56 protein-coding genes and 1 pseudogene (2 of these 57 only partly in view) are annotated in these 57,517 nt (G+C 50.2%); 36 read left to right on the forward strand and 21 right to left on the reverse strand.

What is annotated here, in order from left to right; all coding sequences use genetic code 11:
• The 9 genes from CWC46_RS02660 to phoU form a co-directional block, all read left to right on the forward strand.
• Positions 1–68: the end of a beta-ketoacyl-[acyl-carrier-protein] synthase family protein gene (locus tag CWC46_RS02660; RefSeq protein WP_021013744.1), read on the forward strand. It extends 1,090 nt beyond the left edge of the window; the window shows 68 of its 1,158 coding nt (coding positions 1,091–1,158); the start codon falls outside the window, past its left edge; the stop codon is at positions 66–68.
• A complete protein-coding gene (locus tag CWC46_RS02665) occupies positions 61–537 on the forward strand; it encodes a hotdog family protein (protein WP_021013743.1) in 477 nt (158 codons plus the stop codon). The genes CWC46_RS02660 and CWC46_RS02665 overlap by 8 nt, the downstream gene beginning before the upstream one ends.
• Positions 534–1,265, forward strand: coding sequence for a 3-ketoacyl-ACP reductase FabG2 (locus tag CWC46_RS02670; protein ID WP_021013742.1), 732 nt, complete (start codon positions 534–536; stop codon positions 1,263–1,265). The genes CWC46_RS02665 and CWC46_RS02670 overlap by 4 nt, the downstream gene beginning before the upstream one ends.
• Positions 1,262–2,491, forward strand: a complete 1,230-nt coding sequence (locus tag CWC46_RS02675) for a beta-ketoacyl-ACP synthase (protein WP_021013741.1) — start codon at positions 1,262–1,264, stop codon at positions 2,489–2,491. The genes CWC46_RS02670 and CWC46_RS02675 overlap by 4 nt, the downstream gene beginning before the upstream one ends.
• A gap of 367 nt (positions 2,492–2,858) precedes the next feature.
• Complete coding sequence (gene pstS, locus CWC46_RS02680; protein WP_021013740.1) at positions 2,859–3,896, forward strand: phosphate ABC transporter substrate-binding protein PstS; 1,038 nt, start codon at positions 2,859–2,861, stop codon at positions 3,894–3,896.
• 113 nt (positions 3,897–4,009) lie between these two features.
• Positions 4,010–4,969, forward strand: a complete 960-nt coding sequence (pstC, locus tag CWC46_RS02685) for a phosphate ABC transporter permease PstC (RefSeq protein ID WP_021013739.1) — start codon at positions 4,010–4,012, stop codon at positions 4,967–4,969.
• Positions 4,969–5,856 carry a phosphate ABC transporter permease PstA gene (gene pstA / locus CWC46_RS02690; protein WP_021013738.1) on the forward strand — a complete coding sequence of 296 codons (888 nt, stop codon included), beginning with the start codon at positions 4,969–4,971 and terminating at the stop codon, positions 5,854–5,856. Before pstC ends, pstA begins: the two co-directional genes overlap by 1 nt.
• 48 nt (positions 5,857–5,904) lie before the next feature.
• Entirely contained in the window at positions 5,905–6,681 is a 777-nt protein-coding gene (gene pstB, locus CWC46_RS02695; protein ID WP_021013737.1) for a phosphate ABC transporter ATP-binding protein PstB, read from the forward strand.
• Between the two features lie 13 nt (positions 6,682–6,694).
• Positions 6,695–7,426, forward strand: a complete 732-nt coding sequence (gene phoU, locus CWC46_RS02700) for a phosphate signaling complex protein PhoU (RefSeq protein WP_021013736.1) — start codon at positions 6,695–6,697, stop codon at positions 7,424–7,426.
• A 532-nt stretch (positions 7,427–7,958) separates the two neighbouring features.
• Here the strand turns inward: phoU and CWC46_RS02705 are convergent.
• On the reverse strand, positions 7,959–8,582 hold the full coding sequence (locus CWC46_RS02705) for a TetR/AcrR family transcriptional regulator (RefSeq protein ID WP_021013735.1): 624 nt from the start codon (positions 8,580–8,582) through the stop codon (positions 7,959–7,961).
• 672 nt (positions 8,583–9,254) lie between these two features.
• Between CWC46_RS02705 and CWC46_RS23510 the strand changes: the two genes are divergently transcribed.
• The 11 genes from CWC46_RS23510 to CWC46_RS02760 all read left to right on the forward strand — a co-directional run bounded on the left by CWC46_RS23510 (position 9,255) and on the right by CWC46_RS02760 (position 24,554).
• Positions 9,255–9,896, forward strand: a complete 642-nt coding sequence (locus CWC46_RS23510; protein WP_021013733.1) for a TetR/AcrR family transcriptional regulator — start codon at positions 9,255–9,257, stop codon at positions 9,894–9,896.
• Between the two features lie 597 nt (positions 9,897–10,493).
• A complete protein-coding gene (locus tag CWC46_RS02715) occupies positions 10,494–11,627 on the forward strand; it encodes an efflux RND transporter periplasmic adaptor subunit (RefSeq protein WP_021013732.1) in 1,134 nt (377 codons plus the stop codon).
• A 10-nt stretch (positions 11,628–11,637) separates the two neighbouring features.
• Complete coding sequence (locus CWC46_RS02720; protein WP_021013731.1) at positions 11,638–14,775, forward strand: efflux RND transporter permease subunit; 3,138 nt, start codon at positions 11,638–11,640, stop codon at positions 14,773–14,775.
• Positions 14,768–16,192 carry an efflux transporter outer membrane subunit gene (locus CWC46_RS02725; protein WP_021013730.1) on the forward strand — a complete coding sequence of 475 codons (1,425 nt, stop codon included), beginning with the start codon at positions 14,768–14,770 and terminating at the stop codon, positions 16,190–16,192. Before CWC46_RS02720 ends, CWC46_RS02725 begins: the two co-directional genes overlap by 8 nt.
• A 448-nt stretch (positions 16,193–16,640) precedes the next feature.
• Positions 16,641–18,176: an ABC transporter substrate-binding protein gene (locus tag CWC46_RS02730; protein WP_021013729.1), complete on the forward strand. Its 1,536-nt coding sequence runs from the start codon at positions 16,641–16,643 to the stop codon at positions 18,174–18,176.
• A 60-nt stretch (positions 18,177–18,236) separates the two neighbouring features.
• Complete coding sequence (locus CWC46_RS02735; RefSeq protein WP_021013728.1) at positions 18,237–19,154, forward strand: ABC transporter permease; 918 nt, start codon at positions 18,237–18,239, stop codon at positions 19,152–19,154.
• 9 nt (positions 19,155–19,163) lie between these two features.
• Positions 19,164–20,084, forward strand: a complete 921-nt coding sequence (locus tag CWC46_RS02740; protein WP_021013727.1) for an ABC transporter permease — start codon at positions 19,164–19,166, stop codon at positions 20,082–20,084.
• Positions 20,085–20,094: 10 nt separating this feature from the next.
• Positions 20,095–21,084, forward strand: a complete 990-nt coding sequence (locus tag CWC46_RS02745) for an ABC transporter ATP-binding protein (RefSeq protein ID WP_021013726.1) — start codon at positions 20,095–20,097, stop codon at positions 21,082–21,084.
• Between the two features lie 26 nt (positions 21,085–21,110).
• Positions 21,111–21,971, forward strand: coding sequence for an ATP-binding cassette domain-containing protein (locus CWC46_RS02750; RefSeq protein WP_037380975.1), 861 nt, complete (start codon positions 21,111–21,113; stop codon positions 21,969–21,971).
• 132 nt (positions 21,972–22,103) lie between these two features.
• Positions 22,104–23,534 (forward strand): M20 family metallopeptidase, encoded by a 1,431-nt coding sequence (locus CWC46_RS02755; RefSeq protein ID WP_021013724.1) that lies wholly within the window; start codon positions 22,104–22,106, stop codon positions 23,532–23,534.
• A gap of 90 nt (positions 23,535–23,624) precedes the next feature.
• Positions 23,625–24,554 (forward strand): LysR family transcriptional regulator, encoded by a 930-nt coding sequence (locus CWC46_RS02760; RefSeq protein WP_021013723.1) that lies wholly within the window; start codon positions 23,625–23,627, stop codon positions 24,552–24,554.
• A gap of 176 nt (positions 24,555–24,730) precedes the next feature.
• On the opposite strand, the gene CWC46_RS02765 is transcribed toward CWC46_RS02760, so the two are convergent.
• The 3 genes from CWC46_RS02765 to yieH form a co-directional block, all read right to left on the reverse strand.
• The gene (locus CWC46_RS02765; protein ID WP_021013722.1) at positions 24,731–25,747 is read right to left on the reverse strand and encodes a 1-aminocyclopropane-1-carboxylate deaminase; all 1,017 of its coding nucleotides are present in this window, start codon (positions 25,745–25,747) and stop codon (positions 24,731–24,733) included.
• A 268-nt stretch (positions 25,748–26,015) separates the two neighbouring features.
• Complete coding sequence (locus CWC46_RS02770) at positions 26,016–26,525, reverse strand: Lrp/AsnC family transcriptional regulator (protein WP_021013721.1); 510 nt, start codon at positions 26,523–26,525, stop codon at positions 26,016–26,018.
• Positions 26,526–26,585: 60 nt separating this feature from the next.
• On the reverse strand, positions 26,586–27,254 hold the full coding sequence (gene yieH / locus CWC46_RS02775; RefSeq protein ID WP_021013720.1) for a 6-phosphogluconate phosphatase: 669 nt from the start codon (positions 27,252–27,254) through the stop codon (positions 26,586–26,588).
• A 222-nt stretch (positions 27,255–27,476) separates the two neighbouring features.
• Between yieH and CWC46_RS02780 the strand changes: the two genes are divergently transcribed.
• On the forward strand, positions 27,477–28,814 hold the full coding sequence (locus CWC46_RS02780; RefSeq protein WP_021013719.1) for an NCS2 family permease: 1,338 nt from the start codon (positions 27,477–27,479) through the stop codon (positions 28,812–28,814).
• A gap of 114 nt (positions 28,815–28,928) precedes the next feature.
• Here the strand turns inward: CWC46_RS02780 and CWC46_RS02785 are convergent, their stop codons facing one another.
• From CWC46_RS02785 to aegA, 3 genes and pseudogenes are all read right to left on the reverse strand, one after another.
• Complete coding sequence (locus tag CWC46_RS02785; RefSeq protein ID WP_021013718.1) at positions 28,929–29,654, reverse strand: 4'-phosphopantetheinyl transferase family protein; 726 nt, start codon at positions 29,652–29,654, stop codon at positions 28,929–28,931.
• Positions 29,655–30,084: 430 nt separating this feature from the next.
• A pseudogene (locus tag CWC46_RS23165) lies at positions 30,085–30,309 on the reverse strand (4Fe-4S dicluster domain-containing protein); the annotation flags it as partial.
• Positions 30,285–32,309: a formate-dependent uric acid utilization protein AegA gene (aegA, locus tag CWC46_RS02795; RefSeq protein WP_037380437.1), complete on the reverse strand. Its 2,025-nt coding sequence runs from the start codon at positions 32,307–32,309 to the stop codon at positions 30,285–30,287. The gene aegA and the pseudogene CWC46_RS23165, both read right to left, overlap by 25 nt.
• Positions 32,310–33,028: 719 nt before the next feature.
• On the opposite strand from aegA, the gene CWC46_RS02800 reads away from it, so the two are divergent.
• The 10 genes from CWC46_RS02800 (at position 33,029) to arnF (ending at position 42,727) form a co-directional block, all read left to right on the forward strand.
• Entirely contained in the window at positions 33,029–33,700 is a 672-nt protein-coding gene (locus CWC46_RS02800) for a CsgG/HfaB family protein (protein ID WP_021013716.1), read from the forward strand.
• Positions 33,701–33,718: 18 nt separating this feature from the next.
• Positions 33,719–34,063: a DUF4810 domain-containing protein gene (locus CWC46_RS02805; protein ID WP_021013715.1), complete on the forward strand. Its 345-nt coding sequence runs from the start codon at positions 33,719–33,721 to the stop codon at positions 34,061–34,063.
• A gap of 12 nt (positions 34,064–34,075) precedes the next feature.
• Positions 34,076–34,735, forward strand: coding sequence for a DUF799 domain-containing protein (locus tag CWC46_RS02810; protein ID WP_021013714.1), 660 nt, complete (start codon positions 34,076–34,078; stop codon positions 34,733–34,735).
• Positions 34,736–35,345: 610 nt separating this feature from the next.
• Positions 35,346–36,500: a UDP-4-amino-4-deoxy-L-arabinose aminotransferase gene (gene arnB, locus CWC46_RS02815; RefSeq protein ID WP_021013713.1), complete on the forward strand. Its 1,155-nt coding sequence runs from the start codon at positions 35,346–35,348 to the stop codon at positions 36,498–36,500.
• Positions 36,487–37,470: an undecaprenyl-phosphate 4-deoxy-4-formamido-L-arabinose transferase gene (gene arnC, locus CWC46_RS02820; RefSeq protein WP_021013712.1), complete on the forward strand. Its 984-nt coding sequence runs from the start codon at positions 36,487–36,489 to the stop codon at positions 37,468–37,470. The genes arnB and arnC overlap by 14 nt, the downstream gene beginning before the upstream one ends.
• Complete coding sequence (gene arnA, locus CWC46_RS02825) at positions 37,467–39,449, forward strand: bifunctional UDP-4-amino-4-deoxy-L-arabinose formyltransferase/UDP-glucuronic acid oxidase ArnA (protein WP_021013711.1); 1,983 nt, start codon at positions 37,467–37,469, stop codon at positions 39,447–39,449. The genes arnC and arnA overlap by 4 nt, the downstream gene beginning before the upstream one ends.
• Positions 39,446–40,348 (forward strand): 4-deoxy-4-formamido-L-arabinose-phosphoundecaprenol deformylase, encoded by a 903-nt coding sequence (gene arnD / locus CWC46_RS02830; RefSeq protein WP_021013710.1) that lies wholly within the window; start codon positions 39,446–39,448, stop codon positions 40,346–40,348. Before arnA ends, arnD begins: the two co-directional genes overlap by 4 nt.
• Positions 40,348–41,997 carry a lipid IV(A) 4-amino-4-deoxy-L-arabinosyltransferase gene (arnT, locus tag CWC46_RS02835; protein WP_021013709.1) on the forward strand — a complete coding sequence of 550 codons (1,650 nt, stop codon included), beginning with the start codon at positions 40,348–40,350 and terminating at the stop codon, positions 41,995–41,997. The genes arnD and arnT overlap by 1 nt, the downstream gene beginning before the upstream one ends.
• Positions 41,979–42,332: a 4-amino-4-deoxy-L-arabinose-phosphoundecaprenol flippase subunit ArnE gene (arnE, locus tag CWC46_RS02840; RefSeq protein ID WP_021013708.1), complete on the forward strand. Its 354-nt coding sequence runs from the start codon at positions 41,979–41,981 to the stop codon at positions 42,330–42,332. The genes arnT and arnE overlap by 19 nt, the downstream gene beginning before the upstream one ends.
• Positions 42,329–42,727: a 4-amino-4-deoxy-L-arabinose-phosphoundecaprenol flippase subunit ArnF gene (arnF, locus tag CWC46_RS02845; RefSeq protein ID WP_021013707.1), complete on the forward strand. Its 399-nt coding sequence runs from the start codon at positions 42,329–42,331 to the stop codon at positions 42,725–42,727. The genes arnE and arnF overlap by 4 nt, the downstream gene beginning before the upstream one ends.
• 75 nt (positions 42,728–42,802) lie before the next feature.
• Here arnF and CWC46_RS02850 read toward each other — a convergent pair whose 3' ends face one another.
• Genes CWC46_RS02850 through CWC46_RS02870 form a run of 5 tightly spaced genes read right to left on the reverse strand, consistent with a single transcriptional unit; the run spans position 42,803 to position 47,758 of the window.
• Positions 42,803–43,471, reverse strand: a complete 669-nt coding sequence (locus tag CWC46_RS02850) for an ABC transporter ATP-binding protein (protein ID WP_037380972.1) — start codon at positions 43,469–43,471, stop codon at positions 42,803–42,805.
• The gene (locus CWC46_RS02855; protein WP_021013704.1) at positions 43,464–44,315 is read right to left on the reverse strand and encodes an ABC transporter ATP-binding protein; all 852 of its coding nucleotides are present in this window, start codon (positions 44,313–44,315) and stop codon (positions 43,464–43,466) included. The genes CWC46_RS02850 and CWC46_RS02855 overlap by 8 nt, the downstream gene beginning before the upstream one ends.
• Positions 44,302–45,144: an ABC transporter permease gene (locus CWC46_RS02860; RefSeq protein ID WP_021013703.1), complete on the reverse strand. Its 843-nt coding sequence runs from the start codon at positions 45,142–45,144 to the stop codon at positions 44,302–44,304. Before CWC46_RS02860 ends, CWC46_RS02855 begins: the two co-directional genes overlap by 14 nt.
• Positions 45,141–46,193 carry an ABC transporter permease gene (locus CWC46_RS02865; RefSeq protein WP_021013702.1) on the reverse strand — a complete coding sequence of 351 codons (1,053 nt, stop codon included), beginning with the start codon at positions 46,191–46,193 and terminating at the stop codon, positions 45,141–45,143. The genes CWC46_RS02860 and CWC46_RS02865 overlap by 4 nt, the downstream gene beginning before the upstream one ends.
• Positions 46,193–47,758 carry an ABC transporter substrate-binding protein gene (locus tag CWC46_RS02870; protein ID WP_021013701.1) on the reverse strand — a complete coding sequence of 522 codons (1,566 nt, stop codon included), beginning with the start codon at positions 47,756–47,758 and terminating at the stop codon, positions 46,193–46,195. Before CWC46_RS02870 ends, CWC46_RS02865 begins: the two co-directional genes overlap by 1 nt.
• Before the next feature lie 341 nt (positions 47,759–48,099).
• Between CWC46_RS02870 and CWC46_RS02875 the strand changes: the two genes are divergently transcribed.
• From CWC46_RS02875 to CWC46_RS02885, 3 genes are all read left to right on the forward strand, one after another.
• A complete protein-coding gene (locus tag CWC46_RS02875) occupies positions 48,100–48,642 on the forward strand; it encodes a sigma-70 family RNA polymerase sigma factor (RefSeq protein WP_021013700.1) in 543 nt (180 codons plus the stop codon).
• Between the two features lie 85 nt (positions 48,643–48,727).
• Entirely contained in the window at positions 48,728–49,765 is a 1,038-nt protein-coding gene (locus tag CWC46_RS02880) for a permease (protein WP_021013699.1), read from the forward strand.
• Between the two features lie 9 nt (positions 49,766–49,774).
• On the forward strand, positions 49,775–50,011 hold the full coding sequence (locus CWC46_RS02885; protein ID WP_021013698.1) for a thioredoxin family protein: 237 nt from the start codon (positions 49,775–49,777) through the stop codon (positions 50,009–50,011).
• A gap of 140 nt (positions 50,012–50,151) precedes the next feature.
• Here the strand turns inward: CWC46_RS02885 and CWC46_RS02890 are convergent, their stop codons facing one another.
• The 4 genes from CWC46_RS02890 to CWC46_RS02900 all read right to left on the reverse strand — a co-directional run bounded on the left by CWC46_RS02890 (position 50,152) and on the right by CWC46_RS02900 (position 52,005).
• Complete coding sequence (locus CWC46_RS02890; protein ID WP_021013697.1) at positions 50,152–50,619, reverse strand: DUF6789 family protein; 468 nt, start codon at positions 50,617–50,619, stop codon at positions 50,152–50,154.
• A 17-nt stretch (positions 50,620–50,636) separates the two neighbouring features.
• Positions 50,637–51,143 (reverse strand): RNA polymerase sigma factor, encoded by a 507-nt coding sequence (locus tag CWC46_RS02895; protein ID WP_021013696.1) that lies wholly within the window; start codon positions 51,141–51,143, stop codon positions 50,637–50,639.
• 440 nt (positions 51,144–51,583) lie between these two features.
• Positions 51,584–51,748, reverse strand: coding sequence for a hypothetical protein (locus tag CWC46_RS22775; protein ID WP_021013695.1), 165 nt, complete (start codon positions 51,746–51,748; stop codon positions 51,584–51,586).
• Positions 51,748–52,005, reverse strand: a complete 258-nt coding sequence (locus CWC46_RS02900; RefSeq protein ID WP_021013694.1) for a helix-turn-helix domain-containing protein — start codon at positions 52,003–52,005, stop codon at positions 51,748–51,750. The genes CWC46_RS22775 and CWC46_RS02900 overlap by 1 nt, the downstream gene beginning before the upstream one ends.
• A gap of 319 nt (positions 52,006–52,324) precedes the next feature.
• On the opposite strand from CWC46_RS02900, the gene CWC46_RS02905 reads away from it, so the two are divergent.
• Positions 52,325–52,663, forward strand: coding sequence for an NIPSNAP family protein (locus tag CWC46_RS02905; RefSeq protein ID WP_021013693.1), 339 nt, complete (start codon positions 52,325–52,327; stop codon positions 52,661–52,663).
• 169 nt (positions 52,664–52,832) lie between these two features.
• On the opposite strand, the gene mnmE is transcribed toward CWC46_RS02905, so the two are convergent.
• The 5 genes from mnmE to rpmH all read right to left on the reverse strand — a co-directional run bounded on the left by mnmE (position 52,833) and on the right by rpmH (position 56,648).
• Positions 52,833–54,197 carry a tRNA uridine-5-carboxymethylaminomethyl(34) synthesis GTPase MnmE gene (mnmE, locus tag CWC46_RS02910; protein ID WP_037380969.1) on the reverse strand — a complete coding sequence of 455 codons (1,365 nt, stop codon included), beginning with the start codon at positions 54,195–54,197 and terminating at the stop codon, positions 52,833–52,835.
• Positions 54,198–54,268: 71 nt separating this feature from the next.
• Positions 54,269–55,906: a membrane protein insertase YidC gene (gene yidC / locus CWC46_RS02915; protein WP_021013691.1), complete on the reverse strand. Its 1,638-nt coding sequence runs from the start codon at positions 55,904–55,906 to the stop codon at positions 54,269–54,271.
• Between the two features lie 2 nt (positions 55,907–55,908).
• Positions 55,909–56,166, reverse strand: coding sequence for a membrane protein insertion efficiency factor YidD (yidD, locus tag CWC46_RS02920; RefSeq protein WP_021013690.1), 258 nt, complete (start codon positions 56,164–56,166; stop codon positions 55,909–55,911).
• Positions 56,130–56,489: a ribonuclease P protein component gene (rnpA, locus tag CWC46_RS02925; protein WP_071790837.1), complete on the reverse strand. Its 360-nt coding sequence runs from the start codon at positions 56,487–56,489 to the stop codon at positions 56,130–56,132. Before rnpA ends, yidD begins: the two co-directional genes overlap by 37 nt.
• Before the next feature lie 18 nt (positions 56,490–56,507).
• Entirely contained in the window at positions 56,508–56,648 is a 141-nt protein-coding gene (gene rpmH, locus CWC46_RS02930) for a 50S ribosomal protein L34 (protein ID WP_004093983.1), read from the reverse strand.
• Between the two features lie 770 nt (positions 56,649–57,418).
• Here rpmH and dnaA point away from each other — a divergent pair.
• Positions 57,419–57,517, forward strand: partial view of a chromosomal replication initiator protein DnaA gene (gene dnaA / locus CWC46_RS02935; RefSeq protein ID WP_021013688.1) — the 5' portion only. 1,293 nt of this gene lie beyond the right edge of the window; only the first 99 of its 1,392 coding nucleotides appear in the window; its start codon is at positions 57,419–57,421; the stop codon falls past the right edge of the window.

Below are 57,517 nucleotides of genomic sequence, written 5' to 3' on the forward strand. Positions count from 1 at the left end.
TAATGTCTAATTCATTTGCTTTTGGTGGTAATAATGCCTGCCTGATTTTGGGGAAAGTTGATGGCTGAATATTCTCACGCGGAGCACTACTTACCTCACAAAGCGCCAATGGTGTTGGTGGACGAAGTCGTATGGGTTGATCATGAGAAGGCCCATTGTCGGGTGAGCGTCAACGATGAAAGTGTGCTGGCGCCGTTTCTGGATATCGAGGGGAATCTGCCTGCCTGGTTTGGTATTGAAATTATCGCGCAAACCATAGGTGTCTGGTCCGGATGGCATAGCCGTCAGCGTTCTAATGAAAAACCGCATCCCGGTATGCTGTTGGGCGGACGGGGTTATCATTGCCAACAGGCTTTTTTCCCTGCCGGATCGCAGCTTGACGTGCGTGTAGCACTATTGATGCGTGATGAAAAAATCGGCAGTTTCGACGGTGAAATTACTATTAATGGCGAAAAATACGCCACCGGCAGGCTAACTACCTATCAGCCTGACAAGAATGAGTTACAACAACTTTTAGAACAGGGAAAAGAGTCATGACGCGTTCCGTGTTAGTAACGGGTGCCAGTAAAGGAATTGGACGGGCTATCGCATTACGCCTTGCCGCGGATGGCTTTACTGTTGTGGTGCATTATCACTGTGATAGAGACGGCGCTGATGACACATTGCGTCAGATTCTGGATGCGGGGGGGAATGGACGTGTTGCGGGATTTGATATTGCCGATCGTGACATGTGCCGCGAATGCATTGAACAGGATATTGCATCACATGGGGCTTATTATGGCGTTGTCAGTAACGCCGGTATTACTCGTGATGGGGCTTTTCCCGCTCTGGATGGTGAAGCCTGGGACAGTGTGATTCACACTAACCTTGATAGTTTTTATAACGTTATTCATCCGTGTGTGATGCCGATGATCGGCCTGCGAAAGGGGGGACGGATTATTACGTTATCTTCTGTTTCCGGCATGATGGGTAACCGGGGACAAGTCAATTACAGCGCAGCGAAAGCGGGCATTATTGGTGCCACCAAAGCATTGGCTATCGAACTGGCGAAGCGCAAAATCACGGTTAACTGTATTGCTCCCGGGTTAATTGACACCGGCATGATCCAAATGGAACCGGTAGCGGTTGATGAAGCGATGAGGATAATCCCCATGAAGCGGATGGGGCAGGCAGACGAAGTGGCCGGCCTGGCGGGGTATTTAATGTCGGATATTGCCGGGTACGTTACGCGTCAGGTCATTTCGATTAATGGGGGTATGCTGTGATACGTCGTGTGGTAGTGACAGGGATGGGCGGTGTTACGGCGTTTGGTGAATCCTGGGAAAGTGTGGGCAATGGCTTGCGTGCTGGCCGTAATGCGGTGCGTAAGATGCCGGAGTGGAAGATCTATGATGGTCTGAATACCCTGCTGGGAGCCCCTATTGATGATTTCCGACTGCCAGAGCATTACACCCGTAAGCGTATCCGCTCCATGGGACGGGTCTCGCTGATGGCGACGCGTGCTACCGAGCTGGCGCTGACGCAGGCCGGATTACTGGATAACCCGGTACTGACCAACGGTGAAACCGGCATTGCCTATGGTTCCTCAACCGGGAGTACAGGTCCGGTCAGTGAGTTCGCCACCATGCTGACGGAGAAGCATACCAACAACATTACCGGCACCACTTATGTACAGATGATGCCGCATACTACAGCGGTTAATGCCGGGTTGTTCTTTGGGCTGAGAGGTCGTGTTATTCCGACGTCTAGTGCTTGTACTTCCGGTAGTCAGGCCATCGGCTACGCCTGGGAGGCGATCCGGCATGGCTATCAAACCGTCATGGTGGCGGGTGGTGCGGAAGAATTGTGCCCTTCCGAGGCGGCGGTGTTTGATACGCTGTTTGCCACCAGTCAACGTAATGACGCACCGGAAACCACACCTTCGCCATTTGATGCCGAACGCGACGGTCTGGTGATCGGTGAAGGTGCCGGAACGTTAATACTGGAAGAACTTGAGCATGCTCTGGCTCGTGGGACGACTATTTATGCCGAACTCGTTGGTTTCTATACTAATTGTGACGCTGCACATATTACTCAGCCACAGCGTGAAACCATGCAGATCTGTATTGAAGGCGCACTGCGTAGCGCTGGCTTGAATACGTCCGATATTGGTTATATCAATGCGCACGGTACGGCGACAGATCGTGGTGACGTGGCGGAAAGTCTGGCTACGGCGGCCATTTTTGGTAAATCCACGCCTATCTCTTCTCTGAAAAGTTATTTTGGACACACACTGGGTGCTTGTGGCGCGCTGGAATCCTGGATGAGCATTGAAATGATGCGCGAAGGCTGGTTTGCACCGACACTGAATCTGGTCCAGCCAGCGGATGACTGTGGTGAGCTGGATTACATCATGGGTGAACTGCGTTATATCGATACCGACTATGTACAATCCAATAACTTTGCTTTTGGCGGCATCAATACCTCATTGATTTTTCATCGCTGGAAATAACGTTTTATGAGGGCTGGATAAAAACGGCTCTCCACATTAATGAGAGCGGAGTTAAGCAGTAAAAGCCGTGTGTTATGCGGCTTTATTGAATACCAGATGTACAGTACTGTAAAAAAAAATTTATCGTCACAGTGAGCCTTTTCATTGTGTTCATCCCTGAATAATGGGCCCACAACCTGATTCCTGTTGCTGTTACTGCATAATCAGATTCCACATAACCTCATGTATTGGCTTGTTTGTCATAAAACTGTAATATAACGTACATTTTAATGTCACTTAATTGTCCTATTTTCCCTCCTGCAAACTACACTCTGATTAACAAAGCTCCGGGTCTACACTTTTAAAGTATTATCCCACAGGAGGGATTATGAAACTGATGCGTACTACTGTTGCCAGTATTGTTGCGGCAAGCGTTTCTTTGATGACTGTTTCCGCTTTTGCTGCTGATCTCACCGGCGCAGGTGCGACATTCCCCGCTCCGGTTTACACGAAATGGGCTGATTCATATCAAAAAGAAACCGGCAACAAAATAAACTACCAAGGAATTGGTTCTTCAGGCGGTGTAAAACAAATCGTTGCAAAAACCGTGGATTTCGGTGCGTCTGATGCGCCGCTGAAAGATGAAAAGCTGGCTCAGGAAGGTTTGTTCCAATTCCCGACTGTGATTGGCGGTATTGTTCTGGCGGTTAATGTGCAGGGCGTGAAAAAAGGTGAACTGACGCTGGATGGTAAAACCCTGGGTGATATCTATCTGGGCAAAATTAAAAAATGGAATGATCCAGCAATTGCCAAACTGAACCCGAAAGCGAAGCTGCCGGACCAGGATATCGCGGTTGTCCGTCGTGCTGATGGTTCTGGCACGTCTTATGTGTTCACCAGCTACTTGTCAAAAGTAAGCCCTGAGTGGAAAGAGAAGGTGGGTGCAGGCAACACGGTTAACTGGCCGACCGGTCTGGGTGGTAAAGGTAATGATGGTGTCGCGGCGTTTGTTCAGCGTCTGCCAGGTGCTATTGGTTATGTAGAATACGCTTATGCCAAACAGAACAAGCTGGTTTACACCAAACTGATTTCTGCTGATGGTAAGGTTGTGAACCCGACTGAAGTGTCATTCAGTAACGCGGCCAAAGGTATTGACTGGAGCAAGTCTTTCGCTCAGGACCTGACTAACCAGAAGGGAGCGGATGTATGGCCAATTACCTCCACTACCTTTATCCTGTTGCATAAAGTACAAACCAAACCTACACAGGGTAAAGAAGTGATGAAGTTCTTTGACTGGGCGTATAACCATGGCGGCAAAGAAGCCAACGCGCTGGATTACGCTACTCTGCCAAAAGAAGTGGTTGCTCAGGTTCGCGCGGCATGGAAAACTCAGATTAAAGACGAAAATGGTAAATCGATTTATTAATTGAGTTGGTAAATCGTTATTTGCTGGTAATCGTGAGGCGGATAATCCGGAAACGGGGGATCCGCCTCCGAAATTCATAGGGGTTCCCCCTATTATTTTGAGAAGAGAGTCGTATGGCTGAATATAAGCCAGCTATTACCCCGCCGGGAAAACATGGAGATGTCATTTTCGGTGTGCTGGTAAGGCTGTCTGCGTTGCTAACGTTATTGTTGTTGGGGGGCATCATTGTTTCCCTGATTATCGCATCCTGGCCGAGCATACAGAAGTTCGGTTTTTCGTTTTTGTGGACAAAGGAATGGGATGCACCTGCCGAGCAATTTGGTGCGTTGGTTCCGATCTACGGCACTATTGTCACTTCGCTGATTGCCTTGATTATTGCGATTCCGATCAGTTTTGGTATCGCCCTGTTTTTGACCGAGCTGGCGCCCAACTGGTTAAAACGTCCGTTGGGTATCGCTATTGAATTGTTGGCCGCTATCCCCAGTATCGTTTACGGCATGTGGGGCTTATTTGTTTTTGCACCGTTGTTTGCCAAATATTTCCAGCAGCCGGTGGGATATGTGCTTTCCGATATTCCGTTTATAGGTGTGCTGTTTTCCGGCCCGGCCTTCGGTATTGGTATTCTGGCTGCTGGTGTGATTCTGGCAATCATGGTTATTCCCTATATTGCTGCCGTGATGCGTGATGTGTTTGAGCAAACACCAGTGATGATGAAGGAGTCGGCTTACGGCATCGGTTGTACTACCTGGGAAGTGATTTGGCGTATTGTACTGCCGTTTACCAAAAATGGTGTGATTGGCGGTGTGATGCTGGGTCTGGGACGTGCGCTGGGAGAAACGATGGCAGTGACGTTTATCATTGGTAACACCTACCAGCTGAATAGCCCGTCGCTGTATATGCCGGGAAACAGTATTACTTCTGCGTTGGCGAATGAATTTGCAGAGGCTGATCCTGGTGTACATACCGCAGCGCTGATGGAGCTAGGCCTGATCCTGTTTGTCATTACCTTTATTGTTCTGGCGTGCTCAAAATTGATGATCATGCGTCTGGCGAAAAATGAAGGAGTACATTGATGACGGCAATCAGCATTGGGAACGAAGCAGAGCTTATCCGCATGCGTCGCAAAATGCAGGCCTGGCGGCGTCAGAAAAATCGTATCGCCTTATGTTTATCGATGCTGACGATGGCATTTGGGTTGTTCTGGTTGGTTTGGATCCTGTTTTCCACGATCACCAAAGGTATTGACGGCATGTCACTGTCGCTGTTTACCGAAATGACTCCGCCTCCCAACTCACCGGGTGGTGGTTTGGCCAACGCTATTGCGGGCAGTGGTCTACTGATTTTTTGGGCGACATTTCTGGGAACGCCACTGGGTATCATGGCGGGCATTTATTTGGCGGAATATGGCCGTAAATCGCTGATTGCAGAAGTTATTCGTTTTATTAATGATATTTTGCTATCGGCACCGTCCATTGTTGTAGGGCTGTTTGTTTATAGTCTCGTGGTTACCAGAATGGAGCATTTTTCCGGCTGGGCAGGGGTTATCGCGCTGGCATTATTACAGATACCGATTGTTATCCGCACCACGGAAAATATGCTCAAACTGGTACCAGATAGCCTGCGTGAAGCTGCCTATGCTCTGGGTACACCCAAATGGAAAATGATTTCTGCAATTACGTTAAAAGCGTCTGTCTCAGGAATTATTACCGGCATTCTACTGGCTGTTGCTCGTATCGCCGGGGAAACGGCACCGTTGCTGTTCACTTCGTTATCCAACCAGTTCTGGAACACGGATTTAATGCATCCGATTGCCAACCTGCCGGTGACTATCTTCAAGTTTGCCATGAGTCCGTTCGCAGAGTGGCAACAGCTGGCTTGGGCAGGTGTACTGTTGATTACTGTGTGTGTGCTATTTCTGAATATCCTGGCACGTGTAGTGTTTGCTGAGAAGAAACATTGATAATTAAAAGTGTTGCATAGCAGCACCGGCTAGAAGAGAGAAGTCTTGATGAGTATGGCTACTGAGACATCCACCAGCAAAATCCAGGTGCGCGATCTGAATTTTTATTACGGGAAATTCCATGCGCTGAAAAACATTACGCTGGATATCGCCCAAAATCAGGTTACTGCGTTCATCGGCCCATCGGGATGTGGCAAGTCCACGTTGCTGCGAACCATGAATAAAATGTACCAGCTTTACCCAGAGCAACATGCTGAGGGAGATATTCTGCTGGATGGTAATAACATCTTGACGGATAAGCAGGATATCGCATTGTTGCGTGCCAAGGTGGGCATGGTATTCCAGAAACCGACACCGTTCCCGATGTCGATTTATGACAATATTGCGTTTGGGGTGCGCTTGTTTGAAAAGCTGCCCCGTTCGGATATGGATGAGCGCGTACAGTGGGCGCTGACCAAGGCGGCATTGTGGCAGGAAACCAAAGATAAACTGCACCAGAGTGGTTACAGTCTGTCTGGAGGACAACAGCAACGTTTGTGCATCGCTCGCGGTATTGCTATCCGCCCTGAAGTTCTGCTGCTGGATGAACCTTGCTCGGCATTGGATCCTATTTCCACTGGCAGAATCGAAGAACTGATTTCAGAGCTTAAGAAAGATTATACCGTGGTGATCGTGACGCATAACATGCAGCAGGCTGCGCGTTGTTCCGATTATACGGCGTTTATGTATCTGGGTGAGCTGATCGAGTTCAGCGATACCGACACCCTGTTTACCGCGCCACGGCAGAAAAAGACCGAAGACTATATTACCGGTCGCTACGGTTGATTACGGGAGTATCATGGAAAATCTTAATCTGAATAAACATATTTCCGGTCAGTTTAATGCCGAACTGGAGAACATCCGCACTCAGGTCTTGAGCATGGGGGGACTGGTTGAACAGCAACTGACTGACGCCATTACTGCGATGCACAATCAGGACTCAGAGCTGGCGACGCGGGTTATTGAAGGTGATTCCAAAGTTAACCTGATGGAAGTGACGATTGATGAAGCTTGTGTGCGCATTATCGCCAAGCGTCAACCCACGGCCAGCGATTTGCGCTTGGTGATGGCGATCATCAAAACTATTTCGGAGCTGGAACGCATCGGTGACGTGGCGGATAAAATTTGCCGCACCGCGCTGGAAAAATTTTCCCACCAGCATCAACCGTTGCTGGTGAGTCTGGAGTCTCTTGGCCGTCACACAGTGCAGATGCTGCATGATGTGCTGGATGCTTTTGCCCGTATGGATCTGGATGAAGCCATCCGTATCTACCGGGAAGATAAAAAAGTCGATAAGGAATACGAGGGTATTGTGCGTCAGTTAATGACTCACATGATGGAAGATTCCCGAACCATTCCAAGTGTACTGACCGCACTGTTTTGCGCCCGTTCTATCGAGCGCATCGGTGATCGCTGTCAGAATATCTGCGAATTTATCTTCTACTTCGTGAAAGGTCAGGATGTTCGCCATATGGGTGGCGATGCTCTGGAAAAACTTCTGATCGCGAGTGACGCCAAAAAAGCGAAGTAATGTTATTTCGCTGAGTTTGATAACAAAGTGCATATAGCGGTGATAATGGGGAGATCGTAAAGGCGCTGCAAGTATATTATTGTCAGCTTCAGCCGCACCATCTCTGGCACGGATGCTTGTTTTGTCTCTCCCATTATCATCGTTTTGACTCCGCGGTTTCTCGTCTGACGCTCTGCTTGCAGAGCGTTTTTTATCGAGATCCCCAATAAGTCTGACCCCTTCGGAGCCGCCTTTCTGCAACTGGAATTATTTAGAGTACAGGTAAGGTGAATAACCGTGATAATAAAGCTGTATTGATACCAATAATTATGATTGGAGTCATGAACAAAGAGTTTATTGTGCAGCGCAAATTGCGGAAGTACCCATTAAACGGTGTTATTGACAGTTGAGTCTTCGTCAGAAAAATTCTACCTGCTCATGGGGCCGTAGTGGTGGCGAGCAACACGCTGATCGGCAGTTACAAACTCAATACGACCAGTACCACTGCTCCCGACCCCAAGCCCACTTTACTTACAACCCTGGCATTAGCGTTTTAAGTTTTAAATAAGTGTTTGATGACACCGTTTATTGTCTCCGATAGTCGTTTGTAGTCAATCTTATCCTCGTTGGCCCTGGTGACTACATGTTGAGATAATCCACTGAAAATTAACGCTATAATATCCATCTTTCCACTCAACTTTCGGAACTCCTCCGCGTTGCTGGTGTTTGACCTTTTAATCAATTGCTCGTCAAATTGTGCAGCGATATTTTTATGCGATAATTGAAGCAATTTAGCAACGCTCGGATTACGTGCCGCCTCGGCAACAATTTCTAGCCATAATCCTACAAAATCAAGGGAAGTATGATGCTCAATCATTCTTTCGGTTTGCCTGGTCAGAGAATCAACTAACGCTTCATCGGGTGGAGCAGCGGCGATGTCATTCACGAGTTCCAGTAGCGTGTGTTCCTGCTGTGCCACCAGTGCTTCAACGATCGCTTCTTTGTTAGCAAAATGATAGTAGATATGCCCTGGGCTCATGCCAGCAGCTTTAGAAATTTTGGCTATGCTGCAACCATGAAAACCCTCTTTCCGGAAGCAATTTGCCGCTGCGTCTAGCACCTGTTTTCTGCGTTCCTTGGTTTTCTCCCGAACTTCATCGTCCTGGGGGTTACTCATGGATTTCTCCTGTTTAGTAATTCTTGCAGGTTTTAAATTAGTATGAATATACTAGAATGAATATTCAACCTAATAAGGGTGGTAGTAATATTTGCTTTTCTTCGCCCTGTTTGGACAAGTTTAACCATATGACTAATGCTGGCACTCTCACTGGACACGATCGCTCTCTGCATCCACTCAGGGACGGTTTTCATGAGGAGTGTAACGTTAACGTTAAGAGAATTAAATGTCACGCTCACTTCAAAGCTTCATGGTCCACAACATCTCATTGAGTAGCTGAAATAAAGCATCAGATCAGGGGGTATTTCAAAAACACTTATTCCACAAGGATAGCATGGTCAATGTGGGACACACTGTACAAGATCAATCTCACATTTTGCCAAGACAAGCTAGCAAGAGAGTGATGGTTTCTTTATTACGGTCGGTAAGGTATCTCCTACCCCAAAGCCGTAAGTAGGTCATTGGGGACTATGCCTATCGCAACCGTATTGGCGATTTTTGATATTCCACGGTTTAACGTTTTGATTGCGAGTTGGTTCAGTAAAGAGAAAAAACGCATTAATAAAGTAGAACATCCCGGAGGCCTGACGAAGCAATGTGCGTTGGGCTAGCAAGCATAATTCTCGCTATTAAATCAAAAAGTTATTGAGTTAATGTTGGGGAGATTAATCAGTGGTAAAACGCAAAAAAGTCGCAGCGGAAGAGACTCGCGAGCAGATCCTTGACGCTGCCGAGCAATGTTTCCGAGATGTGGGAGTGGCGCGCACTACACTACAGATGATCGCTGTACGGGCCGGTTGTACCCGTGGGGCCATATACTGGCATTTTACTGAAAAACAAGATCTTTTACGAGAGATCATAAACAGGGTGCCTCTGTTGCTGTTCAGCCAGTTGGAGAGGATATGCGTGGCCGCTAAGCCTGTAGCTGAGTTACATCGTTGCCTCACTCGCAATTTGGAGGACATTCAAAACGACAGGCATCTACGTAATGTGGTCGAGATTATGATCTTCAGAGGTGAATGCTTTGAAGAAACAAACAATGCATTCTTAGCGGGGAAAGAGGGTGACAATAAGTTTTTGCAACTGCTGGTCAGTATTTTCGATTCTGGTAAAGCGCGGGGAGAGATTAAAACCACCATCCCGACGAAGACGCTGGCTTGTCTGACGTTCTTCGTTTTCACCGGTGCGCTGAAGTCTTGCATTTTGATGCCGCCGGACTGTTGGGCGGTCCAGGAAGGTCAATCTGTACTACAATTTGTATTCGATATTGCCCATGAAAATACCAAGACATGTCATCGCGGTAATGTTGGATAAAAGCGATTTATCCATTGACCGGGTGATGCTTTCTTCTGTGCCCGGCTACCTTCAACCCACAGGCCGGTTCCGTTTGTGTATGTTATAAGCGAGTGACGGGCTGACATGATGCCGATGAGATAATAAGCGAAGCTGTTTTCGGCGTGAGGCAAAAAGGTTCGTTTATTCCGATTGTTGGGCCCAGGGCGGCTTCGCTTTTACGACCGAAATGCCGCTGGTGGACATTTTTCAACGTTTCTTCCCGTTGCTGGGTCAGTGCCTTGTTTGCTGTCAATTTCGCGCAACGGTCATTTCGTTTTACCTGCCATCCAATGACATTTTAAGCCGCTTCCCAAGCCGATCATCCCGTTTTTTGTTTGCGCCATATGACGACTCTGGCTCTACAAACGATCAGGGTTTGAAGGCCCGCAATTGTCATTTCTGCAGTGAGCTGTGGCCACTATGAAAGGCGATGTGGATGACGTTACTGCGCCAATTCACCAAGGATTTTTACATTTGGTAACTATTTTTTTTGTGCTTCGACACTTATTGACGCAACATGATGTTGCACACAACTTAGAATAAACATTCTAATTTCTTTGGGGTAATATATTCATTATGCGGTATACATTATCAGTACTTTTTCTGAGCATGCTGCTGATCGCCTGCGATCGTTCTACCAACAATGGGGCGCCAGCAGCACCGGTGCCTCATGTTAGCGTTGTAACGCTTAAAACCCAGCCCATAACCTTGTTCGCAAGTCTGCCCGGCCGCACAACCGCGGTACGCAGCGCTGAAGTGCGGCCGCAGGTGGATGGCATTATTCTTAAACGACTGTTTACCGAAGGTACCGAGGTCAAGGCCGGTCAACAGCTGTATCAGATCGATCCCGCCAGCTATCAGGCCGCTTATGACAAAGCGGTAGCGACTTATATTAACGCCGAATCAGTGGTCAAGCGCTACAAGCCACTCGCCGCCGCCCACGCGGTGAGCGCCCAGACTTATGACGACGCGGTGGCTACCGCCGCCGAAGCCAAGGCCGATGTGCAAACCGCGCGCGTGAATCTGGAATACACTAAGGTTCGTGCACCGATATCCGGACGCATCGGTCGTTCACTCTTTACCGAGGGGGCCTTGGTCACCAATGGCCAGAGTAGCTATCTCACCACCATCTCCCAGCTTGATCCGATCTATGTCGACGTCAGTGAGTCATCACTGGAACTGCTGCGCCTGCGGCGTGCGCTGAGAGAGGGAAAGCTAAAAGCGCCGAGTAACCATGAGGCTGCGGTGCGACTTATACTTGAAGATGGCAGCAGTTATAACCAGGAAGGACGGTTAGATTTCTCCGAAGTGACCGTGGATGAAGGCACCGGCTCGGTCACGTTGCGCGCCACTTTCCCTAACCCACATCATGTCCTGCTTCCCGGCATGTTCGTCCATGCCCGTCTGGTGCAAGGCGTTCAGGAAGAGGGCATTCTGGCACCTCAAGAGGCCATCGGCCATGACATCAAGGGCCGTCCTTATGCCTATGTAGTCAAAACTGACAACACTGTCGAGCAACGTTATATCACTACAGGTGAGATGAGCAATGGTCAGTGGCAGGTCACCAGTGGCCTCAGTGCTGGTGAAAAAGTGGTCACTGAAGGCATCCAGAATATCCATACTGGCATGAAAGTTTCCTCCAGCGAGCAGAGCAAGACGGATGATTCCAATACCGTCCAATTATCCATGACCGATCCGTCGGCGCAATAAGGGGCTATTGATGTCAAAGTTCTTTATCGAACGCCCAATTTTCGCCTGGGTGATCGCCATTGTGGTGATGTTGGCGGGGGTGCTCTCTATCCTCGATCTTCCGATCAACCAGTACCCAAACATCGCGCCGCCGGCGATTCAGGTGTCGGTAACCTATCCAGGGGCTAGCGCCGAGACAGTACAAAAAACAGTAGTACAGGTGATAGAGCAGCAGCTCAACGGTATTGACAACCTGCGCTACATTGAATCCAGCAGCAGCAGCGATGGCAGCGCTAGCATTATTGTTACCTTCGATCAGGGCACTGATCCGGATATCGCCCAGGTACAGGTGCAGAACAAGGTGTCCCTGGCGGAATCGCAGTTGCCGACCGAAGCCACAGAACAGGGTATCCGGGTAGCGAAATACCAGTCTAACTTCATGATGGTCGTTAGCTTGATTTCCACCGACGGTAAAATGACTGACGCTGACTTAGGCAACCTTTTGGTCTCCAAACTGGAAGATCCCATCGTGCGTACCAAGGGGGTGGGCGACTTTCTGGTTATGGGGGCGGAATACGCCATGCGTATCTGGCTGGACCCGGCGAAACTGTATAAGTATTCATTGGTACCAAGCGACATTAGCACCGCAATTTCGCAGCAAAACGTCCAGGTGTCTTCAGGCAAACTGGGTGGTTTACCGACAGTGGCAAATGCTAAATTCAGCGCCACCATTATTGGCAAAACCCGGCTGGAAACAGTGCAGCAATTCCAAAATATCTTGCTGAAGGTCAACAGCGACGGATCACAAGTGCGGCTCAAGGATGTTGCGACGGTCGATCTCGGACCGGAGAGCTACAGCATTTCTTCCACTTTTGACGGCAAGCCCTCCACCGGTATTGCACTGCGTCTCGCGAGCGGGGCTAACTTGCTCGACACTGCTAATGCAGTGCGCGCTACCCTTACTGGCCTTGAGTCTTCTTTGCCGGAAGGCGTGAAGATTGAATTTCCGTACGATACCTCGCCAGTGGTCAGCGCTTCCATTGAGGAAGTGGTTAAGACGTTATTGGAAGCCATCGTGTTGGTGTTCATGGTGATGCTGCTGTTCCTGCAGAATCTGCGTGCCACTCTGGTCACCACCATGGTGGTGCCGGTTGTGCTGCTCGGCACTTTCGGCATACTGTTTGCCTGCGGTTACTCTATCAACACACTCACCATGTTCGGTATGGTGCTGGCAATAGGCTTGCTGGTAGATGATGCCATCGTGGTAGTGGAAAACGTTGAACGCGTAATGCACGATGAGAAATTGGGGCCGAAGGAAGCCACTATCAAATCGATGCAGCAGATCCAAGGGGCCTTATTCGGCATCGCCATGGTGCTGTCGGCGGTACTGGTGCCGATGGCGTTCTTCAGCGGCTCCACCGGTATCATCTACCGTCAGTTCTCCATAACCATCGTATCGGCGATGGCGTTGTCTGTGTTGATGGCGTTGATTTTCACCCCAGCGCTGTGTGCCACGATACTCAAACCATCGGCCGGTGAACGATCAACCACCGGCTTCTCCGGTGCTTTTAACCGCATGTTTGATCGCGGGACAGTGAATTATACCCGCGGTGTCGGCCATGTCATCAGTAAGCGCTCACTGTTCCTACTACTGTATTTGATTATCGTCGGGACTACCGGCTACCTATTTACTCGCGTGCCGACGACATTTCTACCCGATGAAGACCAGGCTACCTTGATGCTCCAGGTTAGCCTTCCAGCCAATGCTTCTGCCGAACGCACTCAGCAAGTTGTGCAAAAGGTCAAGGACTATCTGCTGACCGATGAGAAGGATATCGTCAGCTCGGTATTTGCTGCCAACGGCTTTAGCTTCGCCGGTCGCGGTCAGAACACGGCTATGGCCTTCGTGCGTCTCAAAGACTGGAGCGAGCGCCCTAAAGCCAGCCAAAGCGTTCAGGCGCTGGCGGGGCGCATCATGCAACATTTCGCTACGCTGAAACAGGGTCAGGTTATTGCGCTCGTGCCGCCGGCGGTGATGGAGCTCGGCAACGCCACCGGCTTCGACTTTTATCTCCAGGATACTAACAGTCAGGGGCATGATGCACTGGTGGCCGCGATGAATCAGTTCCTGTCGATGGCCCGACAGGATCCTCGGTTGTCCATGGTCCGCCATAACGGTATGGAGGATGAACCGCAATACCACCTGGTGATCGACGACGAGCGAGCTCGTGCGCTTGGGCTCAGTCTGGAGGATATCAATGACACACTGTCCACTGCCTGGGGCTCCAGCTATGTTAACCAGTTCATGTACCAGGGACGGGTCAAGGACGTCTATCTACAAGGTAAAGCCACTTCGCGCGTGACGCCGGAGGATCTCAATCAGTGGTACTTCCGTAACAGCAGCAACCAGATGGTGCCGTACTCGGCGTTCGGTAGTGGTAAATGGGGCTATGGTTCGCCTCGCTTTGAGCGCTTCAACGGTCTGTCGGCGGTGGAAATCATGGGGTCGCCTGCGGCTGGCTACAGTTCCGGCGATGCGGTGAAAGCGGTGGATGAAATTGCCGCCAAACTGCCTAAAGGTTTCCGTGTTCAATGGCATGGCCTGTCCTATGAGGAGCAAAGCGCCGGTTCCCAGACTACCGCGCTATATACTCTTTCGGTGCTGATGGTGTTTTTGTGTCTGGCAGCGCTGTACGAGAGCTGGTCGATTCCGTTCTCGGTATTGCTGGTAGTGCCGCTTGGGGTGCTCGGCACCATCGGCGCGGTGCTGCTGCGCGGACTGTCCAATGATGTATTTTTCCAGGTGGGTCTGCTGACCACCGTCGGGCTTGCGGCCAAGAACGCTATTCTGATCGTCGAATTTGCCAAGGAATTGCATGAACGGGACGGCAAAGATATCGTCGAGGCCGCTATTGATGCTGCACGTCTGCGTATCCGGCCCATCATCATGACTTCAATGGCATTCGTGCTCGGGGTACTACCGCTGACCATTTCCCACGGCGCCGGCGCCGGCAGTCAGCACTCGATCGGCACCGCTGTTGCTGGTGGTATGATCACCGCTACCTTCCTGGCCATTTTCTTTGTACCGATGTTTTATGTTGTCGTGGTGCGTCTGTTTGACCGCCGACGGACCAAAACGCCGGCCACCGAGGTGCAACAACATGATTGATCACAGTAAGACATACGCGCGGAACGTGATGATCCCGGCGCTTCTGGCACTGACTATTACCGGTTGCAGCCTGCAGCCTGAATATAAACGACCAGCGCTACCGGTCACTAACCACTATTGGGAAAGCACCATCAATGGCGGCACTAGCGCGTCGGATTTAGGTTGGCGGCAATTTTTTACCGAGCCAGAGTTGCGTCAACTGATCCAGTTGGCGCTAGACAATAATCGCGACTTACGGGTGGCGGCGCTGAATGTCGAAAGCGACCAGGCTCAATTTCGCGTCGAGCGCGCAGCACTCATGCCGACAGTGAGTGCCGGAGCCGATATGACCTCGGCGCACGTGCCTGGTAATCTGTACAGCACCAAGAGCACCGGACCGGCGACCTATCAACAGTATGAGGCCAATCTGGGCGTGACATCATGGGAGCTGGACTTCTTCGGCCGAGTGCGTAGCTTGCGCGACCAGGCGCTGGAAACCTATCTGTCCACCGAGGCAACGGCCAAAGCCACGCGTATCAGTCTGATGGCAGAGGTCGCTTCAGACTATATGACGTTATGCGCCGACAGCGATTTGCTGCGCCTGGCACACCAGACCGTCGATAGCCAACGCGCCTCCTACGAACTGACCAAGAGGAGCTACGACAATGGGGCCAGCACCGAGCAGGATTTGGCGCAGGCCGAAACCACTGTCAGAAGCGCTGAAGCCGATGTGGCGCAATATGCCAGGCAGGTACGTCAGGATGCCGACGCGCTGCGGTTGTTGCTGGGAACTGAATTGCCCGCCGGTTTGGTGAAACAGGCACGGCTGGACCGTGACTGGCACTTTCCGGATCTGCCAGTCGGCCTGCCGTCGGAGCTGTTGACCCGCCGGCCGGATATCGTCGCTGCCGAACATACCCTTAAAGCGGCCAATGCCAATATCGGCGCGGCGCGTGCGGCGTTCTTCCCTACCATTAGCCTGACGGCGTCCGGCGGTTCGGCCTCGTCGAGCCTGGGTCATCTGCTGGAAGGCGGCACCGCGGCCTGGTCGTTCGTGCCCAGTATCAGCGTGCCGATTTTCGACGGCGGCAAGAACCGCGCTAATCTGGATATTGCCAAGGTATCAAAGCGGATCGATGTGGCCAACTATGAGAAGACTATTCAGACAGCGTTCAAGGAGGTTTCAGATGCGCTGGCTGGACGGGCTACCTATAAGGACGAATTGACCGCGCGCATCCAGGATACCAACGCTAACCAGCGTAACTACGATCTGTCCCAGATGCGTTTTCGCGCTGGCGTGGACAATTACCTGAATGTGCTGGTTGCCCAACGTTCACTATATCAGGCCCAACAGAGTCAGATCACGACTCGACTCAACGAACTGAACCAGCAGATCACGCTGTATAAGGTGCTGGGTGGAGGCTGGAAAGCAGACTAAGGACTCTCTGCACAACGCGGCGTCGGCTACGATTAGGCCGGCGCCGCCACGTCTTTCATATTACAAAGGATTGTCGGCTGTGATTAACGCTGTAATAAAGAGAAAATAATAGGTTAACCATCATTCAGGTCGGGTTTCTCTGGTCATTTCATATAATATTCTCTAAATAATTAAACTTACAAAACTAATAACATTCTATTGCTTTTAAATAGTGCATCTTAATGTTTAAGGTGCACTGCAATTGTACTTTTATCGGAAAGTAATTCTTATATCAATTAAACTGAGATTTAATTTTTTACGCGGAGTTGATAAATAAAGCATGCCGCGACTATGGTTTCTTATTTTGAGAAACCTATTGCCTAAAATCAGTAAGGATATAAATCATCGATTGGCTTCAGTCTTGCAACCCATAGGGTATGGCTTATTCATTGATGGTACGGAGAATAACATGACTGGCTCCCTGGCAAGACAAATAAGGAAATATACTTTATTATCCGCATTACTGATGGGCTTTGCTGCATACAGCTATGCGGGAAAACAGAATGATACTTTAGTTTATGCCTCGGACAGTGAGGTGGATAATGTTAGCCCTTATCATAATAACCTGCGAGAAGGTGTAATTATTTCCCACCTGGTATGGGATACGCTGATTTATCGTGATCCTGAAACCGGTAAATATCTTCCCGAATTGGCTTCATCATGGAAATGGGAATCCCCCGTAACATTGGTCCTGCATTTACGTAAAGGCGTTAAATTCCATAACGGTGATGACTTTACGGCTGACGATGTCGTTTATACATTCAATAATATTGCGGGTGATAATACTGCCTCGGTTATGCCACAGAGTGTTGACTGGATTAAGAACACCGAGAAAATTGATGATTACACGGTAAAACTCCACCTTAAAAAACCCTTCCCGGCGGCACTGGAATATCTGTCTGGTCCAACACCTATCTATCCTGCTAAATATTATCAACGGGTTAAATTATCTGGTTTCAGTAAAGCGCCTGTTGGCACTGGCCCCTATAAAATTACCAAAGTGATACCGGGGCAAGGCATCACGATGGAAAAGAATACCCAGTACTTTAAGGACAGCCCGGTTGGGCAACCCAAAATCGGCAAACTGGTATTTGTGGCAATCAGCGATCCGGAAACCCGGCTGGCTCAACTGATGACCGGACAGGTTGACTGGATCTGGCGGGTGCCTGCCGACCAGATGGCTTCGCTGGCGGCCATGCCTAACATCACAGTGAAGAGCGGCGAAACCATGCGAGTTGGTTTTCTGGCGTTGAATATTCACGCTAACGGACCAGAAGGCAAGCCTTTCAAGGATCTGCGCGTCCGTCAGGCGGTGAACTATGCCATTAACCGCAAGGCTATTGTCGATAATCTGGTGCGCGGCGGCAGTCGGCCCGTTTATTCCGCCTGTTTCTATGCGCAAACCGCGTGTAACACCAGCGATGTCATTAAGTATGAATACAACCCGGAAAAAGCCCGGCAACTACTGGCAGAAGCGGGATATCCCCATGGTTTTGATACGGATATCTGGGCCTATCGTGATCGGGACTACGTCGAGGCGATCATTGGCGATTTACGCAAGGTAGGTATCCGCGCCAGGCTGCATTATGTGAAATATACGGTACTGGCGGCGGATCTGATTTCTGGCAAGGCACCGATGGCGATGCGTACCTGGGGCTCTTTTTCCATCAACGACGCTTCGGCCTTTACCTCGCCATTTTTTGGCGGCAAAGGTGACGATATCTGGAAGGATGCCGAACTGACCAGCATGCTGGAAAAAGCTGATGAAACTATCGATCCGCAGCAGCGCAGCGCCATGTATGCGAAGGCGCTGGGCCGAATTTCCTCCCAGGCTTATCTGGCGCCTCTGTTCTCCTATTCGACAAATTATGCGTATACCGCCGATCTGAACTTTGATAGCTGGCCGGATGAACTACCACGTTTTGTGATGTCCAGCTGGAAGTAAAACGCAACCGGGGATCGGTATCGATTCCCGCAGGTATCTGATGAGAATAAGGAACTGTTCATGATTCTCTATATCTTACATCGGCTTCTGGTTGCGCTGGCGGTGTTGCTTACCGTCGCGGTGGTCAGTTTTTCTCTTTTACACCTTTCTGGCGATTTGGCGGCAGCTATTGCCGGCCCGGACGCATCTTCTGAAGTGGTGGAGCGTATTCGTGTGCAATACGGATTGGATCAACCGTTAACCACGCAGTTTATACACTGGATGTGGGCGGCGTTGCATCTCGATTTCGGACGCTCTTTCTATTTTGAAAATACGGTCATGGAACTGATTGAGCAGAGGATGCCCATCACACTCAAGCTCGGTGTGGTTTCTCTGTTGCTTGCACTGGTGGTGGCGATCCCTCTGGGTGTGCTGGCCGCGGTGTTCCGTGATACCTGGGTCGACAGATGTTCCATTTTCATTTCTGTGATCGGTCAGGCGATGCCGAATTTCTGGTTTGCTCTGATCCTCATCCTGGTGTTTGCCGTTGGGCTGAAATGGCTGCCTGTGGCGGGGAACAGCAGTTGGCGGAATTTTGTCTTACCGGCGGTAGCACTGGGATATTACGCCATGCCATCGCTGATGCGTCTGACGCGCTCTGGCATGTTGGATGTGTTGGGCGCGGATTATATCCGTACGGCGCGGGCAAAAGGGCTGAGTTCATTCAAGGTTATCGTTAAACATGGTTTACGTAATGCCATCATTCCGGTGGTGGCACTGGCGACGGTTGAACTGGGGTTTATGTTGGGGGGATCGGTGGTGATTGAATCTATCTTCGCACTACAAGGGCTGGGGCAACTGGCCTGGGACTCTATTTCCCGTAACGATTTTCCGGTGGTGCAGGCCATTGTGTTGATTATTTCCGTGTTTTATATCGGGCTGACATTTTTGGCGGATGTCCTTAATGCGGCGTTAGATCCGCGTTTACGAACTCAATAAGGAGCTTCCATGAAAACGTCTGCAACGCTGGCGAACACAGCATCGGTCATTACGTCGGGATTGTCTCCTGAACCTACTCTCTGGCGGCGGTGGTTAAGACGTCTGCTTGGGCACCATAGTATGACGCTGGGCCTGATTATTATTGGGACCATTGTACTGGCGGCTGTTTTTGCCCCCTTGATCGCGCAGCACGATCCCTATGCTCAGGATGTCAGTCAGCGTCTGATTCCACCGATATGGCATGAAAAAGGGAGTTGGGAACATGTACTGGGGACGGACAAGCTGGGGCGTGATTACCTGAGTCGCTTGCTGTACGGGGCACGGGTTTCACTCACTATCGGTTTGATTGCTGTTGTTGTCTCCGGGTTTATCGGTGTGACGTTGGGCATTCTCGCTGGGTATTTTGGTGGGGGGGTTGATGCGGTAGTGAGCTATATCCTTACGGTTCGTCTGTCTATGCCGCTAATACTGGTGGCACTGGCTACCGCTTCACTGGTGGGAGGATCGGTAAAAGTCGTGATTCTGCTGCTGGGATTATTGCTGTGGGATCGTTTCCTGATTGTTTCTCGGTCTGTCACCCGACAGTTGCGTGAGGCCGAGTTTATTGCTGCCGCCAAAACGCTGGGGGCGTCTTCGTTGTTCATCATGCTATGCGAAATTCTGCCCAACTTGCTTGGTCCGCTGACGGTGGTGGCCACACTGGAGATTGCTCATGCGATTCTGCTGGAGGCAACGCTTTCATTCCTTGGATTGGGTGTGCAGCCACCGATGCCGTCGTGGGGACTCATGATCGCCGAAGGCAAAGCATATATGTTCTTTCAGCCCTGGGTGATTCTGATTCCTGGGGTTGTACTGGCGGTCCTGGTGCTGGGAATTAATCTGGTGGGCGACGGCCTGCGCGATATCACCGCGCTGGATGGACGTAACTGAGGACATGCTTATGAATAGTGACATTTTGCTGGATGTGAAAAACCTGCGGGTCGATCTGCCAACACCGCGGGGAACGTTGCATGCTGTTCGCGGCCTCGATTTTACGGTAAACCGTGGTGAGATGCTGTGTCTGGTTGGTGAGTCGGGATGCGGGAAATCCATGACCTCGCTGGCGTTAATGGATCTCCTTCCCCGCAAAGCGGCGCGATCCGCCGATTATATCCGTTTTAAGGGAATGGAATTACAGGCGCTGAAAAAACGCGACATCACGGCGCTGCGCGGCGATCAGATGTCGATGATTTTTCAGGAGCCGATGACATCGCTGAATCCCTCTTTTACGCTGGGTAATCAGCTATGCGAAACCCTGCGGGCGCATCGCAAGGTCTCGTTGACGGTGGCCCGGGACAGAGCGGTCTATCTGATGGAGCGGGCTGGCATTCCAATGGCGTCTGCTCGTTTGAATCAGTATCCACATCAACTTTCCGGTGGCTTGCGGCAACGTATCATGATTGCGATGGCGCTGATGTGCGAACCGGATTTGATTATCGCCGATGAGCCGACCACCGCGCTGGATGTGACAATTCAGGCGCAGATTCTGCGTATGTTGCGCGAACTACAGCAGGAGCTTGGCACTGCGGTGATTTTTATCACCCATGATCTGGGTGTGGTGGCGCGGATTGCTGATCGGGTTGCAGTGATGTATGCAGGACAGATTGTTGAAACCGCACCGGTTACGGCGCTGTTTAACCATCCACAGCATCCATACACCAAAGCGCTGCTTGATTGTATTCCGGTGCAGGGCAAAACCGTACCAGGCCAGCCGTTGAAGGCGATACCTGGCGTGGTTCCCAGTCTGGTCGGTGTGCAACAGGGGTGCGCATTCAGTAATCGCTGTTCCCATTGTTGCGAGGCATGTCATCAGGAGACGCCTTATGTTCAGGTGACACCTCATCATGAGGTTCGCTGCGTTCAGGCGTTAACGCCGGCGGAGGTGGCATGAACAGTCAAGCGACCCAACACGTCGGTATGAATCATGATTCGCCACTTTCTACGCTACCAACGCACATTCCGGGCAATGATGATATTGCGCTGGAGTTGTGTGCGCTAACCCGCGTTTTCCGGTTGAATCGCGGCCTGTTTTCTCGGCAGGGAGAAATCCGGGCTGTGGATAATGTTTCTTTGCGGGTTCGTCGTGGAGAAACACTGGGTCTGGTGGGGGAATCAGGGTGTGGAAAAAGCACGTTGGCTAAAATGCTGCTGGGATTGCTTCACCCGACATCTGGCAATGTGCTGATAGAAGGCCGCGAGATTGATGCCGGGAACCGTAAGGAGATGACCTCCCACATACAGCCTATCTTTCAGGACCCTTATTCCTCCCTTAATCCGCGGCGAACCGTTGCGGATATTGTGGAAGTCGCGCTGCGTCTTCATCGTATCGGTACCGCAGATGAAAGAAAAAAACAGGTCAGGGAGATGCTGGATGTGGTGGGGATGCCAGCCCGGACGCACAGTCAGTACCCAGGTCAGCTTTCCGGCGGACAGCGCCAGCGAGTGGCGATCGCCCGGGCGCTAATTATGCGGCCCGACATTTTGATCTGCGATGAACCGACATCCGCGCTGGATGTTTCTGTTCAGGCTCAAATTCTGAATCTGCTTCTGGCGCTTAAACAGGAGTTTGGTCTTACTTACCTGCTTATCAGCCACAATCTGTCGGTGGTGGAACATCTGGTTGATCATGTGGCGGTGATGCAGCGGGGATCCATTATTGAACAGGGAACACGTGAGCAGATTTTTCACTCACCGAAGCACCCTTACACGCGAACGCTGCTGGCTTCTGTGTTGACGCCAGAGCCGGGGCTGGGTATTCCCGATATTGAACCCTATTAACTAAACCAGACACGAATAATGTGACGATAACGATAGCATGCCGAAGGAACCGGCGGAGACAGACAGGTCGCGATTCCATTGGGATGGATGCTTACCTTGATGAATATACCGATAAAAAAGGACCGGTTGACGATGACGCGTGAAGAAACCATACAAGCGACTGTGGATTATTTTGGTTCAGGAAAATTCCGGGACACGCTGGCGCGCAGAGTGGCTTTCCGTACGGAAAGCCAGAATCCCGACGCCGGGCCTATTCTGATGTCCTACCTGACAGATGAGATGATACCGGTGTTGCAGGCAATGTCATTCGAATGTCTGGTTGTGGAAAATCCGATCAGCAAGAGCAGTCCTTTTTTACTCGCGCGGCGAATTGAGCCGCTGGCTGAATTGACGCTGTTGACTTACGGTCATGGTGATGTGGTCCAGGGATATGATGAACAATGGCGTGATGGATTATTTCCCTGGGAAATCGTTCAGAACGGTAACGTCTGGTATGGGCGTGGAACGGCTGATAATAAAGGTCAGCATACTATCAATCTGGCGGCGCTGGAGCAGGTATTGAAAGCACGACGTGGCCAATTGGGTTACAACGTGAAAATTATTCTGGAAATGGGCGAAGAAGTCGGTTCTCCAGGACTGAATGAAATTTGTGAGCAGTATCGTGACTGGCTGAGCGCTGATTTGTTTATTGCTTCGGATGGCCCACGGGTCAGTGCTTCCCAGCCAACGCTGTTTCTGGGATCCCGTGGGGTGTTTAACTTTGACCTGAAACTGAATTTACGTGACGGGGCACACCATTCAGGTAACTGGGGTGGGTTGCTGAGCAATCCGGGGATCCGACTGGCACATGCCATCGCCTGTTTGGTGGATGATCATGGCCGCATTCTGATACCGGGCCTGCGTCCGCCCGTTCTTTCGGACAACTTACGCCGGGTGCTATCAGATATCGAACTGGGCAGCGGGCCGATGGACCCGGCCATTGATTCCCGCTGGGGAGAGCCTGGTTTGACGGCCGCCGAGAAGCTCTATGGCTGGAATACACTGGACATACTGGCATTTGTGACCGGGAATCCTGACAAGCCGGCGCACGCTATTCCGCCACAGGCCAAAGCACATTGCCATATGCGTTATGTGGTGGGGAGTGATGTGGGGAATTTTACGCAACACATTCGTCGACACCTTGATGCCAACGGTTTTGAGGATGTGGAAATCATGAATGATGTCAACTGCTACAAGGCAACCCGGCTGGATCTCTGTGACCCGTGGGTTGAATGGGGCGTGATGTCGATGACGCATTCGGTTGGTACCAAGGTGGCGATATTACCTAATTTTGGCGGCGGACTGCCCAATGCCTGTTTTTCAGAAACATTAGGATTACCGACATTGTGGGTTCCACACTCCTATCCCGCCTGTTCACAGCATGCACCAAACGAACATATTCTGGCTGATACTACGCTTGAGGCGCTCAAAATCATGACGGGCCTGTTCTGGGATCTAACTGAACAGGGTGCTGATATCGTCAGGATGCGTTTACCAATGCAAGCCGCCCGGTTAGGAGAATAATGCTGATCATCTCCGTACTTTTTGTGTCTTCAGGTACGGAGAACCAGAGAAAGCGGATGACGCTATCGTTAAACACCGGCGGAGGCGCTAATGCATAGCAATGAGATTCGTTATTTTATGGCCGTGGCGAGTACCGGTTCGCTGAGTGCCGCCAGCCAGCAGTTGTTTGTCGCTATTTCAGCTATCAGCAGGCAAATCCAGCGGTTGGAAGCTCGCATAGGGGCTCCCTTATTCGAACGGCATGCCCGGGGCATGGTACTCAACGATGCCGGACATATCCTGGAGAATCATGTACGCCGCAGCGTTGCAGACATGGAGCTGGCCATGGCTGAAATTGAGGGACTGAAGTCGTCCCGTCAGACGACCATTCGCGTTGTTTGTACTGACGGAATAGCCTTCAACCTTCTGCCGACAATGATGGCGAAGTTCCGACAACAGTATACCAAGGTCAATTTTGTGCTGACGGTAGGCAACGCCAGACAGGTTCCTGATCTGGTTCGCAATGGGGAGTGTGATGTGGCGTTGAAGTTCAGTCTGGCGCCGGAGCATGGTGTTAAGGTCATCGCTTCATTTTCTGCTCCGTTTATGGCAGTTATGAAGGCGGATCATCCGCTGGCTTCCCGCGATTTTCAAATGGCCGATCTGAATGCTTTCCCGGTCGTACTACCCGATCAGACGGCGACGGTCCGACAACTGTTTGATCTTTCCTGTCGCATGAGTGGTGTTTTCATTGATCCGGTGTTTACCTGCAATCACTTTTCAACCTTATATGCTTTTTTGCTCAATACACCACAGGCTATCGCCATATGCAGCCATTTCTCGGTGTTATATAGCGCCCGGCGTGATGGTTTACAGGTGAAGTCGGTCAATATGGAACCACTGGGTCAACGAACCTTGCAAATCCAGGCTGAGGTCAACAAGCCGGCAACGGGAGTGCTCAACCATTTTTTTGATTTTTTACACCAGGAGCTGGTGAGTCAGGATGCGTTGTTTCGACAGGATTATCACTTTCAACACTGATGGTGCAGCGTTGACATAAATATCGTTTACTGGTGTTGTGAGATTTTGAAGGAAATATGGCGCAATGTTCGCGAAATCTGATGCTGTACTTTCCGCTATCGGGCAGCGATGGGTAGACACCCATTCGCTGCCCGATACGTTTTGTATCCGATAGATTTCAAAAAGATGGCTGGGTATCAGCCATTACGGAAGATATAACTATAAGCGCTCAGGGCGGGGGCTCCTCCCAGATGTGCATAGAGCACTTTCGATCCCTTCGGGAACTCCCCATTACGGATCATATCAATCATGCCCTGCATGGATTTACCTTCATACACCGGGTCGGTCATTACACCTTCCATGCGAGCGCATAAACGTATGGCTTCCAGCGTTCCCTCATTGGGCAGGCCATATTCAGGCCCACCATAGCGGGTATCAAGCACAATATCCTCTTCGGTAATTTCGCGACCCAATTCAACCAGACTCGCCGTATTCTGCGCAATTCTCAGGATTTGCTTTCTGGTCTTTTCTGGTTTTGCCGACGCATCAATTCCAATAACGTTGCGTGAACGACCATCAGCGGCAAACCCAACCACCATCCCAGCCTGGGTACTGCCGGTGACTGAGCACACAACAATGTAGTCAAATTTGAAGCCTAGTGCTTTTTCCTGCTGGCGGACTTCTTCCGCAAAACCCACGAAGCCCAAACCACCGTAAGGATGTTCAGAACATCCAGCCGGAATGGGGAACGGTTTACCCCCATTTTGTGCCGCTTCTTCCATGGCGTTTTTCCAGCTTTCCCGGATGCCAATATCAAAACCGGCGGCGTCCAGACGAACATCGGCGCCCATGATGCGCGATAATTCAATATTACCCACGCGGTCATAAACAGCGTCGGTATAATTAACCCAGTTTTCTTGCACTAATATACATTTCATTCCCAAATGAGCGGCAACCGCCGCGACTTGTCGCGTCTGATTCGATTGAATACCGCCGATAGAAACCAACGTATCACAACCTTGTTCTAATGCTTCAGGAATAAGATATTCCAGTTTGCGCGTTTTATTCCCGCCAAATGCCAGACCACTATTACAATCTTCACGTTTGGCATATATTTCTACATCCCCACCTAAATATTCGCTGAGCCTTTTCATTGAGGTAATAGGGGATGGCCCAAAAGTTAATGGATAACGTGGAAATTTCTCCAGATTCATAATCATGCTCCGGTAAATAATGAATGAAAGTGGTCGCAGGTTGTCAATATTTCACTGGAAAATATCGTCATCCCATGCCGATAATATTACCGGTAATGAATTGAATTTAAATTGCTAAATACCTTTATATTTTTTATTTAAATTGCAGTAAAAAGAAAAAATAATTGAGGTTATTTCAATAAAAACAAAAAAACGAAATAAAATTACACTCTGAGTCATTAGCTATGGCGGCGACCTCCGGACGAGAACCTTCCCTGTATTTTCCGCTTCAGAATGTCAATTGTGTTGTGGAAAGCACCTCTCTGAGCCCGATAAAGGAGCGGATCTGGCGGACACCGGGCAGGAAAAGCAATTGTTCAGCATGAAGGCGATTAAAGCTTTGATTGTCTTTGGTCCTGATCATCAAAATATAATCAAATTCACCCGTAACCACATGACACTCCATGCAACCGCTGATCTTCTGTACGGCGGTTTCAAAATCCTCAAACGAACTGGGTGTTGAACGATCCAGCACGACACCGATCAATACTACCAGACCGGCGTTGAGTGCTTGTGGGTTGAGCAAGGCGACGAAATGCTTTATCAAGCCAATCTGTTTAAGCCGTTCAACGCGTCTTAGACAGGCTGGCGGACTAAGGTTGACCTTTTCTGCCAACGCGACATTTGATATGGAAGAGTCTGCCTGCAACAGTCGGAGAATAGCGGCATCAAAACGATCCAATTCGTAAGATTTCCGCTCTTCTGCCGGAGGTGTAACATTCGGGGATTTGGCTTTCATTATATGGTTTTCTCACTAACGCAGGTGATGGCTCGACACAAGTGTTGTATCGTCATCAGGTCACTCAACAATATTCCAGCCTCTTTCACGCCACTGCTGTGGTAATTCATTCATGTCATCAAACATGGTGACCAGTGGATGGTGAATCGGGGTATTGTGCGGATCGGCGCAGTAGTAAAATACGGGAATACCCGCTGCAATCCCGGCTTGGGTGCCAGCGACAGAATCTTCCACCAGAACGCAACGTTCTATTGCAACGTTCATTTGTTCTGCCGCGTGATAAAGCAGCGCCGGATCGGGTTTCCATTTACCAATGTCGTAACCGCTGTAGAGCTGCGTGCCGAAAAAATCCAGCAGTTGGGTTAGCCCCAGTGAATGTTGCATTTTACTGACCGGACCATTGGAAACCACGGCAGTTGGCACTACCAGTGTTTGCAGTAATTCGCGTACGCCGGGGATGGGTTGCAGGGATTCTTCGAATAACCGGGCCACTTCCTGACGATAGTGACGTTCGAGATCTTTCGGTGAAGCGTCGTGGAGATCATATTGCTGGCTGACGCGGGAGACGATGTCGCTCAGGTTTGTACCTTTAAAGGTTTTAATCATGGTATCCAGCGATAACTGAACACCATACGGTACAAAAATATTCACATAGGCCTGACAGCATAACCCTTCGCTATCTACCAGCGTGCCATCACAATCAAACAAAACACATTCAACCGAGAGCATGAAACATCCTTATTGGTGAGATGAATTATGTCTGACACTTTAACCCAGCAGTAGAATATTGCGATATCTCCATCATACTTTAAGTCGCGGTTGCGTTGAACGGAGTAAATAATTCATATGAATTTCTTATGAATTAAAAAAAATCAGTGAACGGCGTTAACTGGTTCACATTTTGTTATAGGATACCTGATAATTATCTTTTCTTTCTTTAGGTCATTAATAATGGATAAACCTCAATCTGACCTTGCTGTGAGGCAAGGCCTGTTGGAACGTGTGTTTAAATTAAAACAGCACGATACAACGGCACGTACTGAAATTATTGCCGGATTCACCACCTTCCTGACAATGGTCTACATCGTATTTGTTAACCCACAGATCCTCGGAATTGCCGGGATGGATACCAGAGCGGTATTCGTTACCACCTGTCTGATTGCCGCATTTGGTAGTATTTTCATGGGATTGCTGGCTAATCTGCCAGTAGCATTGGCGCCCGCGATGGGGTTGAATGCTTTTTTTGCCTTCGTGGTCGTTAAGGCGATGGGGTTGCCATGGCAGGTAGCGATGGGGGCTGTTTTCTGGGGCGCCATCGGTTTCCTTATCCTGACGATTTTACAGATCCGTTACTGGATGATAGCCAATATTCCTCAGAGTCTGAGGCTGGGTATCGCCAGTGGTATCGGTTTATTTATTGCCATGATGGGGCTGAAGAATGCCGGGATTATTGTACCGAACCCGGAAACACTGGTGAGTGTCGGTCAACTGACGTCTCACAGTGTATTGCTGGGGGCGTTGGGTTTTTTCATCATTGTGGTGTTGGCTTCCCGAAATATTCACGCGGCAGTGCTGATATCCATCGTTGTGACCACGACTATTGGCCTGCTGCTGGGTGATGTGAAGATGGCCGGCGTATTTTCCATGCCGCCGAGCGTGGGTAATGTGGTGGGCCAGGTTGATTTGGCCGGATCGCTGAATTTGGGGTTGTCGGGCGTTATCTTCACATTTATGTTGATTAACCTGTTCGACTCCTCCGGCACATTGATTGGTGTGACAGACAAAGCGGGGCTGGTTGATGCGCGCGGCAAGTTCCCGCGTATGAAGCAAGCTCTGTTTGTAGACAGCATCAGTTCCGTTGTCGGTTCCTTTATCGGTACATCTTCTGTCACTGCCTATATTGAAAGCTCTTCCGGTGTATCTGTGGGGGGGCGTACCGGTCTGACCGCCGTTGTTGTCGGCTTGTTGTTCCTGCTGGTCATGTTCCTTTCACCATTAGCCAGCATGGTGCCTGCTTATGCGGCTGCGGGGGCGTTAATTTATGTCGGTGTGTTAATGACGTCGAGCCTGTCACGAGTGAAGTGGGACGATCTGACTGAAGCGGTACCGGCGTTTATTACTGCGATAATGATGCCATTCAGTTTTTCTATCACCGAAGGTATTGCATTAGGCTTTATCTCTTACTGTGTGATGAAGTTGGCAACGGGCCGCTGGCGCGATATCAGCCCATGCGTGATCGTGGTTGCCATACTGTTCCTGTTAAAAATTATTTTTATCGACGCTCATTAATCATGCGGCCCGCTCCGGGGATATCCCGGAGCGTTTCCTCTCCCTTCATTATTTCACCCAATCGGTCCAAATTTATTAATTCCGTTTTGTCATGCTGGTGAAAAGCCGCGTTTACTACAATGCAAATAGGGAAGTTACTTTTTCCGCCGAGTGGCTGGTCAGCTTCATATAGCGCCGGGATTGACGTTGCTGCTGTATGATTTCACCGGATTTTCTCATGCCACAAGCTGAAGTGTAGTTCCAGAGAACTAGCTGGTTCAGTGTAGGTGTATGTGCACAGGCCCACGCCAGATAATCATCAATATCACTAATGACTTCGACCTCCGGTACATGTTTGGATCGCAGTCGGCCTGAAGCCGGATGAAGTTTTAGCGACTCCGGTTCTCCCTTGTTGAAGCCGGGAATTTTCAAGATCGATTGACGGATGGTGCACAGTTGAGTGGCCGCTTCCAGCGGGTCAAGCTGCGCATCAATCCAGGCTTTTTCTGCGTGGGTCTGTATTTTCTGATTTGACCATATATGGACGATTTCAACATCCATGCCGACTTTACCTTCTTCACTCAGAAGGATAGCGATGGTATTACCAGCATACCCGAAGCTGAAATCGGGAAGATGGGGATCAATAAAACAAGGTCTTCCGTTGGGGGAGACCATCATAGGTGGGAGAACGGGATAGCCAAAGAAATAGAACATCATCTCTGCTAGAAGCGCCCTGCTTTTCAGATATCGTTCTCGGCGTTTCACGGAAAAGCCTTGTGTTGATGAGATGAGATCATCCGATAATCGCTGTAAATCGGGCAAAGCCTCCGTGCTGGTCCACCTGACGAAATGACAGGCCATATTCACTCCATGATGACAAGAAACATAATCGTTTTAGATTGAATCGTTGATATATAAATCACTACAGACTCATATTATCAAACTAAAATATGAACTAAAGAAAAATTGGTGGATAAATCGGCGATAATTATCTTTTCCCGATTTGAATACATCAAAACAGACTTTTAATTGAAACTAATTTTATTTTTTATCGACACGAAATAATCGTCTGGCTTTTTGCCAGCGGTATTCACTAACAGTAGCACTTATAAATAAATGAGTGCACTCGACAAAAGGACAGGCTTTGTGTCCGCAGAAGCCTTCCTGGTTCCGCGGACTGGCTGTTCAGAACAAATGTATTCCCGCGTTATCCTGAGCTGATTATTGCTGCTTTTTGTCGATCTGCTGATGCAGGTTCTGTGAAGTAACCAACTTGAGGGCTGAAGTCGGACACACTGGCACAAGGCGCATTGTCACATTGATGGCACAGCACAGGTGTGCTTACCTTAGCATTTTTAATTATCTTCAGGCGCGGGAAAAAATGCGTTTTGCCCAGTGTCGTTCGCGTTCCACTGACATGAGCTAATGCACACGCGATTTCACACGTTCGGCAACCGATGCATTTCCCTGCGCCTGCAATGACAAAATGATTTACGGCAGGTGCTCTTCTCGTGATGAGTTAAACGTGGAAGCCAGTGATGTCGCTGGTTCTTGTGCCTCGGCTGTGTCTAATCCCATGGTTTTAATCATACCCAAGGCGGCTTTGCGCCCATCAGCAATGGCGGTTACCACCAAATCGGCCCCGCGTACGACATCACCGCCCGCAAAAATCCGGGGATGATTGGTCTGGCAAGGGAATTGTCCCTGTGCGGGAGCGGTGATATATCCCCGTTTGTTCAATTGTATCTGTGCGGCTTCCAGCCAGGGCATGCTGTGAGCCTGAAAACCAAACGCTGTGATGATAGCATCCGTAGGCTGAATAAACTCCGAACCTGCTATTGGGCATGGACGCCGCCGTCCGCTGGCGTCAGGTTCGCCAAGTTCAGTGCGGATCAAACTGATGCCGCAGACCTCACCTTGCTGATTCAGGCAGATTTTCTGTGGCTGGACATTGAACATAAATTCCACCCCTTCCTCGCGGGAGTTTTTCACTTCTTTCTTCGAGCCAGGCATATTGGCTTCATCGCGGCGATAGGCACAGGTAACAGATTCAGCGCCTTGTCGGATAGCGGTGCGCAGGCAATCCATAGCCGTATCACCCCCCCCTAGTACCAGCACGCGTTTTCCCGCCATGGAAATGTAGGGTTCATGCTCCAGTTCCGGCAATCCCATGACCCGTTTAGTGTTGGCAATCAGGAAGGGCAATGCGTCATACACGCCAGGGGCATCTTCATTTTCCAGACCAGCCGTCATCGAGCGATAGGTACCGACGCCCAGAAATACCGTGTCGAATTCCTCCAGTAGCTGCGCCAGGGAAATATCTTTTCCCACTTCAGTGTTAAGGCGGAATTCGATGCCCATTTCACTGAAAATGGCACGGCGCTGTACCAGAACGTCTTTATCCAGTTTGAAAGGAGGGATCCCGAATGTTAGCAGGCCACCAATTTCCGGGTGGCGATCAAACACTACCGCCTGCACTCCGTTACGAATAAGTACATCGGCACACGCCAGCCCAGCAGGGCCGGCACCAACGATCGCCGCACGTTTTCCAGTGGGGATGACATGGGTTAAGTCAGGTCTCCATCCCATCTTCAGCGCTGTGTCGGTGATGTATCGTTCAATATTGCCTACGGTGACGGCGCCATACTCTTTGCCTAGCGTGCAGGCACCTTCACATAACCTATCCTGTGGACAAACACGACCGCATATTTCCGGCAAACTACTGGTGCTATGGGAAAGCTCTGCCGCTTCGAAAATTCGCCCCTCTTTTGCTAACCGCAGCAGGGTGGGAATCTGGTTATGCAATGGGCAAGTCCATTCGCAGATGGAGTGTTTGCCGCAGACAAGGCAGCGTCCGGCCTGATCTTTGGTCTGGTCGGGCGTAAAGCCGTAATAGATTTCTTTGAACGTGGATACCCTTTCGTTCAGCGGTTTTTTTGGGGCGTCAAGGCGTGGCCAGTCTTTTCTTTTCTCCAGTGGATGACAGGTCGTCTGGTTCAGTATTGACGTAGCCCTTTGCCCGTCTGGCGCAGCACGTAGTGCCATGTCCCGTTGTTTCTCGCGACGTCGCGCCTCAAGTGAGCTCTCACTAACCAGATGCAGGGCATTCGTCGGACAGGCTTCCACACAGGCCTGTCCCTCTGGACGGTCAATGCAAAGATCGCACTTATAGGCATGCTCGATTCCCTGGGGCGAGTCTGTCACCATGGACATGGCGCCAAACGGACAGGCCAGTACACAGGTTTTACAGCCAATGCATTTGTCCTGAATGAGCTGGATGCTATCATTTTTTTTCACCAGCGCCTGGGTAGGGCAGACTGCGGCACAAGGGGCATCCTCACAATGACGGCAGGTTACGGCAGAACGGAGTTCTGGCGTGTTAAATACCTTGATGCGTGGCTTAAATGTGTCGGCGTTATTTGGGTAGCGGTTGTTGTTATGTGAAATAACACAGGCAATTTCACAGGCTCTACAGCCAATACAATCCTTCGCATTTGCGATAACAAACCTGTTCATATCGTCTCCTGACATGGATAGCGTTACAAGGAAGCAGAGCGGTGTGACAAGAACACGACTGTTTTCACACCCTATATAATACCCGTCATCTCTCAAGCTGCAGGGACGTTGATGGCGCTCAATAGCTCGGCCCATCATTGGACCTCGCCCTTTTGAGGCTGCTGTAAGCGGTGTTCAAATCCGCCCTCGACAGATTTGGTCATCCGAATCACTTATCAAAGCGAGCTCATCGGGATCCCGTCACTTTCTGTCTTCCTGCGACTCGACATCTCTTAGGTATAGTATGGTGCATATAAGTGTGTACTTACTTCTGTTTTGCGACCTCTCTGCCTGTCATTTCTGATTTTTAGTCTGGTCACCCAGAAGTTATTTCTGGAAGGGGGTGGCACGGATCTCGTCAGGAGAAAATACAACAATCCCTCCATTTATTGATTTTTATCCTAGCGGCTCTGTATGCGAACGATCTTGATATAGGACAGGTAATATGAGGGGAAAATAACCAAAACTGTTCGTGCAATTAACCCAATGAGGCCGTTTCAAGGGCAGAAAAGAGGGATAACCCATCATTCTCGTGGTGCTGTAATTTTTAATGATGAAATAACTGGTTACTTATCTTAACAATAATCATAATAGCCGCGGTTATCAGGCAGTTATGTCTGATAGTGGGGAAACCGTTGTTTCAAAACATAAAACAGCAGCATTTTATTAATGGACTAGTGATGAGTAAAAAAAACCTTCTTTATTCTTTTTTTATATCAGTAACGTTACTGAGCGGATGCGCGACAGAATCTTCACATACCGTTGAAGTGCCGAAGGTGTCGTCTTTCAACACCCCGTATCAGGGAATACGTAGTCCCATTTCCGTGGGCAAATTTGAGAATCGCTCTAACTATATGAATGGCATTTTCTCTGACGGTGTTGACCGTTTGGGGAACCAATCGAAAACCATTCTGGTGAGTCACTTACAGCAAAGTGGTCGTTTTAATGTGCTCGATCGCACCAATATGGATGAGCTGAAAACCGAAGCCGGTATCAAAGGGCAAGCCCAGACCTTGAAAGGTGCAAACTATGTCATCACCGGCGATGTTACCGAGTTTGGCCGTAAAGAAGTGGGCGACCATCAATTATGGGGCATTTTGGGTCGAGGGAAATCACAGATTGCCTATGCAAAAACCACGTTGAACGTTGTTAACGTTCAGACGTCGGAAGTGGTGTACTCCGTACAAGGCGCCGGTGAATATACCTTGTCGAACCGTGAAATCATTGGTTTTGGCGGCACAGCAAGCTATGACTCCACGTTAAACGGTAAAGTTCTGGATTTGGCGATCCGTGAAGCTGTAAACAACCTGGTTGCTGGTATTGAAAGCGGTGCATGGCACCCGGCAAACTAATGGAATAGGAAAACAGGAATGCTATTTAATAAGAAAACAGTTTTGTTATTGACGATATTGGCATTGGCAGGTTGTGCTTCTGCGCCTAAAACAACATATAGCTGGGATAATTATCAGTCTACTCTTTATCAATATTATCAACAAGATAAAGCTAGTCCTGAAGAACAGATCGCGTCGCTTAATAAGTCGCTGGACATTGCTAAAGCCAAGAATAAACCTGTTCCGCCAGGATTACATGCCCAACTGGGGCTGCTGTATGCCAAAACCGGCAATACAGGAAATGCGCGTCAGCAGTTTGAAGCTGAAAAAACGCAGTTTCCAGAATCAGCACCTTTTATGGATTTTCTGTTGAGCAAAAAATAAGGGAAAAAGTAAATGAAGCGTTTTTTAGCATTCGTCAGCCTTGCTGGTGTTTTGGTGCTGACAGGTTGCGCAAAACCTGTTTCTTATGATTACACCGCATTTAAGCAGAGCAAACCAAAGTCTATTCTGGTATTGCCTCCACTCAATCACTCTCCTGATATCAATGCCGGTGCCAGTTTTCTGACGCAAGTAACCTATCCGTTGGCGGAATCTGGCTATTATGTGCTGCCGATTGCGGTCGTTGATGAAACGTTCAAACAGAATGGATTAATGACTGCACAGGATATTCAGGCGGTTAATGTTTCCCGACTTCATCAGATTTTTGGTGCTGATGCAGCATTATATTTGGATATTACCGATTACGGATCTAAATACCAGGTGATTAACAGTGAAACACGGGTGACAGCCAACGCTCGCCTTGTTGACTTAAGAACGGGTAAAGCGTTGTGGAAAGGTGCAGCAACCGCCTCCACCAACGAGGATCAGTCAAATTCCAATAACGGCATTATCGGGTTGCTGGTACAGGCTGCTATTAACCAAATAGCCAATACAATAACCGACAAAGGCCATGATATTGCCGGCATCACTAGTGCCAGGCTGCTGACTGCCGGTGGCCCTGGGCATATTCTTTATGGGCCGCGTTCCCCTTTGTATGGTAAAGATGCCAGGTAAGTTATCGGCATAGTGCTTTTATCTTTATCCAAACCGCGCATGTTTACATGGGCGGTTTTTTTACGCCGTTAATCACTTCACTGTTGTTCCTGAATTTGCTGTCCATCCTTGATGGAGCAATGACAGGTTTGTGGATGGTATTTGTAATTCTTAATACTTTTACTATCATTTAATTAGTATTAATTATTAATGAGTTACCATCTATTGCGGCCATTTTGGTAAATGAATTGAAGTAAATACGTAAAAATTCTTACCTATTTAAACAATTATCCTTGATTGCGTTTTGTTGAATTTTTTATTACAGAGAGATTGTTGCGTATTTGTTGAAAAACAACTTGTTACCCTTTTAAGGCGAAAAGTGATCGCAGATACGGGGGTTCTTAATATTTAACTAAGAAATTAGGGTTATGCTCACACTCCATGACAGTTTGTGTGCAGAATCTTATTGATAAGTCATCACTCTGCCATCAACTGATGTTGTACTTGAGGAGTCATATCTTTATTTATTCTGACTTGCTAACCAGTAATAAACGTGGCTGGTTTCATTATCGCGATAAAACCGTAAAAAGTATTGCCAGCCTTTAATTAAACTCAAGAGTGAATTTCTGAAATGGCCGATTTTTTACCTTTTTCCCGTCCCGCGTTAGGTGAAGAGGAACTCGCCGCAGTTGAACAGGTTCTGCGATCCGGATGGATTACCACTGGCCCTAAAAACCAGGAACTTGAACAACAATTTTGCACTCTGACGGGGGCCAAACATGCAATTGCCGTCAGTTCTGCTACTGGTGGGATGCACGTTACCCTGATGGCGCTAGGTATTTCTGCGGGTGATGAAGTGATTACCCCTTCGCTCACCTGGGTTTCCACCTTAAATATGATTGTCCTTCTCGGTGCTGAGCCAGTGATGGTGGATGTTGACCGGGATACATTAATGGTGACACCTGAAGTTATTGAAGCCGCCATCACGCCACGTACCAAAGCCATTATCCCGGTGCATTATGCCGGTGCGCCGGCGGATATCGATGCTATTCGGGATATCGGGCGTCGTCACGGTATCCCGGTGATTGAGGATGCGGCCCATGCTTGCGGCACTTACTATCGTGGGCAGCATGTTGGTCATGACGGTACCGCGATTTTTTCTTTCCATGCCATCAAGAATATGACCTGTGCCGAAGGCGGCATGGTGGTAACCGATGACGATGAGCTGGCAAGTCGCATTCGCAGTCTCAAATTTCATGGTCTGGCCGTGGACGCCTTTGATCGAATGGTTCAGGGGCGGGCACCGCAGGCGGAAGTGATTTCACCGGGATTCAAATACAACCTGCCGGATATCAATGCCGCCATTGCGTTAGTTCAACTGCATAAGTTGCCGGTACTTAATGCTCGCCGTGAAGCGTTGGCACAGCGTTATTTGCAAAAACTGGCCGCATTGCCATTCCAGCCATTGGCACAACCGACATGGCCGCATCAGCACGCCTGGCATCTGTTTATCATCCGGGTGGATGAAGAACGCTGTGGCATTAGCCGCGATGCATTAATGCAGGAACTGAAAGCGCGCAATATTGGCACGGGTCTGCATTTCCGTGCTGCACATACCCAAAAGTATTATCGCGAACGTTTTCCTGATGTTCATCTTCCCAATACGGACTGGAATTCAGCGCGCATTTGCTCATTGCCACTGTTCCCGGATATGACAGCCTCGGATGTAGACCGCGTGATAGAAGCATTAACAGTATTAGCGGAGAACAAACATGGCAGGAGCTGAAAAAATAAAGAAAGTGTCCGTGGTTATTCCGGTTTTCAATGAACAGGAAAGTCTGCCGGAGCTTATCCGGCGCACCACGGCGGCCTGCGATTTACTGGGCACCGATTATGAAATTTTGCTGGTGGATGATGGTAGCAGTGATGATTCTACCGAATTAATGACTGCCGCGGCGCAGGCTACCGATAGTCATATTGTTGCCGTGGTGCTGAACCGTAACTATGGTCAGCATTCGGCAATTATGGCGGGTTTCAGCCATGTTAGCGGTGACCTGATCATCACGCTGGATGCCGATTTGCAAAATCCACCGGAAGAGATCCCCCGGTTGGTGCAAACGGCCAATGAAGGCTACGACGTGGTGGGGACTATCCGCCAGAACCGTCAGGATAGCATGTTCCGTAAATTGGCGTCCCGGCTGATCAACCAGTTGATTCAGCGCACCACTGGCAAGGCCATGAGTGATTACGGTTGTATGCTGCGCGCCTATCGCCGCCATATTGTTGATGCCATGCTGCATTGCCATGAGCGCAGCACCTTCATTCCGATTCTGGCCAATACTTTTGCCCGCCGAACGACCGAGATCACCGTTCAGCATGCCGAACGGGAATTCGGTGATTCCAAATACAGCTTCATGAAGCTGATTAATCTGATGTATGACCTGGTGACTTGCCTCACTACCACACCACTGCGTTTGCTAAGTCTGGTGGGTAGTGTGATTGCCATTTCCGGCTTTACGCTGGCGTTACTCCTGATTGTACTTCGTATTTTTTTTGGTTCGGTATGGGCTGCCGAGGGCGTGTTCACGCTATTTGCCGTGCTGTTTACATTCATCGGTGCTCAGTTTGTCGCTATGGGCCTGTTGGGGGAATATATCGGCCGCATTTATAACGATGTCCGCGCTCGCCCTCGCTACTTTATTCAACATATTGTCAGTAATGATCGCCAACTTTCTCATCAGGATAATGAAGAATGAATACAGTTGTTTTTGCTTACCATGATATCGGCTGCGTGGGTATTCGCGCGTTAGTGGCAGCGGGTTATACCATCAAGGCTATTTTTACCCATCCCGATAGTCCTGCTGAGAATCACTTTTTCGGTTCTGTTGCTCGCACGGCAGCGGAATTCGGCATTCCCGTTTTTGCGCCAGATGATGTTAATCACCCGTTGTGGGTTGAGCGTGTGGCAGCGATGTCGCCGGATGTTATTTTCTCGTTCTATTATCGTAATCTGCTCAGTGACGATATTTTGCAGTGCGCCCATCAGGGCGCTTTTAACCTGCATGGTTCACTATTGCCGCGTTACCGTGGTCGGGCACCGCTGAACTGGGTACTGGTGAATGGGGAAACGGAAACCGGTGTGACGTTACACCGTATGGTATCCCGGGCTGATGCGGGCAATATTGTTGCCCAGCAACGTATCGCCATCGACGAAAAAGATACGGCGTTGAGCTTGCATGGAAAAGTGCGGGATGCCGCCGGACAATTGCTGGCAGCGGCTTTACCGGGCATCGCTTCCGGCCATTTCAGTGAAACACCACAAAACGAGCATGAAGCGACGACGGTTGGCCGTCGTACGCCGGAAGATGGCCGTATCCGATGGGAACAACCAGCGAAAACTACGTATAACCTGATACGCGCCGTAACTGAGCCGTGGCCGGGCGCATTCAGTTATGTGGGTACCACGAAATTCATTATTTGGCAGGCCGCTGTGCGTGCTGATTTCCCGGCAGCCAATCCGGGGACGGTACTGAGTACGTCTCCGCTGGTGATTGCCTGTGGTAATGATGCGCTGGAAGTGATTACCGGTCAGGGCGATAACGGGATCTACCTACAGGGTTCGCAGTTGGCGGAAAGCCTGGGTCTGGTGACCGGTGCCATCCTCAATAATGCGCCCGTGATTAGTATGAAACGCCGTACCCGGGTGTTGATTCTGGGGGTTAATGGTTTTATCGGTAACCACCTTACCGAGCGGCTGTTGCAGGAAGATGGGTACGAAATCTTTGGGTTGGACATCAGCTCTGATGCGATCGCCCGCTTCCTGGATAATCCCCGTTTCCATTTTGTGGAAGGCGACATCAGCATTCATTCCGAGTGGATTGAATACCACATTAAAAAATGCGACGTCGTGCTGCCGCTGGTGGCGATTGCCACGCCTATCGAGTACACCCGCAACCCGCTGCGCGTCTTTGAGCTGGATTTTGAAGAAAACCTGAAAATCATCCGCGACTGCGTGAAATATAAAAAACGCATTATTTTCCCGTCCACGTCTGAAGTCTATGGCATGTGTACCGATCCGATGTTTGATGAAGATAATTCCAACCTGATTGTCGGGCCTATCAATAAACAGCGTTGGATTTATTCGGTATCTAAACAGTTGCTGGACCGTGTTATCTGGGCTTATGGCGAAAAAGAAGCGCTGCGCTTTACGTTGTTCCGTCCGTTCAACTGGATGGGGCCGCGGCTGGATAATCTGAATGCGGCGCGTATCGGAAGTTCTCGTGCCATCACGCAGTTGATCCTGAATCTGGTGGAAGGTTCTCCCATCAAGTTGGTTGATGGCGGGAAACAGAAACGCTGCTTCACCGATATCAAAGATGGTGTGGAAGCGCTGTTCCGTATCATTGAAAACCGGGATGGGGTTTGTGATGGGCAGATCATCAATATTGGCAACCCGGACAATGAAGCCAGCATCCGTCAATTGGCGGAAATGTTGCTTAAGTGCTTTGAAGCGCATCCGCTGCGTAATCAGTTCCCGCCGTTTGCCGGTTTCCGTGAAGTGGAAAGCAGCAGCTATTACGGTAAAGGCTATCAGGATGTGGAGCATCGTAAGCCCTCCATCCGTAACGCAAAACGCCTGTTGCAGTGGGAGCCTACCATCGACATGGAACTGACGGTGGCGGATACGCTGGATTTCTTCCTCAACACGGTTGAGCAGGCGGGAACGGCTGAATGAGAAAAGTGGGGTTAAGGATTGACGTTGATACCTGGCGTGGGACGCGGGTGGGGGTTCCTCGCCTGCTGACGTCACTGGAGACTCATGGTGTCAGGGCCAGCTTTTTCTTCAGTTTGGGCCCCGATAACATGGGCCGCCATTTATGGCGGCTGATTCGACCGGTATTTTTGTGGAAAATGCTGCGTTCAAACGCCGCATCGCTGTACGGCTGGGATATTCTCTTGGCCGGCACGGCCTGGCCCGGCCGAGTGATTAGCCGTGGCCTGGCCGGACAAATCAGCGCTGCCACGCAACGTCATGAGGTTGGGTTACACGCCTGGGATCATTTCGCCTGGCAAACCTGGGCCGGTGTGTGGAATCGGGCCAAAATGAAACAGCAAACTCAACTGGCGTATGACGCGCTGTCCGAGATTACCCACCAACCCGTGATGTGTTCGGCGGTGGCGGGCTGGCGAGCCGATCAGAACGTGGTCGAAGCCAAACAGGCGTTCCCATTTCATTACAACAGTGATTGTCGTGGCACCGCGCCGTTTCGGCCGCTGCTGGATGATGGTTCTACCGGTACCGTACAGATTCCGGTTACGCTGCCGACCTGGGATGAAGCCATCGGCCGGGAAACCAATGCTGATGATTTTAACCGCTACATTCTTGATCGGATCAAGCAGGATGAAGGCACACCGGTCTATACCATTCACGCTGAGGTGGAAGGTATTTTGATGAACGGAAAGTTTGACGAGTTGTTGACGATGGCTACACAAGAAGGCATTCAGTTCTGCCCGTTAAGTGAGTTATTGCCCGCCGACCTTGCTACGTTGCCGTTGGGCCGCATTGTCCGTGGTACGCTTGCGGGACGTGACGGATGGTTGGGATGCCAGCAGTCAGTGGGAGACGCATACTGATGAAACAGGCTGGACAGGCCATCATGTGGCTGGGATTGTTGGCGCTCTATTACCTGATTCCGCTTAATGGCCGTTTTCTATGGCAACCGGATGAAACCCGCTATGCAGAGATCAGTCGTGAAATGCTGGCTAGCGGAAATTGGGTGGTGCCCCATTTTCTTGGCCTGCGCTATTTCGAAAAACCCGTGGCGGGTTACTGGATTAATAATCTGAGTCAGTGGTTGTTTGGCGACAGCAATTTTGCGGTACGTTTTGGTTCGGTGTTTTCCATCCTGCTAACCGCCGGGCTGGTGTATTGGCTGACGCTACGCCTGTGGCAGCAACGTAGAACCGCTTTTCTGGCGGTGATAATTTATCTGAGTAGTTTGCTGGTTTACGGCATTGGCACTTACGCTGTGCTGGACCCGATGATTGCCCTGTGGCTGACCGCTGGCATGTGCAGCTTCTGGCTGGCAGCGCAGGCGACAACCCGCAGCGGCAAGATAAACGGTTATCTGCTGCTGGGCGTGGTATGCGGCATGGGGTTTATGACCAAAGGGTTTCTGGCGCTGGCGGTGCCGGTAATCGCGGTGTTGCCGTGGGTGACTCAGCAACGGCGCTGGAAAGAGGTGCTGCTGTTCGGACCGTTGGCGATCATCAGTGCACTGGTCATTTCCTTGCCCTGGGTGCTGGCGATAGCTAAACACGAGCCGGATTACTGGCACTATTTCTTCTGGGTGGAGCATATTCAACGTTTTGCCGAGAAAAATGCCCAGCATAAGGCACCTTTTTGGTATTACCTGCCGATCTTGTTTGCCGGTACACTGCCGTGGATGGCGTTATTGCCTTCGTCACTGCTGAATGGCTGGCGTTCGCGACGACAGGACAGTGGCGCTTTTTATTTGTTGGGTTGGGTTGTGATGCCATTGCTGTTTTTCAGCATCGCCAAGGGTAAATTGCCCACTTATATCCTGCCTTGTTTTGCGCCGTTGGCCATGTTGATGGCACGACGGGTTACTACTCTGGTGCAACATCGGATACTGACCGTGAATGGCTGGATTAACCTGCTATTTGGTGTCGTCTGCGCGCTGGTGGTAGTGCTGGTTTTATCCCCATGGGGATTCTCACATCGTCCGCTTTATCAGCATGATGAGCTGATGAAGGTGGTGTTGGCGGCTGGCGCATTCCTGTTTTGGGGCGTGGTCGGTGCACTGACGTTGCGTCGATCTGCGCAGCGCTGGTATTGGGCGGTGTTGTGTCCGTTGGGTGTGGCATTGACAGTCGGTATGGTTATTCCACAGCGGGTGTCTGAAACCAAAAATCCGCAGATTTTTGTGCAGGAGGTTCAGCCTCAGCTGGCCCAGAGCCGCTATATTCTGTCGGACAGTACCGGTATAGCATCGGCGATTGCCTGGGAAACCAAACGTAGCGATATCACCATGTTTAATAATCAGGGTGAGCTGGAGTACGGGTTGTCTTATCCTGACGCAAAATCCCGTTTTGTGGATCAAAGCCATTTTGCGGATTGGCTGGCGACACATCGTCGTGACGGTAATGTGGCGTTGATACTGAAGTTTTCCTCAGCGAATGATCCGGTTTCGGGTGTGCCGAAAGCCGATTTCACGTACCGTCAAGGGCGGATGGTATTGCTATGGTATCGTCAGCAGTGATCGACTATGTACTGATTGTGGTGGTGAGCCTGCTGAGTTGCGCCGGTCAGCTTAGCCAGAAGCAGGCTGCCTGTGGGCAACACACGGGTTCCCATCATCGCCATATTTTGCTGTGGATGGGGATCAGTATCCTGTTGCTGGGGCTGGCGATGCTGCTGTGGTTGGTGGTATTGCAACGGGTACCGGTTGGCATTGCTTATCCCATGTTGAGTTTGAACTTCATTCTGGTTGCTCTGGCGGCTCATGTCCTGTGGCGTGAAGCCATTAGTTGGCGTCAAATAGTGGGAATTGTATTCATTGTCGCCGGGATAGTCCTGATGGGAGGCAACGCATGAAAGGCTATAGCTGGGCGATGCTGAGTGTGTTGTTGGTAAGTACAGCGCAATTGCTGATGAAATGGGGTATGTCGCAACTGCCGCCGATGACAGAACCGCTGCTGTTTGTCATGTCGCTTTGGAGGGCATTGCCTGCCGTCTCCGTGGTGTTCGTTGGTCTGGTTGCTTATGCGCTTTCTATGTTGTGCTGGTTTAATGCGTTGCGTTTTTTACCGCTCAGCCGGGTTTATCCGTTATTAAGCCTGAGTTATGTTCTGGTGTGGCTATTGGCGGTGATCCTGCCGGTTTTCTCCGACCGGTTCAGCCCCGGTAAACTGGCAGCCATTGGATTGATTCTGGTGGGCGTCTGGCTGGTGTGCGGAAAACCGGATAACCAGGACCATCATGCAGGTTAAGCCGGTTGGCCTAACCTGTGTATTATCGGTTACCGTTGCTGGGTCGGATAAAAATACCGGGGCCAGTAACCGGCCTTATGGTCTGGCGATATGGCCAGCCGACATGGAAACCGCACGGTCACACATGTAACCGATCACATCCGGGTCATGGCTCACCAGTACCATGGTCAGCGCATCCTGCTGTTTCAGATCGTTAAGCAGATTTAGAATCTCCGCCTGCACCGACATATCCAGTGCCGACGTTGGTTCATCCAGCAGTAGTATTCTGGGTTGTAGCAATAAGGCTCTGACTATCGCCACGCGCTGACGTTGCCCGCCCGAAAGCTGGTGCGGGTAGCGGTTCATCATGGCTGAATCCAGGCCAACATGGCGCAGTCCGGTTGCAATACGATCATCAATATCCTGTATTTTTAGTAACTTCAGTGGTTCGGATAAGGTTCGACGCAGCCGGTGTTTGGGGTGCAATGACGCATAAGGATCCTGAAATACCATCTGCACATCACGCCGCAAGCTGCCGGTAAAAGGGCGCCCGGGCTGAACCTGATGCCCTGCCAGTGTCATTTTACCCTGCCAGTGGGCGTTAAGACCGGCCAGTACCCACAGTAGTGACGATTTACCGCATCCGGAAGGTCCTACCAGACCAAAGCATTCACCGGGTTCTACCGTCAGACTGACATCATGTACCACGGTGCGTAGTTCATAGCCCTGTTTATGCGCGACACTAACAGCCTGCAAATCAATCATGCTCATTTGCCGCCGCCTCCAGCGCCACCCGATCCAGAGTCGGCAACGGTTGGCCGCGTACCGCTTTGCTGGGACGACAGGCCCACAACGTTCGGGTATAGGGATGCGTCGCTTCAGACAGTTTTTCTGCTGGCAGCGCATCCACCAATTGCCCCTTATACATCACCAGTACCCGTTCACACTGTTCGGATACCTGCTGTAAATCATGGCTTATCAACAGCAATCCCATTCTCCGTTCTTCCACCAGAGTACGGATCAGTGCCAGTACCTGATCACGCATGGCATGATCCAGTGCGGAAGTGGGTTCATCGGCGATCAACAATACGGGGTCGGCAATCAAGGCGATCGCCAGCATGACCCGTTGTCCCATGCCCCCCGATAGCTGATGAGGATAGCGCCGCATAAGCTGAATGGGTTGGGGAAGTCCTACGGAATGCAGTATATCGCTTACCTTTTCACGTCGCTGCCGACTATTCAGCGAGGTATGCAGGATTAACGGCTCTTCCACCTGCCAGCCGATGGTCCGGGCGGGGTTCAGCGCATATTTTGGGTCCTGCATCACCATGGCGATTTGTTGACCGCGTAACTGACTCCATTGCCGTTCGTTTAAATGGCTCAATTCCTGCCCTTTAAAGTGCAAGCGTTCAGCCTTGGTACGTAATGGTGCCGGGAGAAGCCCCATTAATGCGCGGGCGCTGAGCGATTTTCCAGAGCCGGATTCCCCCACCAGCGCAACCCGCTCCTGCCCTAGAGTGAAGGAGATATTTTTCACCAGCTCATTGCCATCAGGCAGCGTGATGGATAAATGCCGTGCGTCTATCAACGGGATGTCAGTTGTTGTCATTACGGGTATCCAGTCGGTCTCTCAGACCATCGCCAGTCAGGTTAAAGGCCAGACTGGCCAGTAAAATAGCCATGCCGGGCGCGGCAGCTACCCACCACTGATCAAAAATGACTTTTCCACCTTCAGCCACCATTGATCCCCATTCTGCGGTTGGCGGTGCGACTCCCATCCCCAGAAAGCCGAGTCCGGCGGCGGCAAGAATAATCCCGCCCAGGCTCAGGGCAGCACGTACCACAGCGCCGGGCATGCAGAGCGGCAGAATATGCCCAAACATTAAACGCAACCCGGTAATTCCCTGCATGCGAGCGGCGGCCAGATAATCACTGCGGCGTAACGCGAGAGTTTCTGCCCGTGATTGCCGGGCGAAAGGCGGCCAACTGGTTAGCGCCAGCGCCAGTGCGCCATTCATCAGCCCGGGACCCAGTACCGACACCAGCGCGAGAGCGATCACCAGATTGGGTAGCGACATGGCGATATCGGTAACGCGCATTAATATGCGCTCAGTCCAGCCGCCCACATAACCGGCAGTAATACCGATCAACATGCCAATCGGTATGGTAAGAATCAGGATCAGGATAACCAGCACCAGCGTTGGTCTGGCACCATAAATTACCCGCGATAACAGGTCGCGGCCAAAGCCATCGGTTCCCAGCCAGTGTTGCGCTGAAGGTGGCAGTAACCGTGCCGTTATGGTCTGCATGTTAGGATCAAACGGTGCCAGCCAGGGGGCCAAGAGGGCGGTCAACACCAGAATAGCCACCAGTGTTGTGCCCATCGCCAGTGTATTGATCCGCCTGACCGGTTTAGTGACAGATAAATGTTGTGTCATCGTGTTCTCGGATCGGTTAAATACGTCAACGCATCCGCCAGCGCGTTCAGTAAAATGAATAAAGTCCCAATCATCAATGTCGCACCCAGAATCGCGGGCGTATCCGCCGCGAACAGGGCATTGGTCAGATAGCGGCCGACGCCAGGCCAGGCAAACACCGTTTCCGTCAATACCGACCCCTCCAGCAGACTGGTATAGGCAATCACCAACACCGTAATCAATGTACCCCGTACATTAGGCAATACATGCCGGATCAATATGCGCCAGCGACCAGCGCCTTTTGCCCGCGCCAGCACCACATACTCTTTATTGCTTTCTTCCAGTAATGCCGCCCGCAACAAACGGGTAATACTCGCCATCGATAACAGGCCAAGCACCGCAACCGGTAACCACAGATGAGCGATGGCATTGCGGAACATGTCACTGTCGCCTGACAACCAGGCATCAACCAACACCAGCCCGGTATGCGGCTCCAGTGAATAAATCCAGATGTCATCCAGCCGGCCCGGCCCGGCTGACCAGTGAAGCACCGCATAAAACAGGAGTAATCCCAGTAATCCCAGCCAGAAAACCGGTACGGAAAAGCCCAGCAATGAAATCAATCGGACCAGATTATCAAGCACGCTCCCCGGTTTTAAGGCCGCCAGCAGTGCCAGTATGATCCCACCTGTTGCGCCGACCAAAATGGCGCAGGTCGCCAGCTCAAAGGTGGCCGGGAAGGTGCGTAGCAAATCACTGAAAACCGGCTGAGTGGTGATACGTGAAATCCCCATGTCACCCTGTGCGAGGTGCGCCAGGTAATGCCAGAATTGCATGATGACAGGCTGATCCAGCCCCAGACTGTGCCTGGCCTGATCGTAAGTGGATTCGCTGGCATGATCGCCCGCCAGTTGCAACACCGGATCGATCGGGGACAAGTGGGACAGGGTAAATGTGAACGCCAGTAACCCCAGCATGGTCACTATCAACGAGATAATGCCGGTCAGTAACCGGCTGGCACGCTGTTTAAACCATCGGATAAACCCGGCATAAACTGCATCTGATGCCATTACTTCGTAACCTGGTTGTAGTAAACCATGTCGGGGTTGATTCCCTGAATGTAGCCTTTCAGATTTGCACGCACGGCAATCAGATTTTTAGCCTGTAAACCAATCACATAAGGTGATGATTTCATGATTTCCCGCTGAAGTTTCTGATAGATTGCCACCCGTTTTTGCGGATCGCTTTCTGCCGTGGCAGCGATAGTTTGTCGGGTCAGTTCCGGGATCTGCCAGTTAGCGCGCCAGGCTAGTGTTTTACCGCCTTCCGGGCTGGAAGCAAAAGCAGCCGCGTTGGTGTTCGGGTCAAAATAATCCGCGCCCCAGGAGGTCATGGTCGCCTGGTAATCATGTGATTTTATTTTCGTTGAGACTTCTGAACTGATGCCGGGAATCAACTCGATTTTCACTCCACCTTTGGCAAAACTGGCCTGTAAGGCTTGCGCAATATCAATGTAAGGCGGCTGGTTACTCACAATCAGCGGGAAGCTGACATTTTTCAGACCGGCTTTGTCCAGAATTTCGCGGGCTTTCTGCGGGTTATATTGATAGGGCGTGTCATTGATAGCTCCAAGAAAGCCTTTCGGCAGAAAGGACTGATGAACCTGAAACTGTCCTTTCAGCAAACTATCGGCAATACCATGGTAATCAAACAGATACCTTGACGCTTCCCAGAGCGCCGGATTACCTGTTAATGCATTGGCCTTGGTATTGAACAATATGTAATAGACCGATGCCATGGGGATGGCGAGGGCTTTAACACCGGGTTTGTTTTTCAGCGCTGAAATCTGATCGGCACCCAGGTTACGGGCAATGTCTGCATCACCTTGTTCCAGCAGTAAACGGCGGGTTGCTGGCTCGGGAACGTTTTTAATCAGTATGTTTTGCAGTTTGGGCGCACCGGCCGGAGATCCCGGATTGGCTCGCAGCAACAGCACTTCATGGGGTATATATCTCGTAATCTGGAATGGGCCGCTGCCAGCGGAATGGCTACCCAGCCATTGGTGGCCGAAATCATTTTTTTCCTGATGCGCCAGCACGGTTTTTTCATCAACAATAGAGGCTACCGGTGCGGAGAGCAGACTGAGCACATAGGCCGGGCTGACATTGGCGGACCAGCTTATTTTAACTTGATTATCAGTAACTTTTTTTAAAAAACCCTCAACATTCTGCGGATCCCAACCCAGCTGCGCCAGAATAAAAGAGGGTGCCAGATTGAGCTTGATCACCCGTGCCAGCGAAAAAACCACATCTTCCGGCCGTACCGGATTTCCGCTGGAAAACGTGGCACCTTTACGCAGGGTAAAAGTCAGGCTGCGGTTATCACTGCCGGCCTGCCAACTTTCTGCCAGCGTGGGCTTCAGGTCGGTTGGATTGGTGGGATCTGACTGCACCAGACGCTGATAAAGGTTGGTAAACGCCTGAACGGTGGTCAGTTCAAAGCCCTGGGCAGGGTCGAAGCTGCTGGCATCATCAATGGACTGGGCGATAACCAGTGTATCTTTGGGTGTGGCGGCCTGAGCTGAGAATCCAAACGCAACAGCCAGTACAAGCGATGTGAGAGTGAATGATTTCATAATTTACTCTGTGTTATTGAATTCTGGTGATTTTACGGTAGGTCGTAGATATAAAATAGTCTAATAAAAACTATACTTATACCTTTTAATAATAACGACCGCAGCATCAGATTGGTTATTTTATCGGCACGGCTTCGGTAGCCATACTGCCATACCATTGGCTACTCTCTGTTCCGTTCTATCACGCCGCAGTAATTACTGTAAAAAACGAATATGTTATTACTCTTTGAATTTTTTATTAAATAGGGCTAATGAATGCAGCGTTTATCTCCTGGCACCCTGGTTCCGTGCCGGAACCAGGCATAAACTAACAATAGAGCGTTATCCGCGGGGGCATCACAATGGCATTCGAATGTGTTCTCAATGCCTGGCAGACCCATGAAAAGGAACTGCTGGGTTTTCTATACCGCCATCTTGGGGAGCATTCGTTAGCCGAAGATTTGCTTCAGGATGTCTTCATCAAAGCGATGAAGCAGGGAAGCCATTTTTGTTCGCTGGATAACCCCAGAGCCTGGCTTTTCCGGGTAGCCCGCACGACACTGATTGACTGTACGCGGCTAGCCAAACCCAATGTGGTACTGACTGAAGATTTGCCAGTGTCGGACGCACAAGAGCGTGATGCCATTGACGAGTTGGATATCTGCATCAGCCGCAATCTTCCGCATCTCCCCACGGAAGATAGATTTATCCTCGAAGCCTGTCATCTCCATGGCCTGACGGTTTCCGCCTTTGCTGAGCGGGAGGGACTTTCGCTCCCGGCGGCCAAATCGCGGCTGCTACGCGCTCGCCAGCGATTACGCGATGCGTTGGTCCAACATTGTCAGGTGCAATTCGACGAGCAGGGCAGAGTGTGCTGCCATATCCCTAAAAAAACAGAAAAATAGACAGCATCCTTTTGCCGATTCGTTCGTCTTCTTGATTAGAGACCTGTGGTGATGCCACAGGATGAATCAATTAAGGAGTTGTACGATGTCAGAACCCATGTTGCGGTGGTCACAGCGTAGCCCGCGCGTGTTTCTTATGGTAATGGTTGTTGTCTGGTATGGGTTGTATCAGATGCTGGCACCATTGGCGGAGGCACTGGTTGCCCAGCTGCCGGTGACGACCGATAGCCATCTTGGCGGCGCATTGCAATTCTTCTTTTATGACACGCCCAAAGTGCTGTTGTTGTTGACGGGTATTGTATTCGTGATGGGCATGATCAACAGCTATTTCACGCCTGAACGTACTCGCGCCATACTGGCAGGACGACATGAGGGGATCGCCAATGTGATGGCGGCCAGCCTGGGGATTGTGACGCCATTCTGTTCATGCTCTGCCGTCCCGCTGTTTATCGGTTTTGTTCAGGCTGGCGTCCCGCTTGGCGTCACGTTCTCATTCCTGATTGCCGCACCGATGGTCAACGAAGTGGCGTTAACATTGCTGTTCGGTCTGTTCGGTTGGGAAATCGCCTTGCTTTACCTCGGACTGGGACTTGCTGTCGCTATCGTTGCCGGCTGGTGTATCGGCCATTTGAAGATGGAGGCATACCTGGAAGACTGGGTGCGCGAGATGCCCAAAATGACAGCGCAATATAGCGGACAGAAGATGAGCTTATCCGAGCGTATTGCTGTTGGCATGCAAAGCGTGCGTGAGATTGTCGGCAAGGTCTGGCCTTATATTCTGGTCGGTATCGCCATTGGCGCGGGTATTCACGGTTATGTGCCGGAAGATTTTATGGCTTCGGTCATGGGTAAAGAGGCGTGGTGGTCGGTGCCACTGGCCGTTTTGATTGGTGTACCCATGTACACCAATGCCGCTGGTGTGATCCCCATCGTACAGGCTCTCCTGACCAAAGGTGCCGCGCTCGGTACGGTGCTGGCCTTCATGATGAGTGTGATTGCGCTATCACTGCCGGAAATGGTGATTTTGCGCAAAGTGCTGAAGGTGCGCCTGATCATCACATTTATCGCTATTGTGGCCAGCGGCATTCTGCTGGTTGGTTATATTTTCAATTGGGTTCTGTAAGGAGTCATCATGAAAGATATCAAAGTATTGGGAACAGGGTGTGCCAACTGTAAAAATACTATTGCGTTAATCGAAGAGATCGCCAAAGCGCAGGGTGTTGATATTACGCTGGAAAAGGTCGAGGCAATTCAGGATATTATGAGTTATGGCATTATGAGTACGCCGGGTGTGGTCATTGATGGTGAGGTGGTCCATGCTGGTGGCGTTCCGAGCCGTGACGCCATTAAGAAATGGCTGATGTTTTGACACCTTGCGGCCATATAAATAAGCCATGCTTCAGATTGCTGATAAACCTATGTGCGGCGTCTTTACAATCTCTATTATACCGCTATATGCACGTTGTCATCAGGCTCAGCGGCCCGTATCTGGCCGCTGTTGACCTTGTTTCATGCCGGCTTACCGCTTGTGCCGCATTGTTGTGACCGCAAAACACCATAAACGCTGCCGAGTACCGCACCCCAGATCAAATGCAGTATCAAGGTCATAATGGGTGCCATCATGCCCAACCTCATGGCAAAAAGCCCGGCGCCGATCATTGGCATGGGGATAACCATCATGAGTAACCAGGCCAGTATGGAGAATGATAATCCTTTACGTAATGGAGTGCTGCCGGGTAATACTGAATACAAGGATACAAACAACAGTCCCCATAACACCGTGCCAATCATAAAATGCATAATCCAGCCAATGATCGGGTTGGCCGGTAACCCGACATTCATATACCCCATTTGGGTCAACATCGTGATCACGTTCAGTTCCGGCATTATACCCATTGAACTTTTTAACACCATCAGTATGGATAGCACGACGGTTGCCAAAAAACCGGCAATCATGGCAGAAAGATATTTATTCATCACAATCCTCTTTAGACTCAGTCATCCAGATATTCCTGGATCATCAACCGACCCCGATGAATGCGGCTTTTTACCGCTTCTCGTGTCAGTAACAATTGTTCCGCAATCTCTCCGATAGGCAGCTCTTCTACATCACGCAGTAAAATCACCACCCGATATTTTTCCGGTAGCGAATGGATGGCGGCCGCCAAATCCAGACGTAGTTCAGGATGGCCGTAGCAGGCGAAAACCGGGTGGTCTTCATGTGGCAACGGTTCAGTGTGTTTCTTACTGCGAATCAACCGTGCGCACTCCCGCTGGATAATGGCAAAAATCCATCCGGGAAAAGCGGTGACAGTACGTAAGGTGCCGATACGCCGCCAGACAAGCCATAACGACTCTTGAAGCGCATCGTCCGCATCCCCGTCTGCACACTGCGTTTTGGCCATCCGCCTCATGGTCGGCTGCCAGTGTGTGAGGAGTTGCTCCAGGGCTTTTAAATCACCTTGCTGAGCCGCTTCAATTAATTCCGGGCGTTGTATCATCTAGCCGCCTCCTGTTGAGTAGGGTGTTTTTAAGTACTCCTGTATTAAAGAGGCCTATAGATGACAAAAGGATTCAAAAAATTCAAAATTTTAGAAAAAAAATATAAATAACCGCCAGATTCTGTTTTCATACAACCTGATGAAGGTGTTGGCGAATATAGAACAGCCTACTTAAGTGTAGTTGTTGCGGGAGAAACAGCACCCTTATCCAGGCCAAGTCTTGCTGGAAGTCGTCGTGCTTTTTCACGTGAATAGATTCAGTGTTTGCGGCCATCATCAGTACACTTTCGGTTCATTGGCCGGGAAACGATTGAACTACCTCTGCAACAAAGCGTGGATACAAAAACCACTGGCTCTCAGCGAAAGGGAAATGCCGCAAGTGGAACAAAAAATCCCGCATAACAATCAGCTATGCGGGATGCGTGGAAGTGAGTGGACGCTTACAGACTGGTCGTTACTTTCTGGCGATCGTGGATTAATTCCAGCCAGCCCTCAACCGTTTTGCTTTGCCAAGGAGCCCATCCAATATCGAGTCTCTGATATGGGCTGGAAAACCAACTCACGCCAACCCGGTAACCATTCATGTAGACATCCAGGGCGGCCATTACCACTCTTCCTTCCATACTGGGTCTGAACCGGATGGATCTTTATTACTTCTCGGTTTGATATCCAGTTCTAAATTCAAGGCCGCCAGTATCTTGAAAAAAGTTTCCAGCTTGGTTGAATCTGGATGCTGTTCGAAATTTGACACAGTGTCTTGCCGAATTCCCACTTTGCTGGCCACTTTGCCTTGAGACAACTTCTGGGTCACCCTGGCATCTTTTAGGTAGGCACTGAGTTGCCGAGTATTTGTCACTTTCATGTTGGACCTACCGATTTGGGCTGTTAGAAACATAATCACACGCTATAACCGTTAATTATTTTCTACCTGCTATGGGCGGTAATTTATGATTTACCTGTTATAGCGGGTAAAGAATAACTGCCGCCTTATTAGTGTGAAAATGAGCAAAGCGAATTCGTACCAGCAGGGATATAATGGAAATTATTGGGACCTGTGATGGGATAAATTTGCTTAATCAACAATAGGTATATTTTTGCTCAATGAGTGGGCGAAACCAGCGTATTACAGAGAGATTGGGCTAAATGAATAACAAGGGGTTATGTGATAAACGGAGAGTGTTATGTATCAGCTGAGGATTTACAAAGTTAATCTTGAAAAGCGTGAGGCGTTTCACGATAGGTTTAAAAATCATGCTATGCGTATTATGAAAAAATATGCGTTTAGTATTGTTGCAATGTGGGAAACCGTTACTGAATCCGATATGGAGTTTATCTATATTCTGGATTGGCCTAATGTTGAGACGATGGAACATCAATGGAAAGCATTTCTTGCAGATCAAGAGTGGATAGATATTAAGAAAAAGATGGATCTTGATATTGGAGAACCAGTTATTCAAGCAACGGGTCGTGTTCTAACCCCTATTGAATATTCACCTCTATCCACAATACAGGTGCCATAGTGCCAGGCACCAGGTTACCGTTTTTCTCCAATATGCTCCGAAAAGTTATCCTCGGAGCACATACGGAGCAAGAACCGACAAAACCCTTCAAATTACTTCCCACCCAATAAAACAAAATTATTTTAAAATCATAATGTTGTTTTGATTGGGTCTGATGCGTTTTACTATTCTACTTGCCGATACAGAAGCTGGAAAAAATTCTGCCTAGCAGGTCATCAGAGGTAAATTCCCCGGTAATTTCGCTTAGTGCCTGTTGAGCCAGTCGCAATTCTTCCGCCAGCAGTTCCCCTGCGTAAGCACTCACTAGTTGTTCTTTACCTTCCTGTAGATGTTGGGTTGCCAGTTCCAGTGCTTGCAAATGACGGCGACGGGCCAGGAATCCGCCCTCGGTATTGCTGGTAAAGCCCATGCTCTGTTTGAGATGCTCACGTAAGGTATCAATACCTTCACCGGTACGTGCCGAAAGGCGAATAAGTGAGTGAGTATTCACATCCTCGATACCTAATGGTTCTCCGGTGATATCCGCCTTGTTCCGAACTACTGTGATCGGTAGCGTGGTGGGTAAGCGGGCCATAAATTCCGGCCAGATAGCGGCGGGCTCTACTGCGTCGGTGGTGGTGCCGTCCACCATAAACAACACCCGGTCTGCCTGTTCAATTTCCTGCCAGGCACGCTCAATACCGATACGTTCTACCTCGTCGCTGGACTCGCGTAACCCGGCGGTGTCAATGATATGCAGTGGCATACCGTCGATGTGAATATGCTCACGTAGTACATCGCGGGTGGTGCCGGCGATAGCTGTGACAATCGCAGCCTCTCGTCCGGCCAGCGCGTTTAGCAGGCTGGATTTACCGGCGTTGGGTCGCCCGGCAATGACCACCTTCATTCCTTCACGCAGCAGACTTCCCTGATGCGCTTCAACCCGTACCGCGTCCAGATCGGCCATGACGCCGTTAAGCTGCGCTTCTATTTTTCCATCGGAAAGGAAATCAATCTCTTCATCGGGGAAATCAATGGCGGCTTCCACGTAAATGCGCAACTGTGTCAGAGCTTCGACCAATTGGTGGATACGGGCAGAAAATGCACCCTGTAATGAATTGAGTGCCGAACGAGCGGCTTGTTCTGAGCTGGCATCGATCAGATCGGCGATAGCCTCAGCCTGGGCCAGATCCAGTTTGTCATTCAGAAAGGCGCGTTCTGAGAATTCACCGGGGCGGGCGATACGTACACCGGGTAGCATCAGAATCCGTTTTAATAGCAAATCGAGAATAACCGGGCCGCCGTGTCCCTGCAGTTCCAGCACGTCTTCACCGGTGAAAGAGTGTGGGCCGGGGAACCAGATGGCAATGCCCTGATCGAGCACGTTGCCAGCAGCGTCATTGAAGGGCAGATAGTCGGCATAACGTGGTTTGGGTAATTTACCCAGCATTGCTTGTGCTATGGTCGCCGCCGCCGAGCCTGAAACACGCAGAATACCCACCCCCCCGCGTCCCGGTGGCGTGGCTTGGGCGACGATGGTGTCGGAGTGACTCATGGTTTTCTCTCTAAAAAATAAGGCGGTCATTGACCGCCTTACAGTATGGATTGGGTGTCAATCAACCGTGATTATTTTTTCTTCTCACGGCTGTGTAAACCCCGCTTTTCCAGCCCACGGTAAATCAGTTGCTGTTGAGCAATGGTCACCAGGTTGCTGACGATATAGTACAGCACCAGACCTGACGGGAACCACAGGAAGAAGACGGTAAAGATAACCGGCATGTAGGTCATTATCTTCTGCTGCATCGGGTCGGTAACGGTGGTCGGCGACATCTTCTGAATGAAGAACATCGTCAGCCCCATCAGGACCGGTAGCACGTAGTATGGGTCTTGCGCCGAAAGATCGTGGATCCACAGAGCGAATGGTGCATGACGCAGTTCCACTGATCCCATCAGCATGTAATACAGCGCCAGGAAGATAGGCATCTGGATGACCAGCGGGAAGCAACCACCCAACGGGTTCACTTTCTCCGCCTTGTACAGCGCCATCATTTCCTGACTCATGCGCTGTTTGTCGTCACCGATACGCTCACGCATGGCCGCCAGTTTCGGCTGCAGCATGCGCATTTTCGCCATAGAGGTGTACTGCGCGCGGGTTAGCGGATACATGATGCCGCGAACGATAAAGGTGATAGCGATAATGGAGAAGCCCCAGTTACCGATAAAACCGTGCAGGAATTTCAGCAGTTTGAACAGTGGCTGAGAAATGAACCATAACCAGCCGTAATCCACGGTCAAATCCAGATGGGGAGCAATCGCCGCCATTTTGTCCTGAATTTCCGGGCCGACCCACAACGTTGAGCTTAGTACCTGCTGACTGCCTGGTTGCACGATCACCGGAGCGGCTTTAAAGCCGATAGCGGCCAGACCATTACCCAGATTGGCGGTGTAGAAGGTGTTGTTACCTGTGGTCGACGGAACCCAGGCGGTTGCAAAGTATTGCTGCAACATGGCTACCCAGCCGCCCGGCGTGGTGACGTTCAGGTTGTCCTTCATGTCGCTGAAGCTGTACTTGCGGTACTTGTCTTCGTTGGAAGAGAATGCGGCGCCACGGTAGGTATGCAGGGCGAAATTATGGCTACCAGTGGCACGGTCTGACGGCAGGTCAATCGACTGCTTCAACTGGCCGAACAACGTCAGTTCCAGTGGTTTGGCACTGCTGTTGTTAACGTTATACTCAACTTTCAGCGCGTAATCACCACGCTTCAGCACGAACGTTTTGGTGTAACTGACACCATTGGCATCGGTATAAGTTAACGGAATACGAATTTCGTTCTGCCCGTTTGCCAGCTCGAAATGATCCTGCGTCGTGCTATACAGTGGACGCTCGCCATTAGCCGGGTTGTCCGGACCGTTTCTACCGGTTAAACCACTTTGAGCCTGATAAACAAAGGTTGGTGTGGTTTCCAGTAATCTGAACGGCTGTTGTGAACCCAGTTTCGCCGAGTAAGACAGCAGGTCGGCCTGTTCAATATCACCGCCACGCGTATTGATGGTCAGTGACAGCACGTCGGTCTGTACTGTAATCAGTTTACCCTGACTGCTGGCTGGTACGCCCTGGTTAGCAGTATCACCCACGGTGCTATTCGTCGTCTGTTGTGTGGTCTGAGCGTTGGCCGGCGGATTTTTATCCGTTTCCCAAGCCTGCCAGATCATGAACGTTACGAATAGCAGAGCGATGACAAAAAGATTGCGTTGCGAATCCATCGTTAATGTTCTCTGTTATTGTCGGGTTTTGGCGGTACGGGATCATCACCACCAGGGTTCAAAGGGTGGCATTTTAATACGCGTTTCAGCGTCAACCAACTGCCTTTTATCATGCCGAACCGACGTATTGCCTCTATACCATAGTGGGAACACGTCGGCCGGAAACGGCAATGTGGTCCAAGTAACGGACTAATAACGAGTTGATACCCGCGTATCAACCCGATTAGCAGGCGTGAGCCAAACGACAGTGCCGACGCCATAATTTTTCCAATGCTTCCGTTAGCATACAGTTATCAAGCTCAGACACCCCTTTTTTCGCTATTACCACGAAATCCATAGCGGGTAATTCGTGTTGATGCAAACGAAAACTCTCGCGCGTCAGACGTTTAATCCGATTGCGTTCATGTGCCCGTTTGACATGTTTTTTAGCGACGGTAAGACCGACACGGGGATGCCCCAGCGTGTTCAGGCGGCCGAGGATAGTGATTTGCGGCGTGCCAGCCCGTTGTGGCTGCTGGAAGACAAAAGTGAAATGGCTGGGAGTTAACAAACGTAACTCCCTGGGAAAAGCGAGCTTAACCACTCGGTGGGTTAGCTTTTATTACTTAGAAACAGTCAGACGAGTACGGCCTTTCGCACGACGGCGGGCCAGAACCTGACGACCATTTTTGGTGGCCATACGAGCACGGAAACCATGGCTACGGTTACGCTTCAGTACGGACGGTTGGAAAGTGCGTTTCATGGCGATTTCTACCTAAACTTGATTAAAACTTCACAGTAAACGCGTTTGGCTACTCGGCGTGAAAATGACCGACGCCTCTATATCCGGCATCTTTCAAGTTGTCGATGCGTTGGCTGCTCTTGCTCACTCAGTCACTTACTGATGTAAGCTTCTGTGGATTCGCATGGTTGCCGCCTGGCTGCAACTCGAAATCTATTGGATATATCGCATATAATAAAGAGGCGGGATTGTAATAAGTGTACAGTCCCGAGTCAATTAACATCCACGTTTTACTCATCTGTTGTTCCCGCTTTTCGGGATCTCCTGCCTGACTACACAGAAAACAGATGCTAACGTGCAGGGCGGGAATTATACGGACTCTGTGATAAAGAGCAAGGATCGAACTATGATCCTGTCGCTGAGATCATGATCACCTACCGATCTCTAAGATTGCGGTTATTCTTATACTCTACTGACGCCACTCGTGTACGGTATGAATAACAAATTGCGCACAACGATCCTCTGGATGAATCGTGGTAGCTTGTTATAAGAATAGCCTGTGGATAAAAAGGACTGAAACTGTGCAGAAGGGGAAGATCTCTGTCTAGGTTTAGGTTATGATCCGCCGTCCCGCTAGCGATCCTCGGTTGGGATCGTCACGGTAAGCCGCATCTATAACGCGGTGCATACTGGCTCTTTTACGCGGGGGCTAGTGCTAAAAATCATGAGTTACATAATTAACGATTCTGTTTCTTTTCTTTTTGATTAATCTTGTTCGAGTGGAGTCCGCCGTGTCACTTTCGCTTTGGCAGCAGTGTCTTGCCCGTTTGCAGGATGAGTTACCTGCCACAGAATTCAGCATGTGGATACGCCCATTGCAGGCGGAACTG

The sequence above is a fragment of the Prodigiosinella confusarubida genome, assembly GCF_002847015.1.
Lineage (GTDB): Bacteria > Pseudomonadota > Gammaproteobacteria > Enterobacterales > Enterobacteriaceae > Prodigiosinella > Prodigiosinella aquatilis.

Bases quoted from the DNA above. Each gene is read 5' to 3' on its own strand.
- CWC46_RS02665 (WP_021013743.1), top strand. From the start codon at position 61: ATGGCTGAATATTCTCACGCGGAGCACTACTTACCTCACAAAGCGCCA.
- CWC46_RS02670 (WP_021013742.1), top strand. From the start codon at position 534: ATGACGCGTTCCGTGTTAGTAACGGGTGCCAGTAAAGGAATTGGACGG.
- pstS (WP_021013740.1), top strand. From the start codon at position 2,859: ATGAAACTGATGCGTACTACTGTTGCCAGTATTGTTGCGGCAAGCGTT.
- pstC (WP_021013739.1), top strand. From the start codon at position 4,010: ATGGCTGAATATAAGCCAGCTATTACCCCGCCGGGAAAACATGGAGAT.
- pstA (WP_021013738.1), top strand. From the start codon at position 4,969: ATGACGGCAATCAGCATTGGGAACGAAGCAGAGCTTATCCGCATGCGT.
- pstB (WP_021013737.1), top strand. From the start codon at position 5,905: ATGAGTATGGCTACTGAGACATCCACCAGCAAAATCCAGGTGCGCGAT.
- phoU (WP_021013736.1), top strand. From the start codon at position 6,695: ATGGAAAATCTTAATCTGAATAAACATATTTCCGGTCAGTTTAATGCC.
- CWC46_RS02705 (WP_021013735.1), bottom strand. From the start codon at position 8,582: ATGAGTAACCCCCAGGACGATGAAGTTCGGGAGAAAACCAAGGAACGC.
- CWC46_RS02715 (WP_021013732.1), top strand. From the start codon at position 10,494: ATGCGGTATACATTATCAGTACTTTTTCTGAGCATGCTGCTGATCGCC.
- CWC46_RS02720 (WP_021013731.1), top strand. From the start codon at position 11,638: ATGTCAAAGTTCTTTATCGAACGCCCAATTTTCGCCTGGGTGATCGCC.
- CWC46_RS02725 (WP_021013730.1), top strand. From the start codon at position 14,768: ATGATTGATCACAGTAAGACATACGCGCGGAACGTGATGATCCCGGCG.
- CWC46_RS02730 (WP_021013729.1), top strand. From the start codon at position 16,641: ATGACTGGCTCCCTGGCAAGACAAATAAGGAAATATACTTTATTATCC.
- CWC46_RS02735 (WP_021013728.1), top strand. From the start codon at position 18,237: ATGATTCTCTATATCTTACATCGGCTTCTGGTTGCGCTGGCGGTGTTG.
- CWC46_RS02740 (WP_021013727.1), top strand. From the start codon at position 19,164: ATGAAAACGTCTGCAACGCTGGCGAACACAGCATCGGTCATTACGTCG.
- CWC46_RS02745 (WP_021013726.1), top strand. From the start codon at position 20,095: ATGAATAGTGACATTTTGCTGGATGTGAAAAACCTGCGGGTCGATCTG.
- CWC46_RS02750 (WP_037380975.1), top strand. From the start codon at position 21,111: ATGAATCATGATTCGCCACTTTCTACGCTACCAACGCACATTCCGGGC.
- CWC46_RS02755 (WP_021013724.1), top strand. From the start codon at position 22,104: ATGACGCGTGAAGAAACCATACAAGCGACTGTGGATTATTTTGGTTCA.
- CWC46_RS02760 (WP_021013723.1), top strand. From the start codon at position 23,625: ATGCATAGCAATGAGATTCGTTATTTTATGGCCGTGGCGAGTACCGGT.
- CWC46_RS02765 (WP_021013722.1), bottom strand. From the start codon at position 25,747: ATGAATCTGGAGAAATTTCCACGTTATCCATTAACTTTTGGGCCATCC.
- CWC46_RS02770 (WP_021013721.1), bottom strand. From the start codon at position 26,525: ATGAAAGCCAAATCCCCGAATGTTACACCTCCGGCAGAAGAGCGGAAA.
- yieH (WP_021013720.1), bottom strand. From the start codon at position 27,254: ATGCTCTCGGTTGAATGTGTTTTGTTTGATTGTGATGGCACGCTGGTA.
- CWC46_RS02780 (WP_021013719.1), top strand. From the start codon at position 27,477: ATGGATAAACCTCAATCTGACCTTGCTGTGAGGCAAGGCCTGTTGGAA.
- CWC46_RS02785 (WP_021013718.1), bottom strand. From the start codon at position 29,654: ATGGCCTGTCATTTCGTCAGGTGGACCAGCACGGAGGCTTTGCCCGAT.
- aegA (WP_037380437.1), bottom strand. From the start codon at position 32,309: ATGAACAGGTTTGTTATCGCAAATGCGAAGGATTGTATTGGCTGTAGA.
- CWC46_RS02800 (WP_021013716.1), top strand. From the start codon at position 33,029: ATGAGTAAAAAAAACCTTCTTTATTCTTTTTTTATATCAGTAACGTTA.
- CWC46_RS02805 (WP_021013715.1), top strand. From the start codon at position 33,719: ATGCTATTTAATAAGAAAACAGTTTTGTTATTGACGATATTGGCATTG.
- CWC46_RS02810 (WP_021013714.1), top strand. From the start codon at position 34,076: ATGAAGCGTTTTTTAGCATTCGTCAGCCTTGCTGGTGTTTTGGTGCTG.
- arnB (WP_021013713.1), top strand. From the start codon at position 35,346: ATGGCCGATTTTTTACCTTTTTCCCGTCCCGCGTTAGGTGAAGAGGAA.
- arnC (WP_021013712.1), top strand. From the start codon at position 36,487: ATGGCAGGAGCTGAAAAAATAAAGAAAGTGTCCGTGGTTATTCCGGTT.
- arnA (WP_021013711.1), top strand. From the start codon at position 37,467: ATGAATACAGTTGTTTTTGCTTACCATGATATCGGCTGCGTGGGTATT.
- arnD (WP_021013710.1), top strand. From the start codon at position 39,446: ATGAGAAAAGTGGGGTTAAGGATTGACGTTGATACCTGGCGTGGGACG.
- arnT (WP_021013709.1), top strand. From the start codon at position 40,348: ATGAAACAGGCTGGACAGGCCATCATGTGGCTGGGATTGTTGGCGCTC.
- arnE (WP_021013708.1), top strand. From the start codon at position 41,979: ATGGTATCGTCAGCAGTGATCGACTATGTACTGATTGTGGTGGTGAGC.
- arnF (WP_021013707.1), top strand. From the start codon at position 42,329: ATGAAAGGCTATAGCTGGGCGATGCTGAGTGTGTTGTTGGTAAGTACA.
- CWC46_RS02850 (WP_037380972.1), bottom strand. From the start codon at position 43,471: ATGATTGATTTGCAGGCTGTTAGTGTCGCGCATAAACAGGGCTATGAA.
- CWC46_RS02855 (WP_021013704.1), bottom strand. From the start codon at position 44,315: ATGACAACAACTGACATCCCGTTGATAGACGCACGGCATTTATCCATC.
- CWC46_RS02860 (WP_021013703.1), bottom strand. From the start codon at position 45,144: ATGACACAACATTTATCTGTCACTAAACCGGTCAGGCGGATCAATACA.
- CWC46_RS02865 (WP_021013702.1), bottom strand. From the start codon at position 46,193: ATGGCATCAGATGCAGTTTATGCCGGGTTTATCCGATGGTTTAAACAG.
- CWC46_RS02870 (WP_021013701.1), bottom strand. From the start codon at position 47,758: ATGAAATCATTCACTCTCACATCGCTTGTACTGGCTGTTGCGTTTGGA.
- CWC46_RS02875 (WP_021013700.1), top strand. From the start codon at position 48,100: ATGGCATTCGAATGTGTTCTCAATGCCTGGCAGACCCATGAAAAGGAA.
- CWC46_RS02880 (WP_021013699.1), top strand. From the start codon at position 48,728: ATGTCAGAACCCATGTTGCGGTGGTCACAGCGTAGCCCGCGCGTGTTT.
- CWC46_RS02885 (WP_021013698.1), top strand. From the start codon at position 49,775: ATGAAAGATATCAAAGTATTGGGAACAGGGTGTGCCAACTGTAAAAAT.
- CWC46_RS02890 (WP_021013697.1), bottom strand. From the start codon at position 50,619: ATGAATAAATATCTTTCTGCCATGATTGCCGGTTTTTTGGCAACCGTC.
- CWC46_RS02895 (WP_021013696.1), bottom strand. From the start codon at position 51,143: ATGATACAACGCCCGGAATTAATTGAAGCGGCTCAGCAAGGTGATTTA.
- CWC46_RS22775 (WP_021013695.1), bottom strand. From the start codon at position 51,748: ATGGCCGCCCTGGATGTCTACATGAATGGTTACCGGGTTGGCGTGAGT.
- CWC46_RS02900 (WP_021013694.1), bottom strand. From the start codon at position 52,005: ATGAAAGTGACAAATACTCGGCAACTCAGTGCCTACCTAAAAGATGCC.
- CWC46_RS02905 (WP_021013693.1), top strand. From the start codon at position 52,325: ATGTATCAGCTGAGGATTTACAAAGTTAATCTTGAAAAGCGTGAGGCG.
- mnmE (WP_037380969.1), bottom strand. From the start codon at position 54,197: ATGAGTCACTCCGACACCATCGTCGCCCAAGCCACGCCACCGGGACGC.
- yidC (WP_021013691.1), bottom strand. From the start codon at position 55,906: ATGGATTCGCAACGCAATCTTTTTGTCATCGCTCTGCTATTCGTAACG.
- yidD (WP_021013690.1), bottom strand. From the start codon at position 56,166: ATGGCGTCGGCACTGTCGTTTGGCTCACGCCTGCTAATCGGGTTGATA.
- rpmH (WP_004093983.1), bottom strand. From the start codon at position 56,648: ATGAAACGCACTTTCCAACCGTCCGTACTGAAGCGTAACCGTAGCCAT.